The organism is Leisingera sp. (assembly GCF_982940295.1).
On the sequence record NZ_CEYXRG010000012.1, the window covers coordinates 55,819 to 111,211 of the forward strand.

51 protein-coding genes, 2 tRNA genes and 1 pseudogene (2 of these 54 running past the window's edge) are annotated in these 55,393 nt (G+C 64.4%); 25 read left to right on the forward strand and 29 right to left on the reverse strand.

Annotated features, from left to right (window positions below; translation table 11 throughout):
- The 5 genes from AC4HIX_RS12445 to glmM all read left to right on the forward strand — a co-directional run.
- Positions 1-1,262, forward strand: partial view of a putative PEP-binding protein gene (locus tag AC4HIX_RS12445; protein ID WP_490399149.1) — the final stretch only. It extends 1,315 nt beyond the left edge of the window; the window shows 1,262 of its 2,577 coding nt (coding positions 1,316-2,577); its start codon lies off the left edge, out of view; the stop codon is at positions 1,260-1,262.
- Between the two features lie 172 nt (positions 1,263-1,434).
- Positions 1,435-2,088, forward strand: coding sequence for a cell wall hydrolase (locus AC4HIX_RS12450; protein WP_475046841.1), 654 nt, complete (start codon positions 1,435-1,437; stop codon positions 2,086-2,088).
- 129 nt (positions 2,089-2,217) lie between these two features.
- Positions 2,218-3,138: a dihydroneopterin aldolase gene (locus AC4HIX_RS12455; RefSeq protein ID WP_490399150.1), complete on the forward strand. Its 921-nt coding sequence runs from the start codon at positions 2,218-2,220 to the stop codon at positions 3,136-3,138.
- Positions 3,135-4,130: a dihydropteroate synthase gene (gene folP, locus AC4HIX_RS12460; protein WP_490399151.1), complete on the forward strand. Its 996-nt coding sequence runs from the start codon at positions 3,135-3,137 to the stop codon at positions 4,128-4,130. The genes AC4HIX_RS12455 and folP overlap by 4 nt, the downstream gene beginning before the upstream one ends.
- Before the next feature lie 24 nt (positions 4,131-4,154).
- Entirely contained in the window at positions 4,155-5,501 is a 1,347-nt protein-coding gene (gene glmM / locus AC4HIX_RS12465; protein WP_490399152.1) for a phosphoglucosamine mutase, read from the forward strand.
- A gap of 15 nt (positions 5,502-5,516) precedes the next feature.
- Here the strand turns inward: glmM and AC4HIX_RS12470 are convergent, their stop codons facing one another.
- From AC4HIX_RS12470 to ilvC, 3 genes are all read right to left on the reverse strand, one after another.
- Positions 5,517-6,422: a DMT family transporter gene (locus tag AC4HIX_RS12470; protein WP_490399153.1), complete on the reverse strand. Its 906-nt coding sequence runs from the start codon at positions 6,420-6,422 to the stop codon at positions 5,517-5,519.
- Positions 6,423-6,514: 92 nt separating this feature from the next.
- Positions 6,515-7,423 carry a DMT family transporter gene (locus AC4HIX_RS12475; protein ID WP_490399154.1) on the reverse strand — a complete coding sequence of 303 codons (909 nt, stop codon included), beginning with the start codon at positions 7,421-7,423 and terminating at the stop codon, positions 6,515-6,517.
- Positions 7,424-7,664: 241 nt separating this feature from the next.
- Positions 7,665-8,687, reverse strand: a complete 1,023-nt coding sequence (gene ilvC, locus AC4HIX_RS12480; protein WP_027236799.1) for a ketol-acid reductoisomerase — start codon at positions 8,685-8,687, stop codon at positions 7,665-7,667.
- Positions 8,688-8,819: 132 nt separating this feature from the next.
- Between ilvC and AC4HIX_RS12485 the strand changes: the two genes are divergently transcribed.
- From AC4HIX_RS12485 to AC4HIX_RS12500, 4 genes are all read left to right on the forward strand, one after another.
- Entirely contained in the window at positions 8,820-9,275 is a 456-nt protein-coding gene (locus AC4HIX_RS12485) for an Lrp/AsnC family transcriptional regulator (protein WP_490399155.1), read from the forward strand.
- Positions 9,272-9,775 (forward strand): Lrp/AsnC family transcriptional regulator, encoded by a 504-nt coding sequence (locus tag AC4HIX_RS12490; protein ID WP_490399156.1) that lies wholly within the window; start codon positions 9,272-9,274, stop codon positions 9,773-9,775. Before AC4HIX_RS12485 ends, AC4HIX_RS12490 begins: the two co-directional genes overlap by 4 nt.
- A 120-nt stretch (positions 9,776-9,895) precedes the next feature.
- A complete protein-coding gene (locus tag AC4HIX_RS12495) occupies positions 9,896-10,528 on the forward strand; it encodes a CatB-related O-acetyltransferase (protein ID WP_490399157.1) in 633 nt (210 codons plus the stop codon).
- A 238-nt stretch (positions 10,529-10,766) separates the two neighbouring features.
- Entirely contained in the window at positions 10,767-11,891 is a 1,125-nt protein-coding gene (locus AC4HIX_RS12500; RefSeq protein WP_490399158.1) for an aminotransferase class V-fold PLP-dependent enzyme, read from the forward strand.
- 75 nt (positions 11,892-11,966) lie between these two features.
- On the opposite strand, the gene AC4HIX_RS12505 is transcribed toward AC4HIX_RS12500, so the two are convergent.
- The 3 genes from AC4HIX_RS12505 to AC4HIX_RS12515 form a co-directional block, all read right to left on the reverse strand.
- A complete protein-coding gene (locus AC4HIX_RS12505) occupies positions 11,967-13,163 on the reverse strand; it encodes a UbiH/UbiF family hydroxylase (RefSeq protein ID WP_490399159.1) in 1,197 nt (398 codons plus the stop codon).
- Positions 13,164-13,242: 79 nt separating this feature from the next.
- Complete coding sequence (locus AC4HIX_RS12510; protein ID WP_475046824.1) at positions 13,243-13,491, reverse strand: hypothetical protein; 249 nt, start codon at positions 13,489-13,491, stop codon at positions 13,243-13,245.
- 162 nt (positions 13,492-13,653) lie between these two features.
- Positions 13,654-14,298 carry a pyrimidine 5'-nucleotidase gene (locus tag AC4HIX_RS12515; RefSeq protein WP_490399160.1) on the reverse strand — a complete coding sequence of 215 codons (645 nt, stop codon included), beginning with the start codon at positions 14,296-14,298 and terminating at the stop codon, positions 13,654-13,656.
- 143 nt (positions 14,299-14,441) lie between these two features.
- On the opposite strand from AC4HIX_RS12515, the gene AC4HIX_RS12520 reads away from it, so the two are divergent.
- On the forward strand, positions 14,442-15,086 hold the full coding sequence (locus AC4HIX_RS12520; protein ID WP_475046820.1) for a GntR family transcriptional regulator: 645 nt from the start codon (positions 14,442-14,444) through the stop codon (positions 15,084-15,086).
- Here the strand turns inward: AC4HIX_RS12520 and AC4HIX_RS12525 are convergent.
- Both AC4HIX_RS12525 and carA read right to left on the reverse strand, forming a co-directional pair.
- Positions 15,046-16,884 (reverse strand): glycosyltransferase, encoded by a 1,839-nt coding sequence (locus AC4HIX_RS12525; protein ID WP_490399161.1) that lies wholly within the window; start codon positions 16,882-16,884, stop codon positions 15,046-15,048. The two genes, AC4HIX_RS12520 and AC4HIX_RS12525, sit on opposite strands and share 41 nt — an antisense overlap.
- A gap of 205 nt (positions 16,885-17,089) precedes the next feature.
- Positions 17,090-18,250, reverse strand: coding sequence for a glutamine-hydrolyzing carbamoyl-phosphate synthase small subunit (gene carA / locus AC4HIX_RS12530; protein WP_490399162.1), 1,161 nt, complete (start codon positions 18,248-18,250; stop codon positions 17,090-17,092).
- Positions 18,251-18,432: 182 nt separating this feature from the next.
- On the opposite strand from carA, the gene AC4HIX_RS12535 reads away from it, so the two are divergent.
- A complete protein-coding gene (locus AC4HIX_RS12535) occupies positions 18,433-18,906 on the forward strand; it encodes a GatB/YqeY domain-containing protein (protein ID WP_490399163.1) in 474 nt (157 codons plus the stop codon).
- A gap of 97 nt (positions 18,907-19,003) precedes the next feature.
- On the opposite strand, the gene AC4HIX_RS12540 is transcribed toward AC4HIX_RS12535, so the two are convergent.
- A complete protein-coding gene (locus AC4HIX_RS12540; protein WP_490399164.1) occupies positions 19,004-19,486 on the reverse strand; it encodes a DUF2244 domain-containing protein in 483 nt (160 codons plus the stop codon).
- Positions 19,487-19,637: 151 nt separating this feature from the next.
- Entirely contained in the window at positions 19,638-21,311 is a 1,674-nt protein-coding gene (gene ctaD / locus AC4HIX_RS12545) for a cytochrome c oxidase subunit I (protein WP_222504053.1), read from the reverse strand.
- A gap of 234 nt (positions 21,312-21,545) precedes the next feature.
- Here ctaD and AC4HIX_RS12550 point away from each other — a divergent pair, with 234 nt between their 5' ends.
- Positions 21,546-21,971 (forward strand): HIT family protein, encoded by a 426-nt coding sequence (locus AC4HIX_RS12550; RefSeq protein WP_475046811.1) that lies wholly within the window; start codon positions 21,546-21,548, stop codon positions 21,969-21,971.
- 357 nt (positions 21,972-22,328) lie between these two features.
- Positions 22,329-24,014, forward strand: a complete 1,686-nt coding sequence (locus tag AC4HIX_RS12555; RefSeq protein WP_490399165.1) for an alpha/beta hydrolase — start codon at positions 22,329-22,331, stop codon at positions 24,012-24,014.
- Here the strand turns inward: AC4HIX_RS12555 and lipB are convergent.
- A pseudogene (gene lipB, locus AC4HIX_RS12560) lies at positions 24,011-24,718 on the reverse strand (lipoyl(octanoyl) transferase LipB); the annotation flags it as partial. The gene AC4HIX_RS12555 and the pseudogene lipB sit on opposite strands and share 4 nt — an antisense overlap.
- Positions 24,719-24,790: 72 nt before the next feature.
- Here lipB and AC4HIX_RS12565 point away from each other — a divergent pair.
- From AC4HIX_RS12565 to AC4HIX_RS12595, 7 genes are all read left to right on the forward strand, one after another.
- A complete protein-coding gene (locus AC4HIX_RS12565) occupies positions 24,791-26,407 on the forward strand; it encodes a peptidoglycan-binding domain-containing protein (RefSeq protein ID WP_490399166.1) in 1,617 nt (538 codons plus the stop codon).
- Positions 26,408-26,768: 361 nt separating this feature from the next.
- Positions 26,769-26,855: transfer RNA gene (locus tag AC4HIX_RS12570), tRNA-Leu, on the forward strand.
- A gap of 202 nt (positions 26,856-27,057) precedes the next feature.
- Entirely contained in the window at positions 27,058-29,334 is a 2,277-nt protein-coding gene (locus AC4HIX_RS12575) for a glycosyltransferase family 2 protein (RefSeq protein ID WP_490399167.1), read from the forward strand.
- A 111-nt stretch (positions 29,335-29,445) separates the two neighbouring features.
- A complete protein-coding gene (locus tag AC4HIX_RS12580; protein WP_490399168.1) occupies positions 29,446-31,014 on the forward strand; it encodes a class I SAM-dependent methyltransferase in 1,569 nt (522 codons plus the stop codon).
- Positions 31,011-31,712 (forward strand): FkbM family methyltransferase, encoded by a 702-nt coding sequence (locus AC4HIX_RS12585; protein WP_490399169.1) that lies wholly within the window; start codon positions 31,011-31,013, stop codon positions 31,710-31,712. Before AC4HIX_RS12580 ends, AC4HIX_RS12585 begins: the two co-directional genes overlap by 4 nt.
- Entirely contained in the window at positions 31,702-33,075 is a 1,374-nt protein-coding gene (locus tag AC4HIX_RS12590) for a hypothetical protein (RefSeq protein ID WP_490399170.1), read from the forward strand. The genes AC4HIX_RS12585 and AC4HIX_RS12590 overlap by 11 nt, the downstream gene beginning before the upstream one ends.
- Positions 33,076-33,148: 73 nt before the next feature.
- Entirely contained in the window at positions 33,149-34,051 is a 903-nt protein-coding gene (locus tag AC4HIX_RS12595; RefSeq protein WP_475046799.1) for a hypothetical protein, read from the forward strand.
- Here AC4HIX_RS12595 and AC4HIX_RS12600 read toward each other — a convergent pair.
- The 6 genes from AC4HIX_RS12600 to AC4HIX_RS12625 form a co-directional block, all read right to left on the reverse strand.
- Positions 34,035-34,973 carry a hypothetical protein gene (locus AC4HIX_RS12600; RefSeq protein ID WP_490399171.1) on the reverse strand — a complete coding sequence of 313 codons (939 nt, stop codon included), beginning with the start codon at positions 34,971-34,973 and terminating at the stop codon, positions 34,035-34,037. The two genes, AC4HIX_RS12595 and AC4HIX_RS12600, sit on opposite strands and share 17 nt — an antisense overlap.
- 4 nt (positions 34,974-34,977) lie before the next feature.
- On the reverse strand, positions 34,978-36,288 hold the full coding sequence (locus AC4HIX_RS12605) for a TRAP transporter large permease (protein ID WP_490399172.1): 1,311 nt from the start codon (positions 36,286-36,288) through the stop codon (positions 34,978-34,980).
- Positions 36,289-36,294: 6 nt separating this feature from the next.
- A complete protein-coding gene (locus AC4HIX_RS12610) occupies positions 36,295-36,828 on the reverse strand; it encodes a TRAP transporter small permease (RefSeq protein ID WP_490399173.1) in 534 nt (177 codons plus the stop codon).
- A gap of 71 nt (positions 36,829-36,899) precedes the next feature.
- Positions 36,900-37,874, reverse strand: coding sequence for a TRAP transporter substrate-binding protein (locus tag AC4HIX_RS12615; RefSeq protein ID WP_490399174.1), 975 nt, complete (start codon positions 37,872-37,874; stop codon positions 36,900-36,902).
- Between the two features lie 48 nt (positions 37,875-37,922).
- Positions 37,923-39,176 (reverse strand): NAD(P)/FAD-dependent oxidoreductase, encoded by a 1,254-nt coding sequence (locus tag AC4HIX_RS12620; protein ID WP_490399175.1) that lies wholly within the window; start codon positions 39,174-39,176, stop codon positions 37,923-37,925.
- Positions 39,173-40,300 carry an enolase C-terminal domain-like protein gene (locus tag AC4HIX_RS12625; RefSeq protein ID WP_490399176.1) on the reverse strand — a complete coding sequence of 376 codons (1,128 nt, stop codon included), beginning with the start codon at positions 40,298-40,300 and terminating at the stop codon, positions 39,173-39,175. Before AC4HIX_RS12625 ends, AC4HIX_RS12620 begins: the two co-directional genes overlap by 4 nt.
- Positions 40,301-40,402: 102 nt before the next feature.
- Between AC4HIX_RS12625 and AC4HIX_RS12630 the strand changes: the two genes are divergently transcribed.
- From AC4HIX_RS12630 to AC4HIX_RS12640, 3 genes are all read left to right on the forward strand, one after another.
- A complete protein-coding gene (locus AC4HIX_RS12630; protein WP_475052996.1) occupies positions 40,403-41,305 on the forward strand; it encodes a LysR family transcriptional regulator in 903 nt (300 codons plus the stop codon).
- Positions 41,306-41,400: 95 nt separating this feature from the next.
- A complete protein-coding gene (locus AC4HIX_RS12635; protein WP_490399177.1) occupies positions 41,401-42,093 on the forward strand; it encodes a GntR family transcriptional regulator in 693 nt (230 codons plus the stop codon).
- Positions 42,094-42,102: 9 nt separating this feature from the next.
- Entirely contained in the window at positions 42,103-42,837 is a 735-nt protein-coding gene (locus AC4HIX_RS12640) for an aspartate/glutamate racemase family protein (RefSeq protein WP_490399178.1), read from the forward strand.
- Between the two features lie 23 nt (positions 42,838-42,860).
- On the opposite strand, the gene AC4HIX_RS12645 is transcribed toward AC4HIX_RS12640, so the two are convergent.
- Genes AC4HIX_RS12645 through AC4HIX_RS12675 form a run of 7 tightly spaced genes read right to left on the reverse strand, consistent with a single transcriptional unit; the run spans position 42,861 to position 49,357 of the window.
- On the reverse strand, positions 42,861-43,793 hold the full coding sequence (locus AC4HIX_RS12645; RefSeq protein WP_475046787.1) for an AEC family transporter: 933 nt from the start codon (positions 43,791-43,793) through the stop codon (positions 42,861-42,863).
- Between the two features lie 50 nt (positions 43,794-43,843).
- Positions 43,844-44,641, reverse strand: coding sequence for an MBL fold metallo-hydrolase (locus tag AC4HIX_RS12650; protein ID WP_475046785.1), 798 nt, complete (start codon positions 44,639-44,641; stop codon positions 43,844-43,846).
- A complete protein-coding gene (locus AC4HIX_RS12655; RefSeq protein ID WP_475046784.1) occupies positions 44,641-45,450 on the reverse strand; it encodes a TatD family hydrolase in 810 nt (269 codons plus the stop codon). The genes AC4HIX_RS12650 and AC4HIX_RS12655 overlap by 1 nt, the downstream gene beginning before the upstream one ends.
- Positions 45,451-45,485: 35 nt before the next feature.
- On the reverse strand, positions 45,486-46,604 hold the full coding sequence (locus AC4HIX_RS12660; RefSeq protein WP_490399179.1) for a DNA polymerase III subunit delta': 1,119 nt from the start codon (positions 46,602-46,604) through the stop codon (positions 45,486-45,488).
- Complete coding sequence (gene tmk / locus AC4HIX_RS12665; RefSeq protein ID WP_490399180.1) at positions 46,601-47,248, reverse strand: dTMP kinase; 648 nt, start codon at positions 47,246-47,248, stop codon at positions 46,601-46,603. The genes AC4HIX_RS12660 and tmk overlap by 4 nt, the downstream gene beginning before the upstream one ends.
- A complete protein-coding gene (locus AC4HIX_RS12670) occupies positions 47,245-48,432 on the reverse strand; it encodes a D-alanyl-D-alanine carboxypeptidase family protein (protein WP_475052994.1) in 1,188 nt (395 codons plus the stop codon). The genes tmk and AC4HIX_RS12670 overlap by 4 nt, the downstream gene beginning before the upstream one ends.
- 10 nt (positions 48,433-48,442) lie before the next feature.
- A complete protein-coding gene (locus AC4HIX_RS12675; protein ID WP_475046780.1) occupies positions 48,443-49,357 on the reverse strand; it encodes an SPOR domain-containing protein in 915 nt (304 codons plus the stop codon).
- A gap of 253 nt (positions 49,358-49,610) precedes the next feature.
- Here AC4HIX_RS12675 and AC4HIX_RS12680 point away from each other — a divergent pair.
- Both AC4HIX_RS12680 and AC4HIX_RS12685 read left to right on the forward strand, forming a co-directional pair.
- Positions 49,611-49,700, forward strand: a tRNA-Ser gene (locus AC4HIX_RS12680).
- A gap of 129 nt (positions 49,701-49,829) precedes the next feature.
- Complete coding sequence (locus tag AC4HIX_RS12685) at positions 49,830-51,314, forward strand: CHAD domain-containing protein (protein ID WP_490399181.1); 1,485 nt, start codon at positions 49,830-49,832, stop codon at positions 51,312-51,314.
- Between the two features lie 9 nt (positions 51,315-51,323).
- Here the strand turns inward: AC4HIX_RS12685 and cobF are convergent, their stop codons facing one another.
- From cobF to AC4HIX_RS12710, 5 genes are all read right to left on the reverse strand, one after another.
- Positions 51,324-52,076 carry a precorrin-6A synthase (deacetylating) gene (gene cobF / locus AC4HIX_RS12690; RefSeq protein WP_490399182.1) on the reverse strand — a complete coding sequence of 251 codons (753 nt, stop codon included), beginning with the start codon at positions 52,074-52,076 and terminating at the stop codon, positions 51,324-51,326.
- A gap of 25 nt (positions 52,077-52,101) precedes the next feature.
- Complete coding sequence (cobA, locus tag AC4HIX_RS12695; RefSeq protein WP_490399183.1) at positions 52,102-52,836, reverse strand: uroporphyrinogen-III C-methyltransferase; 735 nt, start codon at positions 52,834-52,836, stop codon at positions 52,102-52,104.
- The gene (locus AC4HIX_RS12700) at positions 52,833-54,143 is read right to left on the reverse strand and encodes a cobyrinic acid a,c-diamide synthase CobB (RefSeq protein ID WP_490399184.1); all 1,311 of its coding nucleotides are present in this window, start codon (positions 54,141-54,143) and stop codon (positions 52,833-52,835) included. Before AC4HIX_RS12700 ends, cobA begins: the two co-directional genes overlap by 4 nt.
- 117 nt (positions 54,144-54,260) lie before the next feature.
- On the reverse strand, positions 54,261-55,055 hold the full coding sequence (cobM, locus tag AC4HIX_RS12705; RefSeq protein WP_490399185.1) for a precorrin-4 C(11)-methyltransferase: 795 nt from the start codon (positions 55,053-55,055) through the stop codon (positions 54,261-54,263).
- On the reverse strand, positions 55,052-55,393 hold the 3' portion of the coding sequence (locus AC4HIX_RS12710) for a cobalamin biosynthesis protein (protein ID WP_490399186.1). The gene runs 36 nt beyond the window's last position; 342 of the gene's 378 nt are visible here — the last part of the coding sequence; its start codon lies off the right edge, out of view — the gene reads right to left on this strand; its stop codon occupies positions 55,052-55,054. Before AC4HIX_RS12710 ends, cobM begins: the two co-directional genes overlap by 4 nt.

A 55,393-nucleotide genomic window follows, 5' to 3' on the forward strand; every position in this document is an offset into this window, starting at 1 on the left:
CCTGTATCGTCGGGGCGGCAAACATGAAGTTTCACACCAAGCGCAAGACACTGGAAGCGGGGGACGGCCGGGTGTTCAAAGCTGGAGACATTATCACCATCGACGGCAGCAGCGGCCAGGTTCTGGCGGGCCAGCCGGAGATGCTGGAAGCGGCCCAGGATGGTGCGCTGCTGACCCTGCTGGCCTGGGCGGACGATGCCCGCGACATTGGCATACGGGCCAATGCGGATACGCCGGAAGATGCTGAAACTGCGCGGAGATTCAACGCGCAGGGCATCGGGCTGTGCCGCACGGAGCATATGTTCTTTGACCCGGGCCGCCTGACGGTGATGCGGGAGATGATCTTTGCCGAGACTCCTTCCGGCCGGGCTGCGGTGCTGGAGCGGCTGCTGCCGATGCAGCGCGACGACTTCCGCGAGCTGTTCCGGATCATGGAGGGGATGCCGGTCTGCATCCGCCTGTTCGACCCGCCGCTGCATGAGTTCCTGCCCGCCACCAAGACCGGCCAGCGTGAGCTGTCCGAGGCGCTGGGCATCCCGGTCAGCGATGTGACGCGCCGGGTTGAGGAGATGGGCGAATACAACCCGATGCTGGGCCTGCGCGGCGTGCGGCTGGGTGTCACGGTGCCTGAAATCTACGACATGCAGGCGCGCGCGATCTTTGAAGCTACGCTGGAGGCCTCCAAGTGGGGGGATCCGGTGGTGCCGGAGATCATGATCCCGCTGGTGTCGGCGAAACGCGAGGTGGAGCTGGTCAAGACCCGCATCGACGCGGTGGCCGCGGCGGTCAAATCAGAGCGCGGCGAGGATTTCACCTACCGCCTGGGCGTGATGGTGGAAACACCGCGTGCAGCCCTGCGCGCGGGCGAGATTTCACCGCATACAGCCTTCCTGAGCTTCGGCACCAACGACCTGACCCAGATGACCTATGGGCTGTCGCGCGACGACGCGGGGCGGTTCATGTCGGACTACGTCAATCAGGGCGTTTTTCCGGAAGATCCGTTCCACGTTCTGGACACGGACGGGGTGGGAGAGCTGCTGAAACTGGGGGTCCAGCGCGGCCGTGCGGAGAACGCGGACATCACCTTGTCGATCTGCGGAGAGCATGGCGGCAACCCCGAATCGATTGCATTTTGCCGTGACGCGGGATTTGACTATGTATCCTGCTCGCCATTCCGTGTGCCGGTTGCGCGGTTAGCCGCCGCCCAGCTGGCGATAGGAAGCAAAACCGGGCAGTTGGCGCCAACTTACACTAAATATTAGGAAAATTCAGGGCATTCAGCCGGCGGCGGCGGCCGGTGCGCAGCGCTGGCGTTAACCATGCCGCCGTGGCTTTGGGCCGCAAGCTGGACGTTGCGGCCCATTTCTATTAAGGGATGCGACCGCATGTGCCGGGGAACCACGGGTGCAGGCTGTTAGGACGGGGGAACCCTGAATGAAATTGTTGACTATGATTGCCGTGATGGCTGCCACCATCACGATGGGTAAAAGTGTTGCTGCCGAAACCGGCCTGGATACGCTGATCGAACGCGAACAGGCCAGTCTCAACGCAGTACCAGCGCGAAAGTTCAGCGGATTGTTTGGATTCCGCTCGAGTACGCTGAAGGCCCGCAAACCTCAGGCAAAAATCGAATACAGCAAGGCGTGGCTGGATTCGCGTCCGAAAGCGACAGGCGGCGAGCAGTTTGCCTGTCTCGCTGAGGCGCTGTACTTTGAGGCCCGGGGCGAGACCGTTAAGGGCCAGTTCGCTGTGGCGGAGGTGATCCTGAACCGGGTCAAGAGCGCCCAGTTTCCGAATACGCTGTGCGGGGTGATCAACCAGGGGACCGGGCGCAAGTACCAGTGCCAGTTCACCTACACCTGCGACGGCTACAAGGAAGTGATCAACGAAAAGCGGGCCTATCAGCGCGTGGCCAAGGTGGCGCGTGCGGCAATGGACGGGCTGAAGTCCGAGCTGACGGAAGGCGCGACCTACTATCACACCACTGCGGTGCGGCCGCGCTGGAGCCGGGTGTTCACAAACACCACGCGCATCGGTGTGCATGTCTTCTACCGCGACGATCGCTACCGGACCGCGCTGAGCAACTGAGTGCCTGAAGGCGGCATATCCGTGCCGCTTTCAGCTACTGGCATGGCGTTTGCGGGACTGTTATGAAGGCGCCGAAAGTCTATTGTTGGGACCCACACCCGACACAGCCAGCCAAAGGCCCGTTTTCCCATGCCCTCTGAAATCCGCCTCGCCTTTGCGCATCCGTCCGAGCGTTCCGTGGCCACGGCCGCGCCGGGTCCGCTGGACCGCATTTCGCTGCGCGATCACACTGTCGAGGTTGAGATCGGTGCGTTTCAGGCCGAGCGGGGTACCACCCAGCGGATCTGCTTCAACGTGGTGGTCGAAGTGGCGCCGCTGCCCAAGGATCTGGATGACGATGTCGACCGCATCCTGTCCTATGACAAGGTGACAGAGGCGATTGCGCATGAGCTGGCGGCAGAGCGGCTGAACCTGCTGGAAACCCTGGCCGAACGCGTGGCTGAGCGGATCCTGCTGGAGCATCAGGCGGTGCGCGCCTTTGTGCGCATCGAGAAGCTGGACCGCGGCCCGGGTGCGCTGGGTGTCGAGGTCGTGCGCTCCAAGGATCAGATCAGTCATCTGGTGGATGAGGAAGAACGCCCGCATCCGCGGCTGATGTATCTTTCCAACGCGGCCATCGACAGCGATAATCTGACGGGCTGGATTGACCAGATGGAATGCCGCAAGCGGCCCCTGATCCTGTGCGTGGGCACCCATCCGCTGCAGGTGCCCGCAACAGGGCACAAGTGGACCCAGCGGCGCATTGACCTATTGGCGATCGAACAGAATGCCTGGCGGCTGGCGGCCAAGGACGACCGCTGTGTGGTCGTCTCCACCCGGACTGAGCTGGACTGGGCGATGAAGAACGGCCAGATCTGCGTCTGGGCGCCTTCCAAGATCGTGCTGGACGCGGTGGACGGGCCCTCGGCGCCGCCCTCGAACTCGGTGGCGCTGGCGGCCTGGTTCGCCGCCACATTCGAGGCAGGTGAAATGATTGTGCTTGGCGGGGATTTGCCTGATAATCCCGGCGTCCCCTTGCGGGCCGTCAGCGTGGAGCAAGCACAACTGTGACATATTACCGGCCGTTGGTTCGACATGGCGAGGCGCGCCCGGAGGGCGCGATTCCGCTGGCGGGCAGTGCCTTGTGGTTCACCGAGGTTGAGATCCTGAGCCGCGATGCGCCGCCGCGGATCGTGCCGGCCGGTCTTGTGCCGGAAATGGAGCGCCGCCGTCTGAGCGCGCGGCGGGCTTCGATTGCCGGGCTGGACATGACACAGCCGCAGATCATGGGCATCCTTAATGTGACCCCCGACAGTTTCTCTGACGGCGGCAAGCATGCGGACGTTGAGGCGGGCAAGGCCGCGGCGCTGAAGATGGCGGCCGACGGCGCGACAATCATTGATGTGGGCGGCGAGTCCACCCGTCCCGGCGCCGCAGAAGTGACCGAAGCCGACGAGATTGCCCGCACCGCGCCGGTGATCGCGGCAATCCGGGCTGATAGCTCCGTGCCGGTCTCCATCGACACCCGCAAGGCCACTGTCGGGCTGGAGGCGCTGGAGGCGGGGGCGGACCTGCTGAATGACGTGTCCGGTTTCACCTTTGATCCCGCGCTGGCGCCGCTGGCGGCGCAGGCCAGCGTGCCGGTTTGCGTGATGCATGCCCAGGGCGACCCGGCCACCATGCAGGACGATCCGCAGTATGCGAATGTGCTGCTGGACGTCTATGATTTTCTGGAGCAGCAGATCGACCGGCTGGAAGCCACCGGGGTGATCCGCGAGCAAATCGTGATCGACCCGGGCATCGGCTTCGGCAAGACGCAGGAGCACAATCTGACGCTTCTACGTAATCTCAGCCTGTTTCACGGGCTTGGCTGCCCGATCCTGCTGGGGGTGTCCCGCAAGGGGTTCATCGGCAAGATCGGCGAGGAGCCGCGCGCTGAGGCGCGGGCGCCGGGGTCGATAGCAGTGGGGCTTGCGGCCTTGGCGCAAGGCGTGCAATTTCTGCGGGTGCATGATGTGGCTGAGACGGTTCAGGCCCTGCGCCTCTGGCAGGCCGTCCGCTGAGGCCTTTTTGGGCAGGAAAAAATAATGCGAAAGCTCTTTGGCACTGATGGCGTGCGCGGCACTGCCAATATCCACCCTATGACCGCCGAGATGGCGCTGCGTATCGGCGCCGCCGTGGGGCGCTATTTCCGGCGCGATGGCACCGGGGTGCACCGGGTGGTGATCGGTAAGGACACCCGGCTGTCCGGCTACATGTTCGAAAACGCGCTGACGGCGGGGCTGACCTCCACCGGTATGAACGTGCTGCTGCTGGGGCCGGTGCCGACGCCCGCGGTGGGGCTGATGACGCGCTCAATGCGGGCGGATCTGGGGGTGATGATCTCTGCCAGCCACAACCCGTCCGAGGACAACGGCATCAAGTTCTTCGGCCCCGACGGTTTCAAGCTGTCGGACAGCGCGGAGTTGGAGATCGAGGCGCTGATCGACGCCGGTGTCGAGCCGGCCCAGGCCGCCAATATCGGCCGCGCCAAGCGGATCGACGATGCCCGTTTCCGCTATGGCGAGCGGGTCAAGAGCTCCTTGCCGCGCAACCTGGGCCTCAACGGCCTGAAGGTGGTGATCGACTGCGCCAACGGCGCGGCGCACCGGACAGCACCTGAGGTGCTGTGGGAGCTGGGCGCCGAGGTGATCCCGGTTGGGGTGGCGCCGGATGGCTTGAACATCAACCGCGGCTGCGGCTCGACCCAGCCGCAGACGGCGGCTGAGGCGGTTGTGGCGCATGGCGCCCATGCGGGCATTTGCCTGGACGGCGACGCGGACCGGGTGATCGTGATCGACGAGACCGGCACCGTGGCCGACGGTGACCAGCTGATGGCGCTGCTGGCGACCCGCTGGGCCGAGCAGGACCAGCTGGCGGGCGGCGCGCTGGTGGCGACGGTGATGTCGAACCTCGGCCTGGAGCGGCATTTGGAGAGTAAGGGGCTGGGGCTGGAGCGCACCGCAGTCGGCGACCGGTATGTGGTGGAGCGGATGCGCGAAGGCGGTTTCAACCTGGGCGGCGAGCAGTCCGGCCATATCGTGATGAGCGATTATGCCACCACCGGCGACGGGCTGATGGCGGGGCTGCATTTCCTGGCGGAGATGGTGCAAACGGGCAAGAAAGCCTCGGAACTGGCGCACCAGTTCGAAACCGTTCCGCAGCGGCTGCGCAATGTGCGGTTCGAGGCCGGTCAGGCTCCGCTGGAAGATGAGCACGTGCAGGACGCGATTGCCGCCGCTGAGAAAATGCTGGACGGGCAGGGGCGGCTGCTGATCCGCAAGTCCGGCACAGAGCCACTGGTGCGGGTGATGGCGGAAAGCGAGGACGCCGAGCTGATGACGCTGGCGGTCGACAGCGTTGTCGCCGCGGTCGAGGCGGCCGTGGCGGAGTGATCCGGCAGGGGGCGCTCAGCGCCCTTTGCCGAACAGGCGGCTCAGCCTGCCGAACTGGCTGAGGCCAAGGCCGCCCAGGATCATCACCATCGCCAACAGCATCGACGGCGGCAGCTCTTCACCCAAGAACACCGCCCCCAGCACCACCGCCCAGACTGGCACCTGGTAGTTGGTGAGGGTCATGAAGGTCGGCCCGGCCTCCCGCACCACGATGACGCGCAGGAGGTTGGCAGCGGCGGTGGGGATCAGGCCCAAGACAGCGGCAATTACCAGAGTGCGGGTGTCCGGCATCACTGGCGGCCCTTCGGCGGCCCAGGCGGCCGGGAAGATGATGAAGCAGCCGACCACCAGCAGGACGGCCGCCAGCCCCACGGGATCCACCGGCGGCAGGCGGCGGGTCAGGATCGAGCTGACCGAATAACAGGCCGCCGCTGACAGGCAGGCGGCGCGGCCATAGGCCTCCAGCTCGGCCCCGCTGGTCTCAAACGCCTTGCCGCCAATGAGCACCGCGACACCTGCAAAGCCGATGGCAAAGCCGATCAGGCGGCGCAGGGTCATCTGCTCGCCCGGCACAAAGAAATGCGCCAGCGGCAGAACCATCAGCGGGATTGCCGCCATGCTGACGCCGGTAAAGCCGGAAGACACATGCTGCTGCCCCCAGGAGATCAGCATGAAGGGCAGGGCGGTGCTGAGAATGCCGATGATCACCAGCGAGGTCCAATTGGCCTCGCCCCGGAACAGCTTGAACCCGCGCCAGCCCCAGACTGCGCATAAGAGGAGCGCGGCAAAGCCGATCCGCCCGGCGGCCAGCCAGAAGGGGGTGATACCGTCCAGCGCCAGCTTGATCAGCAGAAAGGTCCCGCCCCAGACAAAGCCGAGGGTGGCGATCATCAGCCAGTAGCGCGGTGCGATATCGGGCATGGGTTCCTCTTGCCGTTCACCGCGCGACAAGACCCCGCCGGGCGGGCGGGGTCAATGGCAATTGCTTTGTTATCTATCGAACGGTTTGCGTTTCACGCCGCGCGCGGGCGGCGGCTGCGGCTGAGGAGGAGGCCTCCGAGGATCAGCGCCAGCGCGGCAAACAGCTGCGGCGGCAGGGTTTCTCCAAGAAGCGCTGCGCCAAAGATCACCGACCAGACCGGCACTTGGTAGTTCACGGTGGACAGGAAGGCAGGCCCGGCGCTGCGGGCGACTTGGACCAGCAGTACCTGAGCCAGCGCCGTGGGCAGCAGTCCGAGGTAGATCACGGCGCCGAGCGGCAGGGCGGCGGGCAGTTCCGGCACGCCCTCGGCCCAGAGCGCGGCGGGGGTCATCATGCAGGCTCCGCAAAGCAGCGCCGCGGCGGAGAGCGACAGCATGTTCACCTGCGGGCAGAGCCGGGTGATGATCGAGCCGATGGCGTAGCAGAGCGAGGCACCCAGGCAGGCCAGGCGGGCGAGCGACTCGAAGTCGGTTCCGGCGGAGCGGAAAGCGTCGAGCCCGATCAGCACGACGACGCCGGCAAAGCCGATAAGGAAACTGATGGTGCGGCGCAGGGTCATATGCTCACCCGGCACCAGCACATGCGCCAGCGGCAGCACAAACAGCGGCACCACCGCCATGCAGACCCCGGCAAAGCCACTGGCCACGTAAGTCTGCCCCCAGCTGAGCAGGGTGAAGGGCAGGGCGTTGGTAAAGAACCCCATGCCAATGGCACAGGCCCAGATGATCCGGCCCTGACGCTCGCGGAGGGAGGGCAGGCCGATGCCCATCGCATAGACGACGGCCAAGAGGCAAATTGCGCCGATTGAGATCCGCAGCGCAGCGATGGTCATCGGCGGGAAGCCCCGCAGCGCCAGCGATACCGCCATGAAGGAGGCGCCCCAGATCACACCGAGGAACAGGAGCTTGGCCCAGTTGGCGGCGCCGGGGGAGTCGCTCATTACTATACCTCAATCACTGGCAGCTTGCCGGTTTGCCGGAAAACTGCGCTGCTGCTGACAAATCGGGGAGGGCGGCGCCTGACCCTGGGAGGGTGCGAAGCGCCCTCCCGTGGGGAGGGTGGGGCGTTGCCCGGCCTATCGGCCGGGCGACAGGTTTGGAAAGTGGCTTTCTGAAGAAAAAGGGCGCCCCAAATCGGAGCGCCCTGCAGAGGTAAGGTCAGCGGAGGGTTCCGCGGGCGCCTTAGTTCTTCTCTTTGTCGACCATCTTGCCGGCCGAGATCCAGGGCATCATGCCGCGCAGCTTGGCGCCGGTTTCCTCGATCAGGTGCTCGTCGTTGGCACGGCGGGAGGCTTTCAGAGTCGGCTGGCCAACCTGGTTCTCCAGCATGAAGTCGCGGACGAACTTGCCCTGCTGGATGTCTTCCAGAACCGCCTTCATCCGGGCTTTGGTTTCGTCGTACTTCAGGATACGCGGGCCGGTGACGTACTGGCCGTACTCAGCAGTGTTGGAGATCGAGTAGTCCATGTTGGCGATGCCGCCTTCATAGATCAGGTCAACGATCAGCTTCACTTCGTGCAGGCATTCGAAGTAGGCCATTTCCGGGGCGTAGCCGGCTTCGACCAGGGTCTCAAAGCCGCAACGGATCAGCTCAACCAGGCCGCCGCAGAGAACTGCCTGCTCGCCGAACAGGTCGGTTTCGCATTCTTCGCGGAAGTTGGTCTCGATGATGCCGGAGCGGCCGCCGCCGATGGCGGAGCAGTAGGACAGGCCGGTTTCCAGCGCCTTGCCGGTGGCGTCGGTGTGAACCGCGACCAGGCAGGGCACGCCGCCGCCTTTGGTGTATTCGCCGCGCACGGTGTGGCCCGGACCCTTGGGCGCCATCATGATGACGTCGACGCCTTCTTTCGGCTCAATCAGGCCGAAGTGGACGTTCAGGCCGTGGGCGAACGCGATGGCTGCGCCCGGCTTGATGTTGTCGTGGACGTATTTCTTGTAGGTCTCAGCCTGCAGTTCGTCGGGCATGGTGAACATGATCACGTCGCACCAGGCGGCCGCTTCTGCGATGCCCATCACCTGCAGGCCTTCGCCTTCGGCTTTCTTGGCCGAGGGGGAGCCTTCGCGCAGGGCAACGACAAGGTTCTTGGCGCCGGAGTCGCGCAGGTTCAGCGCGTGGGCGTGGCCCTGGGAGCCATAGCCCAGGATGGCCACTTTCTTGTCCTTGATCAGGTTCACATCGCAATCGCGGTCGTAATAAACGCGCATGATCCACGTCCTTTCGTTTGGTGTTTGAAGGCATCATAGGCATGTGGGCGGTGAAGGCGATTGCTGTTGAGTATAAATTCCGCAGTTTCTTTGCGCTAGCTATTCGTCATTTTTCGAGATAGTGATGAAATCATGCTTGATGATCTGGACCGGCGCATTCTCCGCCACATGCAAAGCGACCCGGAGCAATCGATTCCGGACCTGGCCGACCGGCTGGGCATGACCGCCTCGCGGCTGTCGCGGCGGCTGGAGAAGCTGCGCGACGGCGGCGTGATCCTGGGCCAGCGGGCGGTGATCAACTGGCGCAGCCTGGGCTATGCGGTGGAGGTCTCCTTGCGGGTGACGCTGGACAAGACCAACCCGCGCGCCTTTGACGAGTTCATTGCCGCCGCCCGCGAGATCCCGGAGGTGCTGGAGATCCAGACCTTCCTGGGCCAGGTCGATGTGCGGCTTTCGGTGATTGCGCGCGACATGCCGCATTACCAGCAGATCTACCGCACGCGCATCCTGACGCTGCCGCATATCGCCGATATCGAGGCGCTGATGCATGTAGCGCGGATCAAGTCGGATGAGGTGCTGCCGGTATGACCGCGCTGGACGATCTCGATTTTGCCCTTCTGCGGGCCTTGTCGGAGGATGCGACGCAATCGGCGGGCGCGCTGGGGCGGCAGCTGGGCCTTAGCCAGCCTGCCACCTGGCGGCGGATCAAGCGGCTGCAGGAAGCGGGCATTATTGCAGGGCGCAAGCTGGAACTGGACAAGGAGAAGCTGGGGTTTGGCGTGACTGTCTTTCTGGGGGTGAAGCTCGCGACCAAGGGGAGGGTTTCCTTGGAGGATTTCGAACGCGCGGTCTCCGCCATTCCCGAGGTGCAGACGGTGGAGCATGTGCTGGGCATGTACGACTACCGTCTGCGGGTGACGGCGCGGGACATTTCCGATTTCGAACGCGTGCTGCGCCGCCGGGTGATGACCCTGCCGGGGGTGGGCAACGTCGAGGCCAACGTGCTCCTGAGTGAGGAAAGAAGGTTGGGGCCGTTGGGAAGAGGCGGGGCAGGTCTGTTTCAGAGTAGGATACCGGATGCCTCTTGACTTGGCCGGCCCGAACCGGAACTGATGGACAGGATTTGTTCTGCCGGGCGAACTAGGCCCGGAAAGTCCTTTTGATCCCAGTGGCTTCTTCCAGGTGTGATTTTGCGCAAATTCCGGCACGTGAACCGTTTCCTCCTTGCACTCAAGGCGCGGTTAAGCAGGAACCAGGTGGCGGAGTCCGCCAGGCTTGAATATCCGGTAAAGCTTTATGGGGTGGAGGTTGATGCCCATGTGCGCGTCGGCGCCTATACTTACATCAACCGGTATTCCAGAATTCATGTGCACTCGAAAATCGGCCGCTATTGCGCCATTGCCAGGTCGGTGGAAGTGGGGCCGCCGGAGCACCCGTCCGGCTGGTTGAGCATCTCGCCGTTTCAATACAACGGACATCATTTTGATGAGGTCGAAGGCTATACAGACCTGCCTTCCAGAAAATGGCAGTCCGCTGCACCCTGCGTTATCGGCAATGATGTGTGGATCGGGGCAAAGGCCGTTATTCGAAGGGGCGTCTCGATAGGCGACGGTGCCATAATCGGCGCCGGTTCCTTTGTAAACAAGGATGTGCCGCCTTATGCTATTGTGTGCGGTTCCCCGGCAAAGATCGTCCGCTACCGGTTTTCCCAGGATGTGATCCGTCGTCTGCTGGACCTTGAGTGGTGGACTCTTTCGCCGTTTGAGATGGCGGGGGTGACCTTTGAGAATGCCGAGGTGGCTATTGAGGAAATCATCCAGATCAAATCCGGGCAGCGGTAGCTGCGGCCCGTTGGGATTGCCACTTTGCGGCGGACGCTAAGATAAGCTTCGACTGGATGCCGACATGAAACGCTTTTAGCGCAAATGCACCCGCTTTCTGTCGCGCTTAGCCTGTCATTTACGCACCGCTTCGCCGTATAGCCCTTGGAGAACAGCAGCCGGCTGTATGCGAAGGCAGGCTTTGCCAAACCGCGCGCCACCGGTTAGCCGTTTGATGAGGAACTTAAGGGAGGCCAAGATGGCACTGCTCGAGACCGTCGACCCGCAGGGGCTGGATGAATTTTCGGTGGTTTTCACCGACCGCTCGCTGAACCATATGTCCAAGGCATTCCAGCAGGTGATGCTGGACATCAACGCGATGCTCAAGGAGGTCTATAACGCCGAAGCGGTGGCGCTGGTGCCGGGCGGCGGCACCTATGCGATGGAGGCGGTGGCCCGCCAGTTCGCCCGCGGCGCCAATGCGCTGGTGGTGCGCAACGGCTGGTTCTCCTACCGCTGGAGCCAGATCTTTGAGGCCGGCGGGTTCACCGCGTCCTCGACCGTGATGAAGGCCCGCCGCACCGGCAATGAAAGCGCCTCTCCCTTTGAGCCCGCGCCGATTGCCGATGTGGTTGCCGCGATCAAGGAACAGAAGCCGGACATCGTCTTTGCCCCCCATGTGGAAACCGCCGCCGGGGTGATCCTGCCGGACGACTATGTGACCGCGATGGCCGCCGCCGCGCATGAGGTGGGCGCGCTGATGGTGCTGGACTGCATCGCCTCCGGCTGCGCCTGGGTCGATATGAGGGCGACCGGTGTCGATGTACTGATCTCCGCCCCGCAGAAGGGCTGGAGCGCCTCGCCTTCGGCCGGTCTGGTGATGTTCTCGGAGAAGGCGCTGGCGCGGCTGGAGGAGACCGCCTCCGACAGCTTTGCCCTGAACCTGAAGCAGTGGCGCACCATCATGAAGGCCTATGAGGACGGCGGCCACGCCTATCATGCCACCATGCCGACGGATGCGCTGCGTGCCTTCCGCGACACCATGCTGGAGACCAAGGAATACGGCTTTGAGCGCCTGCGCGAGGCACAGTGGAAGCTGGGCAACGGCGTGCGCGCGATGCTGAAGGACAAGGGCATCACCTCGGTTGCCGCAGACGGCTTTGGCGCGCCGGGGGTGGTGGTGAGCTATACCAGCGACCCGGAGGTGCAGAACGGCAAGAAGTTTCTGGCGCTGGGCACCCAGATCGCCGCAGGCGTGCCGCTGCAGTGCGACGAGCCCGCCGATTTCCGCACCTTCCGCCTTGGCCTGTTCGGCCTCGACAAGCTGTATGATGTGGATGCCACCCTGGCGCGGCTGAAAACCGTGGTGGATCAGGTGCTGTAAACGCACCGGCGTTTCATCTTTCCGGAAATACTCCCGCCGGAGGCAGCGGCTTTCCCTCAGGAAAGCCGCTTTTCTTTACTTCACACCCAGCCCCATCTGCATCAGCGTCTTGCGCACCGGCGCCAGCGAATAGAGCGCGTTGAGGCCAAGGGCGCGCAGGTCGCGCAGCGGGCGCGGGGCCAGCATCGAGGTGCGATTCAAGAGGTCGATGCCCTTCACCCGCAGCAGGATCTCGTTGTGCCGCGCCTTGTGGTAGGCCGCCAGCATCTGCGCGTCGCCCAGGCCTTCGGGGCGGGCCTGAGACAGTTCCAAGAGGCTGCGCAGGTCGCCCAAGGACATGTTGAGGCCCTGCGCGCCGATCGGAGGCACCACATGGGCGGCCTCGGCCATCAGTGCCAGCCGTTCGCCGTTCAGCCGCTCCGCCGATTGGCTGATGATCGGCCAGATGGTGCGGCGCGACGCCAGTTTCAGATCGCCGAACAGGCCGCAGCTGCGCTCCGTCATGGCAGCCTCAAAGGCAGCAGGCTCCAGGTTCAAGAGTTCCTGCGCGCGCGGGCCGCGTTCCATCCAGACGATGGCTGAGGACGGCTTGCCCTGGTAGTCGGGCAGCGGAACCAGGGTGAAGGGGCCGCCGGAGCGGTGGATTTCGGTCGAGACATTCTCGTGCGGCACCGGGTGGGTCACGGCAAAGGCCAGCGCCTTTTGCCCGTAGCGGGTGGTCTTCACCGGAATTCCCGCCGCCTCGCGCATTGGCGAGTTGCGGCCGTCGCAGGCGACCACCAGCTTGGCCGCCACCTGACTGCCATCGCTGAGGCTGACGCGCGCTTCATCGGTGCGGGTGAATAGGGCCGTGGTGCCGGTGCCAAAGCGCAGGTCCGCGTTGGGCAGCTCCACCAGCCGGGCAATCATCTCGCGGCGCAGCAGCCAGTTGGGCAGGTTCCACCCGAACGGCTGGTCAGAGATATCGGCGGCATTGAAATCCTTGACCACCCGCGGCTCGGGCTGGGCGCCGCCGGCATCGACGATGCGCATGATCTGCAGCGGCGCGGCGTGTTCTTCAAGCCGCGCCCAGATGCCGCAGCGGTCCAGCAGCGCTTGGGCAGGCTGCAGAAAGGCGGTGGTGCGCAGGTCGGAGCCTTCGGCGTCGCGTTCGGTCACCGGCGGTGCCGGGTCGGCGCAGATCACGCTGAAACCGCTGGACGCAAAAGCGGCGGCTGCGGTCAGTCCCGCAATGCCGCCGCCGGAAATCAGGATATCGCAGGTATCGGCCATCTCGTCAGCCCTCCGTTCTGGGGCCAGAAATAGGCCCGGACAAAGGGGAATGACAAGCCGATACCGGCAGATAGGGCGCTTAGCCGCGGGTGATGGTGATCAGCAGGGTGAACATCACCGGCACCATCGCCAGCGCCGGGAGGTACAGCCCGGGAATGCCGAACAGCAGGATCGAGCAGCCCCACAGGCTGACGAAGGTGGCGATGGCGTAATAGAGGTTCTCTTCCGGGCCATAGGCGACCTCCTTGATCATCCGGCCCAACAGCGGCACGGCAAACAGAATTCGCTGCCACAGGGTCAGTTGTGCGGGAAGGGCATATGCGCTCATCGGTCGGGCTCCTACGTTTCGTTACGCGGCGCATATAGGGAGGAAAACATGCGGCAAACAGGTATATTTTGCCGCAGGTGCGAAGATTTGCCGGTATGCGATTGTGCACTTGCAGAATTGCGGCAATTGGCTCCGGAACCCGCCGCCCGCTAAGCCGGAAAATCAGATCAGCTTTGCCAGGAAACCGGCCAGATCATCCGAATGATGATGGATATGCGCGGCGTCCACGGGCTCTGGCGCCACATGCACCGTGCGCATGCCCATCTCATGCGGGGCAGCCAGATTGCGTTCGTCATCCTCGAACATCGCCGCTTGCTGCGGGGCCACGCCTGCGCGGGCAAAAACCTTGTCAAAGGCGCGCCGTTCCGGCTTCGGGTGGTAATCGGCGTGCTCGACGCCAAAGATCCCGTCGAACAGCCCCGACAGCCCCCGCGCGGCCAGAACCCGCTCGGCATAGGGGGCGGAGCCGTTGGTGTAGACGATCTTCTTACCCGGCAGATTGCGAATGCCTGCCGCCAGGGCTGCGTCCTCTTCCAGATGGTCCATCGAGATGTCGTGCACCGCGACCAGATAGGGCTCCGGGTCCAGATCGTGCTCACGCATCAGGCCTGCCAGGGTGGTGCCGTGCTCGCGCCAGTAGTGGCTGCGCAGGCGGTCGGCCTCGGCCCTGTCCACCTTGAGGGCGTCCATCACATAGGCGGTCATCTTGACCTCGATCTGGTCGAACAGCCGTGCGGACGGATGGTATAGGGTGTTGTCCAGGTCGAACACCCACTGAGAGACATGGGAAAAAGCGTGCTTTGGCATACCGCGGGAGTTAGGGCCGCAACGCCGGGATTGCAATCAAAAGCGCATTTTGCCTGCGGGTTTTCAGCACATTAGCGCCATCAGGGTTGATTGCTGCCCCTTGGGCTGTAGAGATTGGCGGATCGGAACAGACGGGAAAGACAATGAGCCAGAGCCGCAGCAACCAGAAAGATGCCTATGCGCTGATCCTCGAGGCGATCGACTCGGGGATCTACAAACCGGGCGACCGGCTGGTGGAAAGCGACCTGGCCGAGCGGTTTGGCGTGTCGCGTACCCCGATCCGCGAGGCGCTGCAGCGGCTGGAGACGCAATCGCTGCTGGAGCGTGACGGGCGGTCGCTGATCGTGGCCTCGCTGGATCACAACCAGATGGCTGAGCTTTATGTGGTGCGGCGCGAGCTGGAGGGGCTCGCGGCGCGGCTGGCGGCGCGCCATGCCACCGAGGAAGAGATCAAGGTGCTGAAGGAGATGGTGGAGGCGGACGACGCGCTGATCGGCAATCCGGCGGAGCTGTCCAAGGCCAACCGCCGTTTCCATGAGCAGATCCACCTGGCCTCGCACAACCGCTATCTGGTGCAGCAGCTGGATCTGGTGCACCGGACCATGGCGCTGATGGCGACCACATCGCTGGCAGCCGAGGGGCGCAGCGAGATTGCCCAGTCCGAACACAAGGGCATTGTCGAGGCGATCAGCCGCCGAGACGAGGAAGCTGCGGGGCAGGCGCTGAAGGATCACATCTCGATTGCCTTCATGACCCGGCTGAAGCAGGACGCCAGCGGGCGGGGATAAGCCGGTTGAACCGGCGTCCGTGGCGGGGTTTGGCGGTGGATTTGACCCCATGGGCCGTCTTGTCCCAGAAAAAGGGCCGGGCCAGCAGCTCATAAGCCGCCTTGGCGGCGGCGAGGGCGCCCATCGGGAAGTAGAAGATCATTGCAGGTGCCCAGATTGCCAGCCAGGGGCGGCCCATCGCCCGGGCGGCGGTAACGCAGATGAGCAAGCCCAGGAGTTCGAAAAGCACCAACGCCGCCGCCGCCAGGCTCAGCAGCAGCGGCGGTGCGGCGCCTTCGCTGGGATGCGGCAGCCCCAGGGCGATCAGCCAGAACGACCACAGGAGCGGCGCAAACAGGAACTGCCCAAGCGTGCCCAGGAAGAACGCCTGAAATCCCAGGAAACGTTTCCAGCCAAGGTCGGCCAGCAGCCGCAGCGGCTGGCGCATATGCACCAGATACGTGACCATGAACCCCTTCAGCCAGCGCGAACGCTGCTTGACCCAGGGCCAGGGGCGGCAGTTGGCCTCCTCGTAGGTGGTGCTGGGCAGCATCTCGGTGCGGTAGCCCGCACGGTACAGGCGGACACCCAGGTCGGCATCCTCAGTCACGTTGTGGGCGTCCCAGCCGCCCAGCTTCTCCAGCACCTGGCGGCGCACGAACATCGTGGTGCCGCCCAGCGGCACCACCAGGCCCAGCCGGGCGATGCCCTGCAAAACGATGCGGAACCAGCTGCCGTATTCCAGCGTGAAGCAGCGCGAGATCCAGTTGGCATGCGGGTTGTAATAGTCGAGCACGCCCTGAACGCAGGCGGTCTGGCTGTCCGCCCGGGCAAAGGCCTCTGCCACTTTATCAAGCTGGTCCGCCTCGGGCGCGTCTTCGGCGTCCCAGACACCGATGATCTGGCCGCGGCAGAAGTTCAGTGCATAGTTCATTGCCCGCGGCTTGGTTGTCAGCCCGCCGAAGGCCGGAACCTCAACCACCCGGATCCAGGGCGGCAGGCGGGTGTTTTCCAGCGCTGTCCGGGTGACGCTGTCATGCGCCTCCAGCACCAGGATCACGTCGGTCAAGGCCCGGGGGTAGCTGAGCTTGCTGAGGCGCGACAGCAGGGCGCGGCTGATCTCGGCCTCCTTGTAGAGGGGAACCATGACCGAAATGACAGGCCGCTCCGCACTGCTCGCCCGGCGGGCGGCAGGCGTCGGGAGCGGAGTGAGGCGGCAGCGAGCGCGCGCAGACCAATGAGCCGCCAGCCCGCAGAGCCTCAGGCTCGAGAACAGCAGGACCGAGAAGAGGGCCAGCAGGCTGAGAGCAGTAAATACTGCTGCGGGAGCTATGCAGCAGAAGTACAAAGCGGGCAGGGCGCAGCCAGCGGCGAGGGCGCGGCCCCTGGCGGGATTGAGGCTGCGGCAGCTGAGCCGGGGCGCAACGCTGCTGCTGGCCTCGCGCACAAGGGCGGGGCTGAAATGGCTGGCAAGCAGCGCTGTGATTTGCGCTTCGCCTGCCAGCACCGGGGTGACAGATCCGAAACTGTCTTCCAGGTCCTGCCGGACCGCCTCGAACAGGTCCGGATGGGCGACAGCGACGGTGAGGGTCTGGCCGAGCTGCAGCCAGGGCAGGAGGCAATTGCGCAGCCAGAAGCTGGCGGGCTTGCGGGCCAGCAGCCGGGGGCTGGCGACCTGGCCGGTCAGATCGGCGCGCGGCATTCCGTACTGGCTGGCCAGCGCGTCCTGCACCTGGTCTTCGCTGGCGCGCTCCTCCGCCACCAGCGCCCGCCCCAGCGCCGCCTTCTGGTGCCGGCGCAGAACCAGCGCCTTCATCATGCTGCCGCTGTCCTCCGGGGGCCGCGGCTGCGGGGAGGGCTCCCCAACGGGCTGCGGCGGCCGGGGCGGCGGCAGCGGCTTTGACAAGAACCTCATCGCCTGCCCGCAACACTGATACCCGAGGCTGTCAGGCTGGCGGCGGGGATTTAAGAATTGGTAAATGCGGCGTTAACCATGCTGCCGGGCAGCATGGTTAACAGCTTTTTTATGCAGATTTGCGCTCGGCCATCGCCTCGGCAAAGCGCTCGAACAGGTAGAAGCTGTCCTGCGGGCCGGGGCTGGCTTCGGGGTGATGCTGCACCGAGAAGACCGGCTTGCCGGCAATACGGATGCCGCAGTTGGAGCCGTCGAACAGCGAGACATGCGATTCTTCGACGCCCTCGGGCAGGGTCTGCGCATCCACTGCAAAGCCGTGGTTCATCGAGGTGATCTCCACCTTGCCGGTGGCATGCTCCTTGACCGGGTGGTTGGCGCCGTGGTGGCCGTGGTTCATCTTGACGGTCTTGGCGCCCAGTGCCAGCGCCAGCATTTGGTGGCCCAGGCAGATGCCGAAGACCGGCAGATCCGCCTTCAGCACGTCCTGGATCATCGGCACGGCGTATTCACCGGTGGCCGCCGGGTCGCCCGGTCCGTTGGACAGGAACACGCCGTCGGGGCTGTGGGCCAGCACCTCTTCCGCTGTCGCAGTGGCGGGCAGAACGGTCACGTCACATCCCGCGCTGGCCAGGCAGCGCAGGATGTTGCGCTTGGCGCCATAGTCGATGGCGACAACCTTGTGCTTGGGGGCTTCCTGACGGGCGTAGCCGTCGGGCCAGGCCCAGCGCATTTCGTCCCAGCGGTAGCTTTGCGCGCAGGTCACGTCCTTGGCCAGGTCGAGACCGACCAGGCCGGACCAGCCGCGCGCCTTGGCGACAAGCGCCTCAATGTCGAAGTTGCCCTCCGGGTCATGCGCCAGCGCCACATGCGGCGCGCCCTGCTGGCGGATTGCGCGGGTCAGGCGGCGGGTGTCGACGCCGCCGATGGCAATGCGGCCGGTGCGGGTGAGCCACTCCTTCAGCTCTTCGGTGGCGCGCCAGTTGGACGCCAGCGTCGGGTCCCATTTCACCACCATGCCGGCGGCCACCGGATCGGCGGTCTCGTCATCTTCCGGCGTGACGCCGGTGTTGCCGATATGGGGGAAGGTGAAGGTGACGATCTGGCCGGCGTAGGAAGGATCGGTCATGATCTCCTGATAGCCGGTCATCGCGGTGTTGAAGCAGAGCTCGGCCACGGTTTCGCCGGTGGCGCCGAAACCGGTGCCGTAAAAGACGGTACCATCGGCGAGCGCCAGGCATGCGGTGGGCTTGGTCGGGGCGGAAGCGGCCATTGCGCGAGTCTCCATGCGGGTGAAATTCATGGGCTTGTAAGGGGGGCGCGTCAGCGGGTCAAGCCTGCAAGGGCCGGGCAGGCTGACGCGGGGTCCGGCTGTGAAAATTTACTGTAAACTTGCACAGCAGAGACAGAATGGATAACCATCAGTGTCCGGCAACCATGGGGATGCTTTTGAGTATGGATACGCACACCCGGGTCAATCAGGCCCTGAAGCAAGCGATGAAAGACAAGGCGGCGGAGCGGCTGTGTACGCTGCGGCTGATCAATGCTGCGATCAAGGACCGGGAAATCGCCGCCCGCGCCGATGGCGAGGAGGGTGGCATCGGAGAAGAGGAAATCCTGGGCATTCTGGGCAAGATGACCAAGCAGCGCAAGGAAAGCGCCCGCGCCTATGAGGAAGGCGGGCGGCTGGACTTGGCAGAGCGGGAGCTGGGCGAAATCGCCATCATCGAGGAATTCCTGCCGCAGCAGCTGAGCGACGAGGAGGCCGCCGACGCGATCACCGCCGCAGTGGCTGAGACCGGTGCCGAATCGATTCGCGACATGGGCAAGGTGATGGCCGCGCTGAAGGCGAAATACACCGGCCAGATGGATTTCGGCAAAGCCGGGCCCCTGGTCAAGGACCAGCTCTGCAGCAAGGGCGGCTGCTGATCAGCCGTGCGCGCTTGCGCGCGCTGCCTCCGGCAGGAGTATTTCCGGGAAAGATGAAAAGAGCAGGCCCGTTTCAGCGGGCCTTTTCTTGTGCGGCTCAGCGGGTGAAGGCGGACTTGAGGTCGCCGTAAAGCGCGACCCGCTCCTCCTCTGACAGGAAGGCGCCGATCTCCACCTCGCGGCCGCAGCCGTGCAGGGTGACGTAATGCGGCACCGGGCCGTCGTGGTCGTGCATCTCGACCCGGGCCCAGTAGCGGTTGCAGTGCCAGCTTTGCCGCTTGCCGTCCGGGTTGATACGCTCCAGGCGGGCGTCCTGGGGGCCGATGGTCAGCACCTCCAGTATCTGGTGGTCGCGGCGGCTGCGGTCCAGCGCCCATTTCATGCCGAACAATGCAAGCAGCAGGAACGGCAGCAGCCCCCACAGCAGGACGGAGCCCAGCACCGGGATCAGCGGCACGCAGATCAGCACCGCCGTGAGGCCAAGGAAGCGCGCATAGCCGCGCGGCGGCAGCGACTGATGCGGCCAGAGGTGCAGCTCGCGCTCGGCACCGGCTTTCGGTCGGGTCCAGTTGTAGGGCATCGGATTGCGCCTGCTGAAAACTGTGTGTGTCTCTTAATGATGTAGCGGAAAGTCCGGATTTCCACCGCCTTGATACCCCAGGCGGGCGTCATGAAAAAAGGCCCCGAAGCAGTCTGCTCCGGGGCCTTTTGAAAGTCAGTGTCTCAGCCGCTTAGTGCGAATGCGAGCGGTCCCACTCTTCCTGCTTGGGCAGGATTTCGAAGGTGTGCTCCGGCGGCGGAGAGGGCAGGGTCCACTCCAGGGTGTCCGCGTATTCGTTCCAGTAGTTGTTCTGGGTGACGCGGGCGCCGCGCAGCAGCGAATAGATCACCACGCCGAAGAACAGCAGGAACGAAGCGAAGGACAGGAACGCGCCATAGGACGAGATCTTGTTCCAGTAGGCGAAACCTTCCGGATAGTCGATGTAACGGCGCGGCATGCCCTGACGGCCCAGGAAGTGCTGGGGGAAGAAGGTCAGGTTGGCGCCGATGAAGAACATCCAGAAGTGGATCTGAGCGCCCAGCTCGTTGTACTGGCGGCCGGTCATCTTGCCGAAGTAGAAGTAGACGCCTGCGAAGATCGCAAACACGGCGCCCAGCGACATCACGTAGTGGAAGTGCGCAACCACGTAGTAGGTGTCGTGATAGGCGCGGTCCACGGAGGCCTGCGACAGCACCACGCCGGTCACACCGCCGACGGTGAACAGGAACAGGAAGCCGAAGGCGAACATCATCGGTGCCTTGAACTCGATGGAGCCGCCCCACATGGTGGCGATCCAGGAGAACACCTTAACCCCGGTCGGAACCGCGATCACCATGGTGGCCAGCATGAAGTAGGCCTGCTGGTTCAGCGACATGCCGACGGTGTACATGTGGTGCGCCCACACGACAAAGCCCAGCACGCCGATCGCGATGATCGCCCAGACCATCGGCAGGTAGCCGAACACCGGCTTGCGCGCGAAGGTGGCGATGACGTGGGAGATGATGCCGAAGCCCGGCAGGATCACGATGTACACTTCCGGGTGGCCGAAGAACCACAGGATGTGCTGATACAGGATCGGGTCGCCGCCGCCTGCCGCGTCAAAGAAGGTGAAGCCGAAGTTGCGGTCCATCAGCAGCATGGTGATGGCGCCAGCCAGAACCGGCAGCGACAGCAGGATCAGCCAGGAGGTGACGAAGATCGACCAGGAGAACAGCGGCACCTTGAACAGGGTCATGCCCGGGGCGCGCATGTTCAGGAAGGTGGTGATCATGTTGATCGCACCCAGGATCGACGACGCGCCGGAGACGTGCACGGCAAAGATTGCCAGGTCCATCGAGTAGCCGCCTTCGTTCACGGACAGCGGCGGGTACAGAACCCAGCCCACGCCGGAGCCCAGCTGGTCATTGCCGCCCGGGGAGACAACCGAGAGGACCGCCAGCGAGGTGCCTGCGACATACATCCAGAACGACAGGTTGTTCATGCGCGGGAAGGCCATGTCCGGCGCGCCGATCTGCAGCGGCATGAAATAGTTGCCGAAACCGCCGAACAGCGCCGGGATCACCACGAAGAACATCATCAGGATGCCGTGAGCGGTGATCATCACGTTCCAGAGGTGGCCGTTCGGAGTACATTCCGCGGAGGCGTCTGCGAACATGCGCGCACCCTCCAGGCACATGTACTGAACGCCGGGATCCATCAGCTCAAGCCGCATGTAGACGGTGAAGATGACGGAGATGAGACCTGCGATCGCCGAGACGATCAGGTAGAGAATGCCGATATCCTTATGGTTCGTGCTCATGAACCAGCGGGTGAAAAAGCTCCGCTCGTCCTCGTGGCCGTGACCATGAATGGCTGCGTCTGCCATTTAAGGTGCCTCCTGTTGCATAACGAAAGGCCCCCGGAGACGGACTCCGGGCGGCCTGGATTCCTTGCGAGTTTTAGTGTGGCCCGACGGGGCCTTCAATGGCGGAGTTTGATCTGGATCAAGATTTATTGCCGCAGGGCCTTGAAACCGCAGGCTGTGCCCGGTGCCGGCAGCGCTTGACCTCGCGTCCGGGCGCGCGCACAACCGGGAAAAGCCATTTTGGAGGACAGGCGCATGCCCGCATATGATCCCGACAACATTTTTGCCAAGCTCCTGCGCGGCGAGATCCCCTCGACCCGCGTTTACGAGGACAATGATACGCTGGCCTTCATGGATATCATGCCGCGTGCGGACGGGCATCTGCTGGTGATTCCGAAAACGCCCTGCCGCAACCTGCTAGATGCCAGCCCGGCGCAGATGGCGGCGGTGATGCAGACGGTGCAGAAACTGTCCCATGCGGTGATCAAGGCCTTTGGCGCGGATGGCGTCACAGTGCAACAGTTCAATGAGGCGGCCGGCGGTCAGGAGGTCTTTCACCTGCACATGCATGTGCTGCCGCGCAAGGAGGGCGACCGTCTGCGGCCCCCGGGGCAGATGGGCGACATGGACCAGATCCAGGACCAGGCGGAAAAGATCCGCGCGGCATTGTCCGAAGCCTGAGCGCTGCCGGCGGCGCCTGAGCCAGGGACGCCGCCGGCTGCAGCGGAGGCGTCACACCGGTTTTTTCAGTGAATTGTGTACATTTGAATTAAATATTGAATTTTGGTCGGATTTGATCATAGCTGTTTCTCAAATTGGTTGAATGTCAAAGAGGGCGCACGCGCCCAAGCGTATAGGGTCCCAAGAATTGGGGTGGTCCGGCACCAATTGCCCGAACGGATGGGGCGGCAAACGCCGGGTTTTTTTCATTTGACAGGCTGACTGCCTGATTGAGGCTGGCCTTTACGCCGGCCTCTGGGCGTATGCTTGCGGGGCGCGCTGCCTCTTTGGCCTGAATAGTAGTATTGGAGGGGCGCAGTGACGCTCTTGTACCGCGCGCAGGCCTTGTCGCAGGATCAGGTTGTTGCCGCAATTTACGAAACGATGCTCCGGCCGGAGCAATTTGACCGGTTTTTCTCTGTAACGCAGGGGGCGGATGCGCTGCCTGCGGCGGAGGGGGCGCTGCAGCGTCTGCGCAGGGCGCCCGTGCTGCAAGCGCATTTCGCCCGCGCGGCGGATATCCAGGAACAGCAGTGGGCGCAGGCCGGACGCCCGCACCCCAGCAGGTATTCAGGCCCCTGCAGCCGGTTCTGGCTGCTGGCCGGGACCGGGTCCGGCGGCAGGCTGCTCAATGCCTCGCAGCGCGCGGCCCGGCAAATGATGGGATGCAGCGACCTTCCGGCGGCGATGGGGCTGACCCCGGCGGCAGCGGACCGGTGGTACAGCTTTTTGGAACAGGTGCGTCAGGGGGCATTCTCATGGCAGGACGTGCTGGTGCTGGGCACCCGCCGGCCCGGTGAGCGGTTCCTGTGCCGCCCGGTCCGGCCGGACAGCGACGGCAGCGGCCCTGCGGCAGTGATGGCAGAACTTCTGGACTGGGAGTGGGCCGGCGAGGCGGCGGGGCCGGTCGCCGCCGCTTTCGGCCTGCGCGGCTCCGATCTTGCGCCGCTGAAGGCCGCAGCGGGCGGGCCGGGCGGCAGGGTGGCAGACGGGCTGGGTCAACTGGCCGTGAGGGCCGGGGCGCCAGGCACGGCGGAACTGATCCGGCTGACGGCCTTCCTTATGAACGAGCACGCCCGCGACCTGAAAATCGCCCGTGGAGAGCTGCTGCCGCCTGCGGATGAATTCCAGGACAGCAGCGGGCAGCGCGTCCAGTATTTTCGCCTGGGGGCAGAGACCGGCCAGCCGGTGATCTATGTGCATGGGGTGCTGGACGGCATTGCGCCGCTGCAGCGCCTGCAGCCGCAGCTGCGGACGCTTGGATTCCGGGTCTACGCGCCGATGCGGGCCGGCTATGGCGGCTCAGCCCCGCTGCCGCGCGGGCAGGATCCGGCGGATGCCTTTGTGCGCCAGCTTGAGGCGCTGATCAGCCGCGAGAAGCTGCAGCGCCCCGTGCTGCTCAGCCACCGCGTCGGCGCGCTCTACGGCTGCAGCGCTGCCAGCCGCCTTCACAGCCGGATCAGCGGCTTGGTGGCGGTGGCGTCGAATTGCGTGCTCACGTCCCCGCGGCAGTTCTCCGGCCTCGGCGGCTATGCCTGGCTGGTCGCTTTCTGCGCCGCGCGGGCCGGCTGGCTGCTGCCGCTGCTGATGAAGGGCTGGCCCGGCGCCCTGCATTGGTACGGCCACAAGGCCCTGTTGCGGATCCAGACCGCCCGCGGCAGCCGGGAGAGGGACATGCTGGCACAGATGGAGCTTTTGCCGTTGCTGCAGCAGAGCCAGTCGCTGTTCCTGCAGCAGGGCGGGGCCGGGTTCCTGACGGATGTGCGGATGATGCGGCGGGGTGCGCCCAAACCGCCGTTGGCCCGCAATTCGCGTGCGGTATTCCTGCACGGCGGCGAGGATCATGTGGCGCCGCTGCAGGCGGTGCGGGAAACTTTGACCGGCCTGGGAAGCGCCCGGCTGTGCGTCAGCCAGGAGGCGGGGGCCTTGCTGTTTTACACCTTCCCGGAACTGGTTCTGACCGCGTTGCAGGATTGCGCTGCCGCAGCGCGGGAAGTGGCCTAGCTGCCGAACACCTGCCCGAAGCTGCGTTTGAGGGCGACATCCACATCCGCCATGGTGACTGGCAGCCCCAGGTCCACCAGGCTGGTGACCCCGTGTTCGGTAATGCCGCAGGGCACGATGCCGGTGAAATGCTCCAGTTCCGGCTCAACGTTGATCGAGATGCCGTGAAAGCTCACCCATTTGCGCAGGCGGATGCCGATGGCCGCGATCTTGTCTTCTGCCATACCGCCCGAGACGGTGCGCGGCTTGTCAGGGCGTTCCACCCAGACGCCAACCCGGCCCTCGCGGATGTGGCCCTTGATGTTGAATTCGTCGAGTGCGGCGATCACCCAGCTTTCCAGCTGCTCCACGAACCGGCGCACATCGTGGCCGCGCTGGCCGACGTTCAGCATTACATAGACCACCCGCTGGCCCGGCCCGTGATAAGTGTACTGGCCGCCACGCTTGCTCTCATAGACCGGGAAACGGTCCGGGTCGGTCAGGTCCTCGCGCTTGGCCGAGGTGCCGGCCGTATAAAGCGGTGGATGTTCGACCAGCCAGATGCACTCTTCCGCAGAGCCCGCAGCGATTGCGGCGGCGCGCTCTTCCATAAAGGCAACTGCTTGATCGTACTCCACAAGACTGTCCGATGTGATCCACTCAACCATGGCCGAAGCTGTCCTTTTCCATCCTTGCGCAAGGGGTGAGCCGGTTAAACGGCCGTAAAATCCCTAGGTGCAAGCGCTGCCTGTGGAGTATCCTGATTCCGTAACGAGTATCCATAGGGGGCAAGTATCATGTTTACCAAGCCGCTCAAGCCGGCCTTGGCTGCCGCGTTTCTGGCAACCTCGGCCGCGGGCCCTGCAGCCGCGGACGATCTGGGCGCTGCAATTGTCGGGGGCGTCATTGGCGGCGTAATCGTCAATGAAATTCATAAGAACAAGCAGCGCCAGCGCAGCACCACCCGGACCTACCGCCGGGCGCCGGCATATTCCGCGGCCCGGGCTGAAAACCGAGAAACCCAGACTGCGCTAAACTATTTCGGCTTCAATGCGGGCTCCGCCGACGGGGTTCTGGGGCGGCGCTCACGCGCGGCCATCACCCAGTATCAGATCCACATGGGCTATCCGGCGACCGGCCATCTGGCTCCGTATGAGCGCAACTTCCTTGTCAGCTCCTATAACCGCGCGCAGATCGGCGGCCCGCAGGTCATCAAGGCCATGCAGGGCCCGCAGGGCGTGCGCGGCCTGCTGCACAGCTGGCGCGATGAGGCCGCGGGCCTGCGCACTGCCGGCAGCAGCTATGGCGGCAATACCTATGGCGGGCTGCCGCCCGAAGTCAGCCACGCGGTGGATGAGGTCGCCGCCAGCTCCGAGCCTTCCGGTGAACAGCTTTTGCAGCGCACCGGCTTCATGCAGCTGGCCGACCTCAATGGCGACGGCCGCAATGACTATGTGCTGGATACCTCGGTTTCCGGCAGCTCGTTCTGGTGCGGGGCCTCCAACTGTTCGGTGATGGTTTTTGCCTCCACCCCGCAGGGCTACCAGCGCAACGACTTTCTGGCGCGCGGCGTGACGCCCGCCAGCTTTGCCTGTCATCAGGGCACTTGCCGGATGACGGATGCCGGCGCCGAAGCCCCGGTGCAGGCTGCGCAGGAGACCCGAAGCACAGTGACCGCCGCTGCCGCACAGCCAAGCGCTTCGCTGGGCGGCATCACCCTGTTTGACCAGCCCAAGGAAAGCGCGTCGCTGACCAGCTATTGCAGCAAGGTGAGCCTGCTGACCAGCTCCAACGGCGGCTTCATGACGGCCGACAGCATGACCGACCCGGAACTGGCGCTGGGCGAGCAGTTCTGCCTGGCCCGGACATATGCCATCAACGCAGGCGAGACCCAGGCCGGCAAGGTCAAAGGGGCCACCCAGGCACAAATCGACAGCCAGTGCGATGCCTTCGGCCCTGCGGTGCAGCCCTTCCTGGCCAAGCTCGGCACTGCTGGCAGCGGCGAGGTGATGGGCGATGTGCAGAAATTCGTGCTGCAATCCGGCATGTCGCTGGAGCAGCTGGCCAACACCGCCGGGATCTGCCTGTTCTCCGGCTACCGCCGCGATGACATGGATGTGGCGCTGGGCGCTGCGCTGATCCTGACCGGCATCGGCAAACGGCCCTATGCGGAGCTGATCGGCCACCACCTGGCGCTGGGCTTCGGCGCCCCGAACGCGGCCGAAAAAGCGCAGGAGTGGTACAGCATGGCGGTGATCTCACTGGAGAGCGGCACCGCGCCGGTGTTTGCCCCCGGACAGCCGGGACGTCCTGAGCTGATCAGGGCAGCCTCGGCCAAGCTGGCGGGCGGCCGGGTGCAGCCGGTGCAGGCCTCCGGCGGCGCATCGGCGCTGCCGTCCTTCTCATCTGATTGAGGGGAGCTTTGCAAAGGCATGGCCGGCGTCGCTGCCGGCCATGTGATCGTGCCTTATGACTGTAGAAAGCTCTGACGGGGTGCGGCTGCCCTGGCGGGGCTTGCAGAGGCTGGTGAAGGAATCTGATTATTCCGGGGAAGTGGCCCGGGCGCTTTCTGCGTAAGAAACGCTCAGAAACCGCATCAGCCGGGCGCAAGGCAAATCCTCTGTGTGCCAAGGCGGCAACCGGTTTATCCGCCTGTTCTCAGCGGCTTAGACAGTGGCGGCGGTGGTAGGGAACATTCTGCCTAAAAAAGGCGATTTTCGTCTTCACATCGCTTCCGCGCTGGTCTATACGCCCCTACACCAAGCCTAAGACAGTGCGGTCGTGGCGGAATTGGTAGACGCGCAGCGTTGAGGTCGCTGTTCCTTAACCGGAGTGGAAGTTCGAGTCTTCTCGACCGCACCAACTTTCCCGAAAATTAAGCCTGAACAAGCAGCCGCTTGCTGAAGCGAGACTTGACGGCGTGTTGCGGGAATATCAGCTGCGGGCTGCTTTGCGGGCGGGGTGCGGTGTTTCCCGGTTCCGGCAGGTCGGCGGGGCGGTTATAAGCGCAGATGCTCCAGGCGCGTCTGCCGGGGCCAAGAGCGCCATAACGTAAAGCAGCAGTATGCCCAGCCCAACAAACGGGAAACGCGACAGCAAGATCCTTGAACGCGAGCTTTCTGCACTGTCCTTGGGGCAGTCCGTCCTGCTGGACGCAGTGGAAATACCAAGCGGCACTGGCCGCTTGGCCCGCCTGTTCTTCAAATCCGGCACCCGGCGGGAGGGGCTTGATACAGTTTCGCAGTCCGGCAAGACGGTCTTGCACAACTATGGCGGCGCGCCTGTCCTGGACGCAGAAATCGACGGCGGGCACCGCACGGTTGCGGTCCGCGTTGATGGCTCGCAGTTCGACATCAGTCTCCACCCGGATGAGACGGAACTGTTCGCAGGCCTCAATGTTCTGGCGGCGGTGCGCAATGGCGAAACAGCCCAGACCGCAGCCGAATGGCTGCGGTTTCATGCCGAACAGCATGGACTGCAAGGGGCAGTTATCCTGGACCGGGCCCCGCCGCAGGAAAGCCGCCGCTTCATCAAAGAGCTGCAGGAGCAGGCGGAAAGCATCGAGGGGCCGCGGCAGGTTGTGGTGGTGCATTCCAAACTGCCTCTGGGCAAGGATGGCCTGCCGGAGGAGGCGCATCCCTTCAACGTGCCGGGCGCTCCGGGCAAGGACCGTATGGAGATCCCGCCTGCCGACCCGTGGCGCGCGCCGCTGGGCGAGTTTCTGATCTACGAGATTCTGCGCGCGCGCTTCCTTGCGCGGGCGAGGGCGGTTGCCAACATCGACCTGTTCGATCTGCTGGCGCCCGGCGATGGCCCGGGTGCCTTTGACCGGGCTGCGGCGGCGCCCTCGGGCTGTGTGCGGCTGGGCGGGGTGCAGGCCTACCCCTGGCGGGTGCGCAAGGAGAACGAGGCCTCCTTTGCCGATCACATCTGCACCCAGTTCGACGCCACCGGCCTGCGTCCGCGCTGGTGCCTTGCACCGGCCAAGGCCGGAGAGGGCTGTATCTGGCGCCTGATCCGCGTGGTGGGGGCAGAACCTGATCCGGCGGATGATCTGCGTTTTTACCGCTGCATGGCCTTGCGCCACCCAACTGACACCGTTTCAAAAATCGTGCCGAAAACCAGCCTCGTGGAGACCCCGGCGCTGCTGGACCTGGCCACCGGGTATTTCGGCGCCAACCCCGTGCGCATTCCCGGGGAACAGACCATCCGGCGCAGTGGAGGCACGCCCAGAACCGCCATTGTCACGACGATGAAGAACGAAGGGCCGTTCATCCTGGAATGGCTGGCCTATCACCGGGTGATTGGGGTCGACGATTTCCTCGTCTACACCAACGATTGCACCGATGGCACCGACACCATGCTACAGATGCTGCAGGAAAAGGGCCTTGTGCAGCACCGCGAAAACCCGTTCCGGGGAACTGATTTGAAACCGCAGCACGCAGCCTTGCAGGCGGCGGAGGAAGAGCCGGTCATCCGGGATGCTGAGTGGCTGGTCTGCATGGATGTGGATGAGTTCATCAACATCAAATGCGGGGAAGGGCGGCTGGCAGACCTGTTTGAGGCGGTGGGCGATGCCAACATGATCTCGATGACCTGGCGGCTGTTCGGCAACAACGACGTGCGCGATTTCACTGGCGATCTGGTCACCCGGGAATTCAGCCGCTGTGCCTTTGAGGTGACCCGCAAGCCGCATCAGGCCTGGGGCTTCAAAACGCTGTTCCGCAACACGGGCATTTTCAAGAAACTCGGGGTCCACCGCCCCAAGGGGCTGAAGCCGCAGCTGTGGCAGGACATCCGCTGGGTCAACGGCTCAGGCCGGGACATGCCGCGGGAGATGTTCCGCAATGGCTGGCGCTCGTCGATGAGCACCTATGGCTATGACCTGGTGCAGCTGAACCACTACGCGGTGCGCAGCGCCGAAAGCTTCCTGGTCAAGCGCGACCGCGGCCGGGTGAACCACGTGGACCGGGACCAGGGTCTGTCCTACTGGTTCCGCATGAACAACAACGCCGAGGAGGAACGGTCGATCCAGCGCATGATCCCGGCGCTGGAGGCGGAGATGGCGCGGCTGCTGGCGGATCCGGATATCGCAGCGGCGCATGAATATTCCTGCCGCAAGCACCGCGAAAAGATCGAGGAGCTGAAGACCCGCGACGATATGCTGGCACTGTTCCAGGAACTGACCGGGGACAAGCTGCGCAAGTTGTCGCGGATGCACGCGCATTTCGGCGCCAATGTGTTCCTCAGCGGCCCGGGCGTGATCCCGGACGGGATTGCCGAAAAAGATCCGGACAGCGACTTCTGGTTCACGGTGGCGCGCGGGGAAACCACACATTGAACCTTCCGAAGCCCGCCAGATTGACAGGGCTTCAGGCGCCGGAGTAATTTTCGGTAACAAAAAGGCGCGGTTAGACGGCCAGTGCGTTGGGTTTGATAAGGGGCAGGTATCATGGCACTTCCGGCGATTGCGTCGCTATGGGTGGGCGCTGAGCTCAGCTGGCTGGAGCAGCTTTGCCTGCAGTCCTTTTTGGACAATGGCCATGAAGTGATCCTGTTCACCTATGACGAGGTCAAGGGCGTTCCCGATGGCGTGCACGTGGCCGATGCCAATGAAATCCTGCCTGCTGAGCGCATCATCCGCCACGCGAAAACCGGCAGCCCGGCGTATCACGCCGATATCTTCCGGCTGCATATGCTGCGCCAGACCGACTATATCTGGGCCGATACCGATGCCTACTGCTGCCAGCCTTGGGACATCAGGGGCAAACACTTCCACGGGTGGATTTCGGACGATAAGCCGATGGTCAACAACGGCGTGCTGCGGCTGCACAAGACCTCCAAGACGCTCAAGGCGATGCTGCGGTTCACCAGCGACGAATATCCCATCCCGCCCTGGTACAGCGCGCAGAAACAGGCGGAACTGCGGGCGCTCAAGGAGTCCGGGCAGGGGGTTCACGTCTCGCTGCTGCCCTGGGGCGTCTGGGGGCCTGATGCGCTGACCTGGTTTTTGCAGGAAACCGGCGAGGTCTCGCACTCCCGTCCGGGCCATGTGATCTATCCCGTGCCGTTCAAGCGGGCAGGGGTGGTGCTGAACCCGAACCGCCCGAACCAGGCGCGCGGCCATATCCGCAGCGATACCCTGTCGATTCACTTCTGGGGCCGCCGCTTCCGCAATATCGCGGCCAAATACGGCGGCGTGCCGGCCGAAGGGTGTTATGTGCACGAACTGCTGGCCAAGCACGGGATCAACGCGGAGAAAACCCGCCACCTGCTGCAGGCCGACCCCGGACCGGAAGAGGCCGCTTCGGAAATGATGGACCCGTCCGCGTTGGATTTTTCGATGTTCAGCGACCGGGACGTGGCCAATATTCTTTTGCAGCGCTCAGAGCTGGCTCGCTCCGGTCAGACCATCAGGGATTGGATGGCGGGCGACGAGGCGCTCCTGCTGGCGGAAGCCCGGGCGCAGCGGGACCATATCCTGCAGGAGTCGATCCGGATTGCGGAACGGGAATGCAGTTTCTTCTTTGGCTCCACCGATGCCATCGCGCCCAAGCGGGCCGCCGACATCGGCTGCGGCTATGCTTTTGCCAGTCTTCTGCTGCACCGCCGCTACGGCTGTGAAATCGTGCTGATCGACATCGAAGAGGGCAATGGCCGCCATTTCGGCTTCCAGGGCGAAGGGGCAGGCTACACCAGTCTGCAGACCGCCCGCGCGTTCCTTGAGAAGAACGGCGTTCCGGCTGAGAAGATCACCACCATCAACCCGAAAGCCGAAGACACCGCGGCGCTGGGCGGTTTTGACCTGGTCATCAGCCTGGCGTCCTGCGGGTTTCATTATCCCGTGGGCACTTACGAGGATCTGTTCCGCAATCAGATCAACAAGGGCGGCGGTATCGTGCTGGACATCCGCAAGGGATCCGGCGGCATCGGCGCGATGAAAAGCTTTGGCGCTGTCGATGTGCTGGCCAAGCACGGCAAATACTCCACCGTTCTGACCCGCGAGGCCCAGCAGAAATGACGGAAATTCTTGAAACGCACGGGGTGAAAATCCCGCTGGACCCGAACGTCATCACCTCAAAGATCGAACGCGCAATCCGCAAGGACCGCTATGAGCTCGACGAGGTCTCCGGCACCCCGAAGTTTCTGGAGAAGGACGATCGGGTGATTGAGCTGGGAGCCGGGATCGGATTCATTTCTTCTTTCCTGGGCGTCCGTCTCGGCGTCGAAAACGTGCTCTGCGTCGAGGCTGATCCGACGCTTTGTGCCTTCATCCGCAGCGTCCACGAACTGAACGGCCTGCAGGCAGCGCAGGTGCGTAACTGCGTTGCTCTGAACGATGGGGCAGCCGAAGCCCCGGTTCCCTTTTATGTCCGCGAACAATTCTGGTCGTCTTCGCTGGACGGGGAGGAGCCTTACCAGAAGGCAATCGAAGTTCCGGGCATCCGCCTGTCGAAACTGATCCGGGACTTCAAGGCCAACACGCTGATTGTAGACATCGAAGGCGGCGAGCGGGATTTGTTCGCGCCGGCGGATCTGAGCGGGATCGACAAGATATTCCTGGAGATCCATACGCGAAAAATTAAGAGAATTGGGATAAAGCATTGCTTTGACGCGCTGTCGCAGAGCGGCTTTTGCTACGATCAGCAGGTCAGCCGTGGCGGATCGGTCCTGTTCCGGCGCATCCCAAGATGGCAGCTGAAAAAATATGCTGGATAACGGTTTCGACTTCCAAACGGTTCTGCCCGCACTGGATGCGGATGACGTCGAAAGTATTGCGGATGTGAATGGCCAGGCCCCCGGTTTGGCCGTCTTGCTGCACCAGCGCTATGGCTGCAGTATTGATCTTGTCAGCCTCGACAGCAGCGGCACCTTAGTTCCCCTTCCTAAGGAGCAGCTGGCTGACTATCTCTCCCGGCTGGAACAGGGCGGGGTTGGCCGCGAGGCCGTCCGGGTGGCCGACCAGCCGCACAGCCTGAAGCAGTACGATGTCCTGATTTCGCTGAACGGCTTTGGCGCTGTTCACGCGCCCCGGAGGCTTAAATACGTGCTGGACCGGGCGCTGCATCCGCTCAGCCGCGCAGTCTTTGAAATCCGCAAGGGCTCGGGCAGCTACCCGTTCTTAAACTCCTATGGCGGCTGCAATACGCTGAAACTGCCGGAGGACGGTTCCAACGGGCTTGCGGTGCTCTCTGTCGAGCCGCAGGACGATGCAGAGCCGGTCGAAGGCTGGGCGCAGACCGCGCAGGCGCTGGCGGGCAAGGAAGGTTTCTTTGACGAGCTGGAGGAGCATTCGTTTCTGTTCGTTCCCCGCGGCAAGACGCTGGTGGTCACCTTCGACAACCTCGACATCGCAATGACCAAGCGGGCGGACCGGCGGCCGTGGGGCTTCGGCTTCATCGAGGCGCAGGGCTGGTCGATGCTGGGGGTGATGGCCAATGGCTGGACCTGGTTCCGCCACCAGGAAGTCAGCCGGAAGTTTGAGGCGCTGCGCGACAGCGGTTTTTTCAAGCAGTTTTCCCGGGTGGTGTTCTATGGCGCCTCGATGGGCGGGTATGCGGCGGCGGCCTATGCCGCTGCTGCGCCGGGGTCCACGGTGTTTGCGATCAGCCCGCAATCCACCCTCGACAAGAAAATTGTGCCCTGGGAAATGCGCTACAAGAAGGTCTGGGACAGGGACTTTTCCGGTCCCTTCGGCGATGCCGCGCTGGCCAGCCGGGCTGCGGGGGATGTGCATATCATGTTCGACCCTTATGTGGCGCCGGATGCCGCCCATGCCGCCCGGTTCACCGGCGCGAATGTCACCTTCTGGCGCTGCCCGCTGCTGGGGCACCGGCTCGGATCCTCGCTGCAGCAGATGGGTATTTTGCAGGACGTTGCGCGCGGTGCCATTTCCGGCGAGCTGACCCCGCACCAGTTCCACCGCCTGTTGCGTAAGCGGCATGGCTTCCCGCGCTTTCAGCGGGAGCTGGCCAGTCTGGCCTTGGACCGCGGCCATCCCCGGCTTGCGCAGCGGGTCTGCGACTATATTCTGCGTCAGCGGGACGACCGGTTCTTCCGCCGGATGAAGGCGCGGCTGTAGCCCGCGCTGGCAGCGGCGCGGCGGGCAGGCAGGGCACCGCGGACAGAATACCGGGCAGCGGCCGGACACGACAATGAACCAGGCAGACAGCACCATGCGGGACATAACCCTCGCCTTTCACATCGGGGCGCCCAATACCGACAACGGCCAGCTGACCTGGTCGCTGCGCAAGGATGCGCAGCCGCTGCTGGAGCGCGGTGTCATGATCCGCCGTCCCGGGACCTATATGCCCGCGGTTACCAGCCTGATGCGCAAGCAGCACAAGGGACTATTGACGGATCAGGAGCGCGAAGCGCTTCTGGCTTCCATCGTCAAAGACCAAGACGTGTCGCGTCTCATTCTGACCAATTCGGGCTTTCTGGGGGTGCCCGGGTGGATGCTCAGCGGCGGACGGCTGTTCCGCAACGCAGGCAGCAACGCCGCGGCTCTGCGGCGTGTGTTTCCAGGCAATCCTTGCGAATTCTTCCTCGGCTTGCGCGATCCGGCAGCCCTGATCGGACCGGTGTTCCGGTCGCAGTCAGGCAGAACATGGGAGCAATTCGCCGGACGCACGGACTTTTTGAACCTGCGCTGGTCCGATGTTGTTGCGGACATTCAGGAGCACAACCCGGGCTGCCGCCTGACCGTCTGGTGCAATGAGGAGACGCCGGTCATCTGGCCCGGTATTCTGGGGCATGTGACCGGTCTGGGCAGCAGCTTCCGCTTCAGCGGTGAGTTCGACATCACCCGCGGCATCATCTCCGAGCAGGGATATGAGCGGCTGGAGGCCTATCTGTCCAGCCGCCCTGGCTTGTCGGAGGACCAGCGCGAACGGGTGCATGAACTGTTCCTGACCTATTTCCATTCCGAGGCGGCGGTGGAGGAGGAAATCGACCTGCCGGGCTGGTCGCAGCCGCTGGTGGATGCGATGGGTGAAACCTACCTGGCCGATACCGAGCTGATCCGCCGGATGCCCGGGGTCACGTTTCTGTCCTGAGATCCTGGCGGCCGTAAAGCGGCTTCATCAGGATTGCGGTCAGATACATCGGGATCTGATAGCAGCCGAGGAAGATCAGCAGCGGGTCTGTCGTGGCTGCGGGCAGGGCGATCAGGAAGAGGGCGAAGTTCCTGTTTCCGGCGACCACGGATACGGGCACCGCGCCACTGCCCGCGCGGCGGCGCAATACGGCAAACACCAGCACTTGCAGGCCCAGGTTGGCCGCCAGGGCAAAACCCAGCCATTGCAGAACCAGCAGCGGGTTCGTGCGCAGTGCCGGCCCCAGCGCGGCCATCAGCCCGACCACAATCACTGCCAGCGCTATCATGGTCAGGCCGTCTATGGCTCTGGCCTGATCCTGGCGCAGCTCCGGCAGCGTCACGCGGCGCAGCAGGAAGGCTGCGGCCACGGTAAGGCCAATGGCGGCGATCAGCCGCCCGGCGGCGCGCAGCACCTCGCCCAGATCGCCCAGGCTGGGCGCCAGCAGGAACACCGGGATCACCGTCAGCGGCATCAGCGCAGTGCCGGTGATCAGCAGGCGGAAGGCAGGTTCCGGCGCGTGACCCATCAGCGCGGTGATATTGGGGCTGCCAGTTACGGAGGGTGCGCTCAGCATCAGGATCAGCGCCACCGCGGCAGGGGTGTGCGCAACGCCGAACAGTGACGCTGCTCCCAGCGCCAGGAGCGGCAGGCCCATCTGCAGCAGGGCAATGGCCTTGAGGGTGCCGATGCCATCCGCCAGCCCGCCTGCCGCCTTGCGCAGCCCGATCCGGTAAGCGTTCAGAAACAACAACCCGGCCACCATTTCCGGCAGCCAGGGCTGGAGCGCTGCGGCCAGGCCGGGCAGCAGCAGCCCGGCCATGAGCCCCAGGACCAAGGCGGCCCGCCCGTGCCGGGCGGCAAAGGCGAGCGCGCGCAGCATGTGCCTAGACCGGTCCCGGCCTGAGGTTGTTGGGCAGGTAGGTCGCCAGCTCCGGGAAGGCGATCAGCACAAACACCATCAGCACCATGATCAGGAACATCGGGATCGCGGCCCGGGCGATATAGCTCATCTCGTGGTGGGTCATGCCCTGCATCACAAACAGGTTGAAGCCGATCGGCGGGGTGATCTGCGCCATCTCGACCACCACCACGATGAAGATGCCGAACCAAATCAGGTCAATGCCCGCCTGCCGGATCATCGGCTCCACCACCGCCATCGTCAGCACCACCGAGGAGATACCGTCAAGGAAACAGCCGAGCACGATGTAGAACACCAGCAGCACCATCAAGAGCTCAAACCGCGTCAGCTCCCAGCCAGCGATCAGATCCGCCAGCCCGCGCGGCAGCCCGGTAAAGCCCATCGACAAGGACAGAAACGCCGCGCCGGCCAGGATCAGCGCAATCATCGCGCTGGTGCGGGTAGCACCCATCAGGCTCTCAGAGAAGGTCTTCCAATTCAGCGAGCCCTGACCCAGTGCCAGCAGCAGCGAACCGATGACCCCGAACGCCGCCGCCTCGGTTGCGGTGGCAAAGCCCAGGTACATCGAGCCGATCACCACGATGATCAGCGCAATCACCGGTGCCAGGAAGCGGGAGTTCTTCACCTTCTCAGCAAAGCTCAGCTTGCTTTCCTGGTCCGGGTTCCAGTCCTTGCCGACCTTGGAGTATATCGCCACGTACCCCATGAACATCGCCGCCAGCACCAAGCCGGGCAGGATGCCCGCAAAAAACAGCTTGGTGATCGATTCATTGATGGTGACACCATAGACGATCAGCGTCAGCGACGGCGGAATCATCAGGCCCAAGGTGGCCGCGCCGGTCAGGGTGCCGATCACCATCCGCTCCGGATAGTTGCGCTTGCGCAGCTCGGGGATCGACATCTTGCCCACCGTGGTCAGCGTCGCGGCGGAGGAGCCGGAAACCGCGGCAAAGACCGTGCAGCCGACAATGTTGGTGTGCACCAGCCCGCCGGGCAGCGGCGCCATCCAGGGCGACAGGCCCTTGAACATGTCCTCCGATAATCGGGTCCGGTAAAGGATCTCCCCCATCCAGATGAACATCGGCAGCGCAGTCAGGGTCCAGCTGGAGGAGGCCGACCAGACCGTGGTCAGCATCACGTCGCCGACGGGGCGGGTGGTGAACAGCTCCATGCCGACCCAGGCCACACCCATCAGCGCCAGACCAACCCAGACGCCGGTGCCCAAGAGGGTGAACAGCACGAAGAGGAACAGAATGATGACTGAGATATTTTCCATGTGCCCTTACTCCGCGTGGCTCTGATCTTCGAGATCCCGGGTGATGCGGTGATCGCCGCGGAAAATCACGTGGAACAAATGGTCGGTGAGGGCGATGGCCAGAATGACCGCGCCGATCAGCATGGCGCTCTGCGGTATCCACAGCGGGGTGCGGTCCTGGCCCTGGCTCACATCGTTGAACTTCCAGCTCCAGTAGACAAAGCGGTAGGCGTAGAAGCAGAAGTACCACATCACCGCGGTGCCGATGCCAAAGCACCAGATCTCCAGCGCCCGGCGGAAGCCTTGCGGAACAGCGTTGAGCAGGATCGACACCCGGATATGGCTGCCGCGGTTCAGCGCATTGGCAAAGGCCAGGAAGGACGCCGCCGCCATTGCATAGCCTGCGTAGTCCGGCGCGCCGGGAAACACTTCACCGGTCCAGCGGGCGAGCATCTGAACAACTATCAGCCCCAGAATGGCGATCAGGCAGAGGGCGGCCAGCACCCCCGCCGCCAGGTACAGAAAATCGAGACCGGAGCGCAGCCCCCTGAGCACAGTCATGGCATCCCCATCGGCTTTATTTTATGAAAGAACGGGCGGCACTTGAGCGCCGCCCGTATCATGCTGAGTGATTACTCGGCGTTGAAGGCGTCGACGATGGCCTTGCCTTCTTCACCAGCCGCTTCCAGCCATTCATTGGTCATGGTGACGCCGATTTCCTTCAGCTCACCCACCATCTGGTCAGAGGCCGGACCCACGGTCATGCCGCCATCGCGCAGACCTTGCAGGGTAAAGCCGGTGTACTCCTTGGCGCGCCAGTTGCCCGCGTATTCGGCCAGCTTGGCGCAGCCCTTGATCACGTTCTGATTGGCTTCCGAGGTGCCGCTCCAGATATCGGAGTTCACAAACACGTAGTTACGCGGCAGCCAAGCATCTACTTCGTAGAAATAATTCAGGCTCTCCCAGACCTTGCGGTCATAGCCGGTGGAGCCGGAGGAGACCATCGAGTCCGCTACGCCGGTGGCAAAGGCCTGGCTGATCTCGGCCGCCTCAATGGTCACCGGCAGCATGCCGGTCAGCTCTGCCAGGCGCGAGGTGGCATTGTTGTAGGAGCGGAACTTGATGCCCTTCATGTCGGCGACCGAGTTCACCTCGTTCTTGAAATAAAGCCCCTGCGGCGGCCACGGCACAGCGTAAAGCAGGGTCAGGTTCTGCTCGGCCAGCAGGTTTTCGATGGTGGGCTTGGCGGCATTCCACAGCTTGTCGCTGTCATCAAAGGACGTCGCCAGGAACGGGATCGAGTCAAAGCCGAACAGCGCGTTTTCGTTCTGGTGGCCCGACAGCAGCCGCTCGCCAATCGGCGCCTGGCCGGTCTGCACCGCGCGCTTGATATCGGCTCCCTTGAACAGCGAGCCGGACGGGTGGGTTTTGATCTCGATCTCGCCGCCGGTGCCGGTGGTCACGCATTCGGCGAACTCAGCACCGGTGGCGGAGTGGAAGTTGGAGGCCGAATAGGCCATCGGCATATCCCAGACTTCCGCGGCGGCGGGCAGGGCGGCAGCCGCGGTCAGCGCGGTGGCGGCCAGCAGTTTGGTCAGTTTCTTCATTGTGTTCTCCCTGTTTGCTTGCGGCCCCTTGAGGGGCACTGGTTGGTTTCAAATCGCGTAACGTGCCGGGTCATAGGCGCTCATGTCGATGTTCGGGGCGCGCCCCGAAATCATCTGCGCCAAGAGACGCCCGGTCTTCGGCCCGCCGGTGAGGCCGACGTGATGGTGGCCAAAGCCGGCAAAGGCACCGGACAGGCCCGGCAGCTCGCCGATGACCGGGATCGAATCCGCCGGTGCCGGGCGGTAGCCCAGCCATTCCTCTTCGTGTTTCCAGGTGACACCGGGCAGAATGCGCCGGGCGTTCTTGCGCAACAGCTCAAGCGGGCCTTTCGACGGCCCGGCCTCCAGCCCGCCGAACTCCACAATGCCCGCAATCCGGATCCGTCCCTCCATCGGGGTCACCACGCATTTGGCCGCTGCCACCATGACTGGCGCTTTCGGCATCGCCGAAGGCTCCCATAATTCAAGATGATAGCCGCGTTCTGCCTCCAGTGGTACGGAAATTCCCAGCTTCTCCGCCAGCGGTTTGGACCAGACGCCCGTGGCCACAACCACGGCATCGCAGGGGATGGTCTCGCCGCCGGCACGCACGCCGGTCACCTTGCCGTTTTCGCGGGCCGCATCCTCGGCAAAGGCCTGGATCAGCCGGCCGCCATTTGCCGTCACATGGGCGGCCAGGTCCTTCACATACCGGCCCGGGTCCAGGATAAGCCCGTGATCCTTCAACCGCGCGGCAAAGCCGAACTCCTCGGCATAGATACCGTCATAGGCCCGGACATCCGCCCCCTCCAGCTCATCCCAGCGGAACCCATGCTTCCTGCGCAGGCCCCAGCCGAATGCATCCTCGCCGAAATGCGCCCGGTCATTGTAGAGGAACAGGTAGTCCGATGGTTTCAGATGCCGCTCCGCTCCGGTGCCTGCCGCCAGCGCCTGATGATCCGCCAGCGAGTCCCCGACAATGGGCGCCAGCGCAGCCGCGATGCGGGCGGTGTCCTCTGCATTTGCATGGCTCATGTACTTCATCAGCCAGGGCGCCAGTTTCGGCAGGTACCCCCAGCGCATGAACAGCGGCTGGCTGGGGTCCAGCAGCATCTTCGGTGCCTTCTTCCACAACCCCGGACCTGTCACCGGCACGATAGAGCAGGAGGCCAGAATGCCGCCGTTGCCGTGGCTGGTGCCTTCACCCGGCCCCTTGCCGTCGATCAGGATCACCTGATGCCCGTCCCGCTGCAGCTCAATCGCGGCGGAGACGCCGACAATGCCGGCGCCGATGATGGCAACGGTTTTCTGCGCTCCCGTCATGCCGCGACCCTCTTGGCGACTGCGTAACGGTTCAGTTTTCCGATGTCGGGCCTGATGCCCAGCCCCGGCTCGTCCGGGACCACCACTTGGCCGTCTTTGACCTGGAAGGGCGTCTCCAGAATATCTTCCTTCAGGAAATAGCTCGCCTGGTAGAACTCGCAGCCCAGCCGGATCTCGGGTGTGGCCGCAATCATGTGGGTGCCCGCCAAATGCGCGAGCCCAGCCTCGAACATGTCGCCCCCATAGGCAGAAAGTCCGTTGGCCGCCGCAATCCGCGCCACCGTCTGCCCGCGGGTCAGCCCGCCCGACTTCATGATCTTGACCGAGACACCATCGCAGATGCCCTCGCGTGCCGCCCGCACCATGTCCTCAGGGCCGAAGACGCTTTCGTCTGCCAGCAGCGGCACGTCGATCATCTCCCTCAGCTTTGCCATCATGCCGAAATGATGAAACCGCACCGGCTGCTCGATGAAATCCGGCTTGAACTGCGCCACGTCGCGCACCTGCGCGGGCGCATCCTCGATACTGAGCCCCTGGTTGTAGTCCACCCGCACCCGGAACTCGGGGAAGTCCTTGGCAATCCCTTCCAGCCGCATGATGTCAAAGGCATGATCCTTGAAGCCGGTCTTCAATTTGATCAGCCCCACATTGTCGGCGCGCAGCCGGTGCAGAAGGTCCACGTCCTTCCCAAAATCCGGGTCAGCAATCGAACAGCTGAGCGGGATGGTATCGCGGCACTTGCCGCCGATCAGCGCCCAGACCGGCGCCCCGGCGATCCGCCCGGTCAGGTCCAGCAAAGCGCTTTCCAGCGCCGCCTTGGCCTCTGTGCAATGGGCCACTGCCTTGGCCGCATCCTCCATGATCGCCGCCCTGTCCGCCACCCGGCGGCCTTCCACCAGCGGCCGGATGTAGCGGTCCAGCGCCGCCAGGCTGGCTTCCGGGGTGCCGGTGAACACCGACCACGTCGAGGCTTCGCCAAACCCTTCGGCGCCGCCTTCGCTGCGCAGCCGGACAATCACAACTTCGCAGGAGCCCTCAACAGACCCGATCCCGTGGTCGCGGCGCGACAAGACGGGCAGCGCGAGATGCCAAAGGTCCATCCCGGCAATCTTTTGTTCCAGCACTTCGATCTTCCTCCCAGGTGCGAGCGGAAGCCTGCCTTGACTTGATTATCATTACCAATACAAAGAATTCGAAAGAGTATCATGAAAAGTGATAGGCTGCCGATGTCTCTTCGCTTCCGCCAGCTGCAGGCTTTCCACGCCATTGTCGAAACCGGCACCGTTACCGGCGCGGCCGAGCAGCTGGGCATTTCCCAGCCTGGCATCTCCAATCTGCTCTACCAGCTGGAGCGCCAGACCCGCCTCAAGCTGTTCGAACGCAGCAAGGGCCGGCTGATCCCGACGCCCGAGGCAGGCGTGCTGTTTCAGGAGGTCGATACCGTGGTGCGCGGACTGGACCATGTGGCGCAGGCGGTGACGGACCTTCAAAACAAGCAGGCGGGCCAGTTGCAGGTTGCTTCTCAGCACTCGCTGTCCTTCGGCTTCATGCCCGCGCTGATCGCCCGCTTCGCCCGCACACGCCCGGACATGTCGATATCATTTCAGGCACAGTATTCGCTGAAGATCCAGGAATGGGTGATCGCAGGACTGTTTGAGATCGGCGTCTGCGAGATGCCGCTGATCCACGACGGGCTGGAAGTGCATCCGGTGAGCGTCGAAACCCGGCTGGCGATGCCTGCGGACAGTCCGCTGGCAGATCATGAGGTGCTGACACCGGAGCTGCTGGAGGGTGTGCCCTTCATTGTCATGGGGCCGGAGCACATGACCCACCGCCGCACTCGCGAAGTCTTTCAGCAGGCCGGAATCCCGCTGAAAACCCGCGTGCATTCGCATATGTTCAAGAACCTCCTGAGTTTTGTGCAGGAGGGAATGGGTGTTTCGATCCTCGACCCCTTTGTGCTGAGCTTCGAGACCGGCGGCGGGTTCGTCTCCCGTCCGTTCCGGCCCAGGATCATGATGGAAATGGCGGTGATCACCTCCAAGTCGCGCCCGCTGTCAGTGGTAGGGCAGGAGTTCCTGGCGCTGTTGAAGCAGGAGCTGGCGACGTACTGCGTGGCAGAAACCTGACCTTCTCCCGGAATTGTATGCAGTACAGAATTCAATCTTGCGCAGGGCCGGGCGCTCCCCTAATCTGCACCGCGGATTGAACGAACGGCGGGAACATGGCCAAACGCGAAAGCAATGTGGACCGGGTCTATGAGGCGCTGCGCCGGATGGCGGCGGATTTTGCCTTCAAGCCCGACCAGCGGATCAACGAAAGCGCGCTGTCTGAGGTGCTGGGCGCCAGCCGCACGCCGCTGCGCGAGGCGCTGAATCGGCTGGTGGCCGAGGGCTTCCTGACCTTCCAGAACAACCGCGGCTTCTTTTGCCGCCCGCTGACGCCCAGCTACATCATGGATTTGTACGAGGCCAGGGTGGCAGTGGAATGCGAAGCTGTGCGGCTGGCCTGCAACCGTGCCTCGGATGAGGATATCGCGGCGCTGGCGGACTACCTGAACAGGATGGAGCCGGAATACGAAAGCGCCACCGATCCGGAGGCGCTGCTGGCAATGGACGAAAGCTTCCACGCCCGCTTGGCGCAGCTCTCTAGCAACAGCGAACTGCAGCGCATCCTGAACAACCTGAATGGCCGCATCCGCTATATCCGGCTGATCGACCTCAAACGCCTTCGCGACCGGGCCGGGGGCAAGGCACCGGGCGACATCTCGGCCCACCGCCAGATCGTCGAGGGGATCGCTGCACGCGATGCGCAGGCCGCGACAGCAGCCATGCGCAGCCATATCGAGAAACGCCGGGAGGAGGCGACGGAGGCTGTCCGCATCGCCTTCTCCCAGCTTTACGTGCCGGACGAGTAGGGGAGCCACATGGAACACGGCGGCAAGACAGTTTACGGCGCGGCGGTTGGCATCCTGATGCTGGAAACCCGCTTTCCCCGCATCCATGGCGACATGGGCAACGCGATGACCTGGGACTTCCCGGTGCACTACAAGGTGGTGCGCGGTGCCAACCCTGAGAACGTCGTGCGCGGCAATCCCAAAGAGCTGGCGGACCTGTTTGTCGAGGCCGGGCGCGACCTGGTGGCAATGGGGGCCGATGGCATCACCACCAACTGCGGTTTCCTGGCACTGATCCAGGACGAGGTGAAACAGGCGCTGGGCGTGCCGGTGGCGACCTCCTCGCTGATGCAGGTGCCGATGGTGCAGAATCTGCTGCCTGCGGGCAAGCGCTGCGGCATCCTGACGATCTCCAAGGCCACGCTGACACCTGCCCACCTTGTTGCCGCAGGTGTTGCGCCGGATACGCCCATTGCCGGCACAGACGGCCTCCGCGCCTTTACCCGCGACATCCTAGGAGACGCGGCCTCGATCGACTTCGAGGCCTGCCGCCTGGACATGATCGACGCTGCCCGTGCAATGGTGGCGGAGATACCGGACCTGGGCGCTATCGTGCTGGAATGCACAAATATGGTGCCCTACGCCCGTGATGTGCGCAAAGCGACCGGGCTGCCGGTGTTTTCGATCCATTCCTTCATCAACTGGTTTCAGGCCGGTCTGCTGCCCAAAGGATTTCCGCTGGAGCTGGACGATCCTCGCTGGTGAGGCCGGACGGTGGGCGGAATCTATCAGCTCAAAACCAGCAGCCAGAACCACACTGTCAGGATGCTGGCGCCGGTGGCAATCAGCACCGAGGACGCCGCCACCCGCTTGGCCCGCCCGTACATATTGGCAAAGATATAGCCATTGAACCCGGTCGCCATCGCCGCGTTCAGCACGGCGGAGCGGAACAAGTCCAGCGGCAGCGCCAAGGCCGAGCCCAGCGTCCAGACAATCGCCGGGTGGATCATCAGCGAGGTGAAACAGACAAACAGGATCGCCCGCATGTCGCCCTCTGGCCGGTATTTGACCAGCACCCCGCCCAAGGCAAACAGCGCGCAGGGCAGGGCGGCGCGGATAATCAGCGACAGCGCCTCATCCAACACCAGCGGAATGGCAAACCCGGAGAGGTTCACAGCAAACCCCAGCGCGATGCCGAGGATCAGCACGTTGCGGAACATCGCGTTCAGCACGGATGTGACAGTCTTGATGCCGCCCGCCCCGCGGTTGCGCACAAACTCCATCGCGGTAATGCCCACGCCGTAGCAGAACGGCGAATGAAACGCGATGATCGCGTAGTTGCCGGTCAGGTTCTCAGGTCCGAACGCGCGCTCTGTGATCGGCAGCCCCAGCAGGACCGAGTTCGAGAACAGGCAGCAGAACCCGATGGCGATACAGTCCTCCCAGTCCCGCTTGAACAAGGTCCGGGCACCGAAGACGCCAATCAGAAAGCAGGTGAATGCGCCGGTATAGAAGCTCGCCAGCAGCCGCGGATCGAAACTGGCGGAAAGATCCAGCTCTGCCATCGCCTTGAACAGCAGGCATGGAATGGCAAAGCCCTGGGCGAACTTCATCACCCCTTCGATGTGATCCTGGCTCAGCACGCGCCTGGCGGTGGCGGCGTAGCCTGCGCCGACAACCAGAAACACCGGCAGAATGACGTCAATCAGGCTCTGGAACACGGTGCTTCCTCAAATCCCTCAAAAGAAAAGGGGCGCTGCGTTGCGCCCCTTCAGACCTCCATCCGGATCACCATCCCATCAAAGGCGGGGGTGATATGGTCAGGGGTCTCGGCCTCGACCGTGTCATAATCCATGTCGATATGCATGTTGGTGATGACACCGCGTTTGGGGGCCATCTTTTCGAACCACTCCAGCGCCTCCTGGTAGCTGAAATGGGTCGGGTGCGGGGTGCGGCGCAGCCCGTCCAGGATCCACACATCCAGCCCTTCCAGTTCCGGCAGCGCGCTGTCGGGGATCGTCGACACATCCGGCAGATAGGCCAGCCCGCCGATGCGGAAGCCCAGCGAGTCAATGGAACCGTGGCTGACCTCGAACGGCCGGAAGGTGATCCCGCCGCCGGGCCCGCTGATGGTGAACGGGCCGCCGATGGTCTGCAGGTCCAGGATCGGCGGATAGGGGGAGTTGTCGGGCTGCGCAAAGGCGTAGCCAAAGCGGTTCAGGAGGTCGTTCTGGGTCGCCCCGTCGGCATAGACCGGGATGCGCTGGCGCATGTTGAAATAGACCATGCGCAGATCGTCGATCCCGTGCAGATGGTCGGCATGGGAATGGGTGTAGACCACCGCGTCCAGGCGGCTCACCTCTGCATCCAGCAACTGGCTGCGCATGTCCGGCGTGGTGTCGATCAGTACCGACGTGGTGCCGTCAGGCCCGTCGCGCTCCACCAGCATCGAGCAGCGGCGACGCCTGTTCTTCGGGTTCTTGGGGTCGCAATCGCCCCAGTGGCCGCCAATCCGCGGCACCCCGCCCGACGAGCCCGAGCCGAGGATGGTAAAACGCATCTCTGCCATCAGGCGGCGGCCTCATACTGGGCGGCTTTCCAGAACAGCCGGTCGAAATTCGCCTGCGTCTGCGCGGCAAAACCGGCGTAGTCCATGCCGAACACTTCTGCGCCCACCTTGGCGGTAAAGGCGGTATAGGCAGGCTCGTTGCGCTTGCCGCGGTAGGGCGGCGGCGCCAGGTAGGGGGCGTCGGTCTCCACCAGGATGCGTTCCACCGGTGCGGCGGCAAAGATGTCGCGCAGCTCCTGGCTCTTGGGGAAGGCGGCGATGCCGGACATCGACAGGTAGAACCCCAAGTCCAGCGCTGCCTTGGCCAGCTCTGCGGAGGAGGAGAAACAGTGCATCACGCAGCTGTATGCGCCGTTGTTCATCTCTTCGCTCAGGATACGCGCCATGTCGTCGTCGGCCGCCCGGGCGTGGATAATCAGCGGCAGTCCGGTTTCCCGGGCCGCGGCAATGTGGATGCGCAGCGACTCCTGCTGCACGGCAGCGCTGTCGGCGGTGTAGTGGTAGTCCAGCCCGGTCTCGCCGATGCCGACGAACTTCGGGTGCTTGGCCAGCGCCACCAGCTCATCCACCGAAACCAGCGGCTCGTCTGCGGCGCTCATCGGGTGGGTGCCCGCGGCATAGAACACCGGCGCATGCGCTTCGGCAATCGCGCGCACAGCCGGCTCGTTTTTCATCTTGGTGCAGATCGTCACCATCCGGGTCACGCCAGCCTCAGCGGCGCTGGCAATCACCTCATCCAGGCGGCCCTCAAAGTCCGGGAAGTCCAGATGGCAGTGGCTGTCGGTAATCTGGGGGGGCGTCTCGGTCATGGATCCTCTGGTGCCGCTTGCGCCGCGCCCGAAGCCTAGCGCGACGCGGTTTCCTGCATCTTGAAAACCGTATCTAGGACAAGCGCCGCGGGGTCAAGGTTCACCGCCTGGCCGTGGCGGGCACGGGCGGTCACTTCTGCTGCAAGGTCGGCCCAGGCGCGCGCTTTGCGGGGATCAGGCGACAGCCGCGACAGCATCGCTGCTTCCTGCGGTGCCGCTTCCGGCGCTGGCGGAGTCCCCGTCGCGCCGGTGCGCGCCAGCCGGGCCAGCGCCATCTCCGTCAGCGACAGCAGCAGCTCGAAACGTTCCGCCGCGCCCCGCTGTGCGGCGGCCTCAGCCAGCGCCATCGCGCGCTGCCGGTCCAGCCGCGGCATAGAATCGAGGATCTGCACCAGCTCGGCATAGATCTTGAGACCGCCCAGATTGATCAGCCGCAGCGCCGCCCCGACAGAGCCGCCAGCGAGTGCTGCGAGATTCTCCATGTTCTGCGGCAATTCAACACCCGATTGCGCCAGCGCGGCTTCCATGTCCGGTGCAGACAGCGGCCCCAGCCGCAGGGTGCGGCAGCGGGAGCGGATCGTCGGCAAGAGGCGCGAGGGCTGATGAGAGATCAGCAGGATAGTGGTCCGTGCAGGCGGCTCCTCCAGCATCTTCAACAGTGCGTTGGCGGCGCTCACGTTCATGTCGTCAGCGGCGTCCACAATCACAACCCGCCGCCCGCCGTCGGTGGCGGACAGGCCAAAGAAGCGGTTGAGCTTGCGGATATCGTCCACCACGATCTGGCTGCGCAGCTTGCCCTTGTCGTCATAAGAGCGGGTGATTGGTGCCAGCCCCGGTTCCGCCAGCGCCTGAATGCGGTGCGAGACCGGATGGTCCGGGTCAATGTTCAGGGTCTGCGGCGGGGGCGGGGCGCCGAACAGGCCCTCTTCCGCCGGGGGCGTGGCCAGCAGAAACCGCGCGATCCGCCAGGCCAGCGTTGCCTTGCCCACTCCCTGCGGGCCGGTCAGCAGCCAGCCGTGATGCAGGCGGTCGGAATTGTAGGCGGTCAGGAAGTCCTGCTCCGCTGCCTCCTGGCCGATCAGCCGCAGGGTTTCGCGCGGATGCGGCGCGCCCTCGGCCTGGTCGGCACGCGGCAGGTCGTCGTCAGCGCTCATGCCCCGCTTCCTTCCAGCGCATCTTCCGCCAGCCTGCGCACATCAGCGGCCACCTCTTCGACAGGGCGGGCGCCATCGACCACCCGGAACCGGTCTGCAAACTCTTTCGCCAGCGCCAGGAAGCCGGCGCGCATCTTCTCCTGCAGCCCGACCCCGAAATCCTCGAAACGCTCCTCCTTGCCCTGCCGCCCCTTGGCGCGGGCCAGGCCCTCGGCCGGGTCCATGTCAATCAGCAGGGTCAGATCCGGCTCCCGCCCGATCATCAGCTTGTGCATCTGGTCGACAGCCGCGCGCAGATCGCCGCGCGACAGGCCCTGATACATCCGCGTGCTGTCGGCAAAGCGGTCGCAGATCACCACCTTGCCCGCGGCCAGAGCGGGCTCGATGGTGCGCTCCAAGTGATCGCGCCGCGCCGCCATGAACAGCAAAAGCTCGGTCTCCGCCGACCAGCGGTCGGGATCGCCCTCCAGGACCAGCCGGCGGATCTCCTCGGCCCCGGGGGAGCCGCCGGGCTCCCGCGTCAGCACCACATCGCGGCCCGCGGCGCGCAGGGCTTCGGCCAGCAGCTGGCATTGCGTCGATTTCCCGGAGCCGTCGATGCCTTCAAAGGTGATGAACAACCCGCGCTTGCCACCCGCCGTCACAGTGCCCCCTCGGGACCGGTCAGGAATTGCTTGATCAGCACCTGCGCCGCGGTCTTGACCCGCACCACAAAGCCGCCCGCGGGCACGTCGCTTTCCGCCACCAGCGGCAGCCGCACCTCCGGCAGCTCCTCGGGCTGCAGCACCAGCTCCGCCAGCCGCTGGCCTTTCGCCACCGGCGCCTCGATCGGACCGTTATAGACGACTTCGCCCTGGATGGTGTTGGCTGCCAGGGACGGCAGCAGGATTTCCAGGTCCTTGGCCGGCACCAGCCCTACCGATTGCTCGGCCCCCCGCCAAATCTCGGCTTCGGCGATGGCGATACCCTCTTTTGCGACGGTTTTCTTGGCAAATTGGCGAAACGACCAGTTAACAATGGCTTCCGCCTCCTCTGCGCGACCGCGCTCGGTGTCGAGCCCGGAAACCACAAAGATCACCCGCCGGTCGCCCTGCTTGGCAGAGCCGACCAGGCCATAGCCCGCTTCCTCGGTGTGGCCTGTCTTCAGCCCGTCAGCGCCGATCCCCAGCTTCAGCAGCGGGTTGCGGTTGCGGATGTTGGAGGGCGCACGGCCATCGAATTCGAACGTGGTCTCGGCAAACAGCGGGTAGTATTCCGGGAAGTCCTCGATCAGCCGCTCGGCCAGGACCGCCAGGTCATGCACCGACATCCGGTGCCCGGCGGCAGGCCAGCCGTTCGAGTTGGCGAAGGTCGAGGCGGTCATGCCCAGATCCTCGGCCCGCTTGGTCATGTAGCGGGCGAAACCGGCCTCGGTGCCATCGGGGCTCAGTGCTTCGGCAATCACCACGCAGGCGTCATTGCCCGACAGCACGATGATGCCGCGCAGCAGGTCCTCGACCCGCACCCGGTCGGTGGTGTCCAGGAACATGGTGGAGCCGCCATAGCTCATCGCGTGCTCGCTCACCGGCAGCCGTTCGTCCAGCGTCAGCCGCCCGTCGCGCAGGGCTTCAAACGCCACATACAGCGTCATCAGCTTGGACATGGAGGCCGGCGGCAGCGGCACATCCGAGTTCTTGGACAAAAGCACCGTGTCGGTGCCCGCGTCCAGCACATAGGCCGCGCGCGCGCTGGTATCAAAGGCCGCAGCCGGCAGTGCCGGCAGGCTGACCGCCAGGCCCGCCGCCAGCGCCAGCCGCAGCGAGGATTTCAGGGCCTGGCCCAGGTGCATGGTGTTTCGCTTAATTGGTGACAGCATAGGCATCCGCAAATCCGGTTTCCTTCACGCTTTTCAACAGCTGGCTGCGTTCGGTCTTGTTCTGTGCCGGGCCGACCAGCACCCGCCAGAACGTCTTGCCGCTGGAGGACTGTTCCCGCACCACCGGCACCATGCCCGCGCTGCGCATCATGTTGGCGGTCCGCTTGGCGTTCGCCTCGACGCTGAAGATGCCGATCTGGATGAAGGGCTTGCTCAGCGCGGATTTCTGCGGTGCGGGGGCAGGGGCCGCGGCGGGCTCTGCCTTGGCAGGCACGGCCTGTGCCGGGGCGGAAGCGTCAATTGCAGCAGCCGCACCGGCAATCGGGTCCAGCGCGGTTTCGGTAATCTCGCCGCTGCCCGCCAGCGCGGCCTCGCTCACGTCTGCGGCTTCCGGCAGGGCAGCATCAGCGCCAGGCTGGTCTTCCGGCTGCGGTTCCGGCCCGGCTTCCTCGCGCCGCAGGGCGGTCACGTTCAGTTCCGACGGCGCACCGGCCAGCATGCCCAGGGCCGCCGCCGCATCAGACGAGACCTGCAGCCGCGGTCCCGGGATCTCCCGCTCGCGGCGGAACAGCGCGCCGATCACGAACTGGCCATTGGCATTGTTGCGGATGATCACCCGTTCCGGGTCCTTGGTGTCGGGATGCGCCACCCAGACGCCGCCGATCGACGGACGGCCGTCCCACAGGCCCGCCTCGGTCACCTGGAACACATCCGGCGCTTCCACGTCGCGCTCCACCAGCTTGGTGCTGCTGGAGGCCTCAACGGCCCCCTCCGCCTTGGGTTTGGGTTGCAGAAAGCCCAGTTTCGGCCCGTCCTCGCAGCCTGCCAGAACCAGCAGGCCCAAGGCCGCCGCGGCGGCACGCGGGGCCGTCCTTGCTTTCGACATGGTGTCTTTCATGCTTTCATCCTTGCCTGTGCCCGCGGCGCTTCTGCGCCCCCGCCGGAATTGCCGGTCTTCTTGGTTTGGCGGCATGATAGCCTGCACTTTCAGCCATGAAAACCCTGACGGGGCGCGGCACAGGGGAAAGCCGGGGCGGCGGCATGAATCCGCGCGTCCGGGCGTGCTGCGGAAATTTCCCTTGCGCGCTGTCCGCCGGGCCAGGATTTCCCCTTGCCTCGCCCTGCGTTGCATCCTAAACCGCTGACGGACCGGGGAGGTGGCAGAGTGGTCGAATGCGGCGGTCTTGAAAACCGTTGAACGTGAGAGCGTTCCCAGGGTTCGAATCCCTGTCTCCCCGCCACTCCGCAGACTGCCACCGTTTTGGCCGCTCCGGTTTCCCCTGCAAACGGCACGTCTCCGGCCTAGGTTGATGGTGGGCGCAGCATGTGCGCCCGATCCGCTTTCAGAAACCCAACCGGACCCTGATCACATGGCCAAAGCCGGACAGCTTTACCTGCTGAAGCCTTCTGTGAAAGGCACGCCCAAGCTGGGCGGACGCCGGGGCAAACTGCAGTTCCGCAATAAGAAGACGGCGAAACCTGCAGATTTCACCGTCTTGGATTGCTTTGACGGCTCCATCCGGTCCAGCGGCTGCCTGCTGGTTGAGCGCGGCAGGAAACTGCACCTGCTGAGACAGGGGGGTGTTCTGACCCAATCCGCCAAGCGTTCAGGGAATTTCCTGCACGACTGGCCAGCCGGGCCGGTGAAGGAGGCCCTGCGCGGTCTGTTCCCGCTGCGCCGGCTGCTGCCTGTGGCCTCGGGCCGGCTGGCGCGCAAGCGGTACGGGGTCACCTGGAAACGGGCGGGTAGCGGCGCCTTGATCCTTTGGCAATTCACCGGCGCCTTCGGCTCCGTTTCGCTGTTCAGCGTGCAGGCCGGCCCGGGGAAGCCGCGGGATGCAGCATTGCAATTCCTGACCGGCCAAGGGGCCGTGCCTGCCGCTCCGGCTGATCTCTACGCGCTGCTGGCGCCGGACCGGCCTGCTTACAGTGTGAAACCGCCGGTGCCGCTGGCCCCGGGTCAGCGGTCCCTGGACGCGGCAGCCGCTATCATCCGTTCGTGCCTTAGCGTTGCGAGGCAGAACGAGCCGGGCATCATCTCTGACCTCGACACCGAATTCCTGCACGACTACCGGATATCCCTGCGCCGGATCCGGTCGGTGCTGAGCCTGTTCAAGGGCGTATTCACCGCCCGGGACACCGCGCGGTTGAAACAGGTGTTCTCCGGCCTGATGGACTCCACCGGGCGGCTGCGGGATCTGGATGTTTGCCTGCTGCAGCGCGAACAGTATTACGCGCAGGTCCCGGAGCCGCTGCATCCGGGGCTGGATGCGATGTTTGCAGCCTTCGAGGCGGAGCGGCAGCATTGCCGCAAGCAGCTTGCCCGCCACCTGACCGGAGCGCGGTACAACCGGCAAATCGCCGCGCTGCAATCAGAATTCGCTGATGAAGCTGTGATTGTGCCAGGCCCCAAAGCCGGGCGCCCGGCCCTGAAACTGGCGCAAAGGCTGATCTGGAAGCGCTACGTCAAGGTCTGCGGGATTGCGGACCGCATCACCGCAGAGACGCCGGACAGCGAAGTGCATGAACTGCGCATCAACTGCAAGAAGCTGCGCTATCTTATGGAGCTGTTTGAGCCGCTGTTTGAGAGCGAAGACCTGAAGGTGCTGTTGAAGCCGCTGAAAAAACTTCAGAATACGCTCGGGGATTTCAACGATTGCTCCGTCCAGCAGGCGGCGCTGCTGGCATTCGCAGCCAGCTCCGCGGCCACACGGGACATCGCGCTGAGCGCCGGCGCGCTGATTGCGGTGCTGCACCAGAACCAGCTGGACGCGCGCGCTCAGGTCGAGCAGAAATTCCAAGCCTTCAACAGCCCGGAGACGCAAAGACGGTTCCGGGCCTTGTTCCGCGGCTGAGGCTGCGGCTTATTTCCGCCGCAGCAGGTAGATATCCATAATCCACCCATGTTCAGCCCGGGCCCCGGCGCGGGTTGCGATGATCTTTTCCGACACCTCTCCCAGAGGGCCTGCGACGGAAATCTGGTTCTCCATCCCGGCATAGGCGGTCCAGAAGATCTCCACCCCGTGCGGGTCGATAGACTGAAAGGAACATTCCCCGTCCAGCATGATCACCAGCGTATCCGCACTGTCCGGCCAGCCGTTTTCACGCAGCTGGCGTCCGGTGGTGATGGTGAACGGCGCGCCGATTTCGTTGACCGGGATGGCGTGGGCCGCAGTGAGCGCCTGGATCGAGGTGATGCCGGGAATGACCGTCAGCTTGATCTCGGCCAGCTTCTGCAGCCGGTCGGCAATCCGCATGGTGCTGTCATAAAGCGACGGGTCGCCCCAGACCAGGAACCCGGCTTTGCCGCCCGCGGGCAGGCTGGCGGAGATAGTCTGCCACCAGATGTCCGCGATCGCGTCGTGCCAGTCATCCACCCGCTTGCGGTAGTTCCTGGTGGCCTCGTCCCGCACCGGCAGGGAAAACTCGACGATCTTGGGGCCATTGCCCCTGATCGCCCGGTTGCAGATCTCGCGCCGCAGGCCCGCCAGATCGTCCTTGCCTGCACCCTTGTTGGGGATCAGGATCAGGTCCTGCGCGTTCAGCGCCTCAATCGCCTGCAGCGTCATGTGCTGCGGGTTGCCGGTGCCGATGCCGATCAGGGAAAGCTCAATCATAAGGGGGTCTTTCTGAATTGCAGGCTTATGCGCCCGGCAGGTCCTGATCCGCCAGCGGCCCGTACAGGATCAGCACCGGTGCCTTGGTTTCCATCGCGCGCAGCACCGCCGGCAGCTCGCCCACTGTGTGGCAGAACAGTTGCTGCTGAGGGGTGGAGACCCCCAGCGCCACCAGCGCGTGGGTCTCTTCAGGCAGTCCCGCCTCCATCAGCTTCTCTGCCAGCGCGGCAAAGGTGCTTTTGCCCATATAGACCACGGTGGTGGCATGCGGGTCGGCCAGCGCCGCCATGTTCAGGTCGTCCGGCAGCCCGCCGGTCACGTCATGGCCGGTGATGAACTGCAGCCGCCGGGCGGTCAGCCGCCGGGTCAGCGGAATGTTCGCTGCCGCCGCCGCCGCCGAGGCCGCGGTGACGCCGGGCACGATCTCAAACCCGATCCCCGCCGCGCGCAGCGCCGTCATCTCTTCCTCCAGCCGCCCGAAGACGCCGGAATCGCCGGACTTCAGCCGCACCACATTGAGGCCTGAGGACGCGTAGTCGACCAGCAGCTGGCTCACATGGTCCTGCTTGGGGGAAGGGCGGCCAGCCCGTTTGCCGACGCCTACCAGGTCAGCGTCCGCACGCGCATGGCTCAGGATCGGCCCGGACGAGAGGTCGTCGAACAGGATCGCATCCGCCGTCTCCAGCCGCTTGACCGCTTTGACGGTCAGCAGTTCCGGATCGCCCGGTCCGGAGGAGACAAAGCTTACAAAACCGCTCATGCCTGCTCTCCCGTGATCAGGTGGAAGAAGGTGCCTGTGACGTTGCCCTTGATGGAGCCGGTCTCCGGCACCGGGTTGCCGTCGGCGTCCATGACATTGGCCAGCGGCGCGTCAGGCTCTTCCAGGATGGTGGAATAGTGGAACTCATGCCCGCGCAGGGCGGTGCCTGCGCCAAATCCAGGCATTCGCGCCTGCAGGATGGCGCGGCGGTAGCCGAGGTGGAACTTGCGCTTTTCGTAGGAGGTCACAAGTCCCAGCAGCCCCAGCATCGCATGCCGGTTGCCTTCCTTGTCGATCAGCGCCTCGCCCAGGGCCATGTAGCCGCCGCATTCGCCATGAACCGGCTTGGTTTCGGCGTGCTTGCGCACGCCCGCGCGGAAGGTTTCCGCCGTGGCCAGCGTGCCGCCATGCAGTTCAGGATAGCCGCCGGGCAGCCAGACCAGATCGGCATCTGCCGCCGGGGCCTCATCGGCCAGCGGCGAGAACGGCAGGATCTCAGCCCCCGCCGCGCGCCAGCCTTCCAGCAGATGCGGATAGGTGAAAGAAAACGCCGCATCGCGGGCCAGTGCAATCCGCTGCGCGGGCGGTTCCGGCAGGCTGGATGAGGCGGGTGCTTGCCCAGCCAGCGCCGCGGCCTTGATTGCCTCCAGATCGACATGCTCGCGCAGGAAGGCGGCATAGCCTGCGATGGCGGCTTCCAGATCGGGGTGCTCGACCGCCTGGATCAGGCCCAGATGCCGCTCCGGCAGGGTCAGGTCACCGCGCCGGGGCAGGGAGCCCAGCACCTTGATGCCTGCCTTCTCCATGCCGAGGCGCGTCAGCCGCTCATGGCGCGGGCTGGCAACGCGGTTCAGGATGACGCCTGCGAAGGGCAGTTCCGGGTCGTAATTCTTGAACCCCAGCGCAGTAGCCGCGGCCGACTGCGCCTGACCGCCCACATCGACGACCAGCACCACGGGCCAGCCCATGCGCTTGGCGGTCTCGGCAGAGGAACCAAAGCCCGACTGCCCGCGTGTTGCCACGCCGTCGTAAAGCCCCATCGAGCCCTCGCCGACGCAGATTTCCGCGCCCGCCGACTGGCCCGCCACCGCATCCAGCAGCCCGCCGTCCATTGCCCAGGTGTCCAGGTTGAAACTGGGCCGCTTGGCAGCCGCCAGGTGGAAGGCGGGGTCGATATAATCGGGGCCGCTCTTGTAGGGCTGCACGGTCAGACCGTCCTCGGCCAGCGCCCGCAACAGGCCCAGCATCACGGTGGTCTTGCCGGTGCCCGAGGAGGGCGCCGAGATCATCAGTCCGGGAGGTGTCATTGAACGATCTCCTCTTTGCCCGCCCGGGTCGCTTGCGGCCCGAGCTGCGCCCGCCCGCCCCCACGGCGGGCGCATTCGCGCCCACCACGGACGGGCGCCGCCCTTAGTTGCTTAAAATCAATCATCGCCATGGCTCCAGCTCGACCACGGGCTGTCCGCACTCTGCGGGCGGTAACGGCGGTCGTAGTCGGCGGAATAGAGGCAGCTTTCGTCAAAGCCCTCGCCCTTCAGCACCGGCCCCACCAGGATCAGCGCGGTGCGGGAGATCTTCTCGTCCAGCGAGTCCTTGAGCGTCTCCAAGGTGGCGCGGATGATCTGCTGATCCGGCCAGCTCGCGCGGTAGACCACGGCCACCGGGCAATCCGCGCCGTAATGCGGCGTCAGGCTGTCCACCACATGATCCAGGTTGCCGATCGAGAGGTGGATGGCCAGCGTGGTGCCGGTACGCGCAAAGTTCTCCAGCGACTCGCCTGCGGGCATCGAGGACGCGCGGCCAGGGGTCCGCGTCAGCACCACTGACTGGCCGAGGCCCGGCAGGGTGAGTTCAGTGCCAAGCGCCGCCGCAGCAGCAGCAAAGGAGGGAACGCCGGGGGTGACGCTTACGGGAATACCCTCTGCCTTCAGGCGGCGCAGCTGCTCGCCCATTGCGGACCACACCGACAGATCGCCGGAATGCAGCCGCGCCACGTCCTGGCCCGCCTCATGAGCTGCCTTGATCTCGGCCACGATGGCCTCCAGATCCATCGCCGCGGTGTTCACGATCTTTGCGTCCGACGGGCAGTGGCTCAGGATCTCCTCCGGCACCAATGAGCCTGCGTACAGGCACACCGGGCAGGAGGCGATGATATCGCGCCCGCGCAAGGTCAGAAGGTCGGCAGCGCCCGGTCCGGCGCCAATGAAGTGAACGGTCATGGCTCAAGTCTTTCTGCTATGGCCGCGGTGGCAAGCCCATCCGCGGTGACAACTCTGGGGGCGAGCAGGCGCGATTTTGCGCTCGCCACCCCATGGCGCGCGCCCGCCAGCGCCGCGGCTTCCGCCAGCGACCCGGTGTCGAACCGCGCCTTGATCCGGGGCGAGCAGGTGAGGGTCTGCTCCCCGGCAATATCCTGTTCCTGCAATGAAATCACCGGCAGGCCGGTGCTGCGCGCAAACTCCTGCATGGCAGGGGCTTCGGCCTTCTCAGCAATGGACGCCAGCGCGTCCACCCGCTCGCCAGCCAGCGCCAGCGCGGCTTGCAGATCGGCTGCCGT

What these genes read in the sequence shown, in the direction of transcription:
- AC4HIX_RS12450 (WP_475046841.1), top strand. Translation starts at nt 1,435, where the DNA reads ATGAAATTGTTGACTATGATTGCCGTGATGGCTGCCACCATCACGATG.
- AC4HIX_RS12455 (WP_490399150.1), top strand. Translation starts at nt 2,218, where the DNA reads ATGCCCTCTGAAATCCGCCTCGCCTTTGCGCATCCGTCCGAGCGTTCC.
- glmM (WP_490399152.1), top strand. Translation starts at nt 4,155, where the DNA reads ATGCGAAAGCTCTTTGGCACTGATGGCGTGCGCGGCACTGCCAATATC.
- AC4HIX_RS12470 (WP_490399153.1), bottom strand. Translation starts at nt 6,422, where the DNA reads ATGCCCGATATCGCACCGCGCTACTGGCTGATGATCGCCACCCTCGGC.
- AC4HIX_RS12475 (WP_490399154.1), bottom strand. Translation starts at nt 7,423, where the DNA reads ATGAGCGACTCCCCCGGCGCCGCCAACTGGGCCAAGCTCCTGTTCCTC.
- ilvC (WP_027236799.1), bottom strand. Translation starts at nt 8,687, where the DNA reads ATGCGCGTTTATTACGACCGCGATTGCGATGTGAACCTGATCAAGGAC.
- AC4HIX_RS12485 (WP_490399155.1), top strand. Translation starts at nt 8,820, where the DNA reads ATGCTTGATGATCTGGACCGGCGCATTCTCCGCCACATGCAAAGCGAC.
- AC4HIX_RS12490 (WP_490399156.1), top strand. Translation starts at nt 9,272, where the DNA reads ATGACCGCGCTGGACGATCTCGATTTTGCCCTTCTGCGGGCCTTGTCG.
- AC4HIX_RS12500 (WP_490399158.1), top strand. Translation starts at nt 10,767, where the DNA reads ATGGCACTGCTCGAGACCGTCGACCCGCAGGGGCTGGATGAATTTTCG.
- AC4HIX_RS12505 (WP_490399159.1), bottom strand. Translation starts at nt 13,163, where the DNA reads ATGGCCGATACCTGCGATATCCTGATTTCCGGCGGCGGCATTGCGGGA.
- AC4HIX_RS12510 (WP_475046824.1), bottom strand. Translation starts at nt 13,491, where the DNA reads ATGAGCGCATATGCCCTTCCCGCACAACTGACCCTGTGGCAGCGAATT.
- AC4HIX_RS12515 (WP_490399160.1), bottom strand. Translation starts at nt 14,298, where the DNA reads ATGCCAAAGCACGCTTTTTCCCATGTCTCTCAGTGGGTGTTCGACCTG.
- AC4HIX_RS12520 (WP_475046820.1), top strand. Translation starts at nt 14,442, where the DNA reads ATGAGCCAGAGCCGCAGCAACCAGAAAGATGCCTATGCGCTGATCCTC.
- AC4HIX_RS12525 (WP_490399161.1), bottom strand. Translation starts at nt 16,884, where the DNA reads ATGATGAAGGCGCTGGTTCTGCGCCGGCACCAGAAGGCGGCGCTGGGG.
- carA (WP_490399162.1), bottom strand. Translation starts at nt 18,250, where the DNA reads ATGGCCGCTTCCGCCCCGACCAAGCCCACCGCATGCCTGGCGCTCGCC.
- AC4HIX_RS12535 (WP_490399163.1), top strand. Translation starts at nt 18,433, where the DNA reads ATGGATACGCACACCCGGGTCAATCAGGCCCTGAAGCAAGCGATGAAA.
- AC4HIX_RS12540 (WP_490399164.1), bottom strand. Translation starts at nt 19,486, where the DNA reads ATGCCCTACAACTGGACCCGACCGAAAGCCGGTGCCGAGCGCGAGCTG.
- ctaD (WP_222504053.1), bottom strand. Translation starts at nt 21,311, where the DNA reads ATGGCAGACGCAGCCATTCATGGTCACGGCCACGAGGACGAGCGGAGC.
- AC4HIX_RS12550 (WP_475046811.1), top strand. Translation starts at nt 21,546, where the DNA reads ATGCCCGCATATGATCCCGACAACATTTTTGCCAAGCTCCTGCGCGGC.
- AC4HIX_RS12565 (WP_490399166.1), top strand. Translation starts at nt 24,791, where the DNA reads ATGTTTACCAAGCCGCTCAAGCCGGCCTTGGCTGCCGCGTTTCTGGCA.
- AC4HIX_RS12575 (WP_490399167.1), top strand. Translation starts at nt 27,058, where the DNA reads ATGCCCAGCCCAACAAACGGGAAACGCGACAGCAAGATCCTTGAACGC.
- AC4HIX_RS12580 (WP_490399168.1), top strand. Translation starts at nt 29,446, where the DNA reads ATGGCACTTCCGGCGATTGCGTCGCTATGGGTGGGCGCTGAGCTCAGC.
- AC4HIX_RS12585 (WP_490399169.1), top strand. Translation starts at nt 31,011, where the DNA reads ATGACGGAAATTCTTGAAACGCACGGGGTGAAAATCCCGCTGGACCCG.
- AC4HIX_RS12590 (WP_490399170.1), top strand. Translation starts at nt 31,702, where the DNA reads ATGCTGGATAACGGTTTCGACTTCCAAACGGTTCTGCCCGCACTGGAT.
- AC4HIX_RS12595 (WP_475046799.1), top strand. Translation starts at nt 33,149, where the DNA reads ATGAACCAGGCAGACAGCACCATGCGGGACATAACCCTCGCCTTTCAC.
- AC4HIX_RS12600 (WP_490399171.1), bottom strand. Translation starts at nt 34,973, where the DNA reads ATGCTGCGCGCGCTCGCCTTTGCCGCCCGGCACGGGCGGGCCGCCTTG.
- AC4HIX_RS12605 (WP_490399172.1), bottom strand. Translation starts at nt 36,288, where the DNA reads ATGGAAAATATCTCAGTCATCATTCTGTTCCTCTTCGTGCTGTTCACC.
- AC4HIX_RS12610 (WP_490399173.1), bottom strand. Translation starts at nt 36,828, where the DNA reads ATGACTGTGCTCAGGGGGCTGCGCTCCGGTCTCGATTTTCTGTACCTG.
- AC4HIX_RS12615 (WP_490399174.1), bottom strand. Translation starts at nt 37,874, where the DNA reads ATGAAGAAACTGACCAAACTGCTGGCCGCCACCGCGCTGACCGCGGCT.
- AC4HIX_RS12620 (WP_490399175.1), bottom strand. Translation starts at nt 39,176, where the DNA reads ATGACGGGAGCGCAGAAAACCGTTGCCATCATCGGCGCCGGCATTGTC.
- AC4HIX_RS12630 (WP_475052996.1), top strand. Translation starts at nt 40,403, where the DNA reads ATGTCTCTTCGCTTCCGCCAGCTGCAGGCTTTCCACGCCATTGTCGAA.
- AC4HIX_RS12635 (WP_490399177.1), top strand. Translation starts at nt 41,401, where the DNA reads ATGGCCAAACGCGAAAGCAATGTGGACCGGGTCTATGAGGCGCTGCGC.
- AC4HIX_RS12640 (WP_490399178.1), top strand. Translation starts at nt 42,103, where the DNA reads ATGGAACACGGCGGCAAGACAGTTTACGGCGCGGCGGTTGGCATCCTG.
- AC4HIX_RS12650 (WP_475046785.1), bottom strand. Translation starts at nt 44,641, where the DNA reads ATGGCAGAGATGCGTTTTACCATCCTCGGCTCGGGCTCGTCGGGCGGG.
- AC4HIX_RS12655 (WP_475046784.1), bottom strand. Translation starts at nt 45,450, where the DNA reads ATGACCGAGACGCCCCCCCAGATTACCGACAGCCACTGCCATCTGGAC.
- AC4HIX_RS12660 (WP_490399179.1), bottom strand. Translation starts at nt 46,604, where the DNA reads ATGAGCGCTGACGACGACCTGCCGCGTGCCGACCAGGCCGAGGGCGCG.
- AC4HIX_RS12670 (WP_475052994.1), bottom strand. Translation starts at nt 48,432, where the DNA reads ATGCACCTGGGCCAGGCCCTGAAATCCTCGCTGCGGCTGGCGCTGGCG.
- AC4HIX_RS12675 (WP_475046780.1), bottom strand. Translation starts at nt 49,357, where the DNA reads ATGAAAGACACCATGTCGAAAGCAAGGACGGCCCCGCGTGCCGCCGCG.
- AC4HIX_RS12685 (WP_490399181.1), top strand. Translation starts at nt 49,830, where the DNA reads ATGGCCAAAGCCGGACAGCTTTACCTGCTGAAGCCTTCTGTGAAAGGC.
- cobF (WP_490399182.1), bottom strand. Translation starts at nt 52,076, where the DNA reads ATGATTGAGCTTTCCCTGATCGGCATCGGCACCGGCAACCCGCAGCAC.
- cobA (WP_490399183.1), bottom strand. Translation starts at nt 52,836, where the DNA reads ATGAGCGGTTTTGTAAGCTTTGTCTCCTCCGGACCGGGCGATCCGGAA.
- AC4HIX_RS12700 (WP_490399184.1), bottom strand. Translation starts at nt 54,143, where the DNA reads ATGACACCTCCCGGACTGATGATCTCGGCGCCCTCCTCGGGCACCGGC.
- cobM (WP_490399185.1), bottom strand. Translation starts at nt 55,055, where the DNA reads ATGACCGTTCACTTCATTGGCGCCGGACCGGGCGCTGCCGACCTTCTG.